The 45,598-nt window shown below is 71.0% G+C and carries 32 protein-coding genes; 9 read left to right on the plus strand and 23 right to left on the minus strand.

What is annotated here, in order from left to right; genetic code table 11:
- The coding region (gene pcrA / locus CM1CMNOD_RS18180) for a DNA helicase PcrA (RefSeq protein ID WP_131774101.1) at window positions 1-2,264 on the minus strand (2,264 nt) is incomplete at its 3' end.
- 427 nt (window positions 2,265-2,691) lie between these two features.
- Between pcrA and CM1CMNOD_RS18185 the strand changes: the two genes are divergently transcribed.
- Complete coding sequence (locus CM1CMNOD_RS18185; protein ID WP_013875052.1) at window positions 2,692-3,888, plus strand: threonine/serine dehydratase; 1,197 nt, start codon at window positions 2,692-2,694, stop codon at window positions 3,886-3,888.
- 85 nt (window positions 3,889-3,973) lie between these two features.
- On the opposite strand, the gene guaA is transcribed toward CM1CMNOD_RS18185, so the two are convergent.
- Window positions 3,974-5,518, minus strand: a complete 1,545-nt coding sequence (gene guaA / locus CM1CMNOD_RS18190) for a glutamine-hydrolyzing GMP synthase (protein ID WP_193353120.1) — start codon at window positions 5,516-5,518, stop codon at window positions 3,974-3,976.
- A gap of 565 nt (window positions 5,519-6,083) precedes the next feature.
- Here guaA and CM1CMNOD_RS18195 point away from each other — a divergent pair.
- From CM1CMNOD_RS18195 to CM1CMNOD_RS18210, 4 genes are read left to right on the plus strand one after another with little or no spacing between them, the layout of a single operon-like run.
- Window positions 6,084-9,824, plus strand: a complete 3,741-nt coding sequence (locus CM1CMNOD_RS18195) for a nitrate- and nitrite sensing domain-containing protein (protein WP_050803591.1) — start codon at window positions 6,084-6,086, stop codon at window positions 9,822-9,824.
- Window positions 9,821-10,243, plus strand: a complete 423-nt coding sequence (locus CM1CMNOD_RS18200) for a roadblock/LC7 domain-containing protein (RefSeq protein ID WP_013875055.1) — start codon at window positions 9,821-9,823, stop codon at window positions 10,241-10,243. The genes CM1CMNOD_RS18195 and CM1CMNOD_RS18200 overlap by 4 nt, the downstream gene beginning before the upstream one ends.
- Before the next feature lie 25 nt (window positions 10,244-10,268).
- Entirely contained in the window at window positions 10,269-10,628 is a 360-nt protein-coding gene (locus tag CM1CMNOD_RS18205; protein WP_013875056.1) for a DUF742 domain-containing protein, read from the plus strand.
- A complete protein-coding gene (locus tag CM1CMNOD_RS18210; RefSeq protein ID WP_013875057.1) occupies window positions 10,609-11,205 on the plus strand; it encodes a GTP-binding protein in 597 nt (198 codons plus the stop codon). Before CM1CMNOD_RS18205 ends, CM1CMNOD_RS18210 begins: the two co-directional genes overlap by 20 nt.
- A gap of 148 nt (window positions 11,206-11,353) precedes the next feature.
- Here CM1CMNOD_RS18210 and CM1CMNOD_RS18215 read toward each other — a convergent pair whose 3' ends face one another.
- From CM1CMNOD_RS18215 to guaB, 5 genes are all read right to left on the minus strand, one after another.
- Entirely contained in the window at window positions 11,354-12,715 is a 1,362-nt protein-coding gene (locus tag CM1CMNOD_RS18215; protein WP_083828358.1) for an ABC transporter substrate-binding protein, read from the minus strand.
- A 476-nt stretch (window positions 12,716-13,191) separates the two neighbouring features.
- Window positions 13,192-16,128 (minus strand): hypothetical protein, encoded by a 2,937-nt coding sequence (locus tag CM1CMNOD_RS18220; protein ID WP_013875059.1) that lies wholly within the window; start codon window positions 16,126-16,128, stop codon window positions 13,192-13,194.
- 362 nt (window positions 16,129-16,490) lie between these two features.
- Window positions 16,491-17,681 (minus strand): hypothetical protein, encoded by a 1,191-nt coding sequence (locus CM1CMNOD_RS18225; RefSeq protein WP_013875060.1) that lies wholly within the window; start codon window positions 17,679-17,681, stop codon window positions 16,491-16,493.
- Window positions 17,682-17,902: 221 nt separating this feature from the next.
- On the minus strand, window positions 17,903-19,021 hold the full coding sequence (locus tag CM1CMNOD_RS18230; protein ID WP_013875061.1) for a GuaB3 family IMP dehydrogenase-related protein: 1,119 nt from the start codon (window positions 19,019-19,021) through the stop codon (window positions 17,903-17,905).
- Between the two features lie 186 nt (window positions 19,022-19,207).
- Window positions 19,208-20,758, minus strand: coding sequence for an IMP dehydrogenase (gene guaB / locus CM1CMNOD_RS18235; protein WP_013875062.1), 1,551 nt, complete (start codon window positions 20,756-20,758; stop codon window positions 19,208-19,210).
- A 641-nt stretch (window positions 20,759-21,399) separates the two neighbouring features.
- On the opposite strand from guaB, the gene CM1CMNOD_RS18240 reads away from it, so the two are divergent.
- Window positions 21,400-21,816 carry a DUF5319 domain-containing protein gene (locus CM1CMNOD_RS18240; protein WP_013875063.1) on the plus strand — a complete coding sequence of 139 codons (417 nt, stop codon included), beginning with the start codon at window positions 21,400-21,402 and terminating at the stop codon, window positions 21,814-21,816.
- Between the two features lie 334 nt (window positions 21,817-22,150).
- Here CM1CMNOD_RS18240 and CM1CMNOD_RS22565 read toward each other — a convergent pair whose 3' ends face one another.
- Window positions 22,151-23,371, minus strand: a complete 1,221-nt coding sequence (locus tag CM1CMNOD_RS22565; RefSeq protein ID WP_013875064.1) for a MerR family transcriptional regulator — start codon at window positions 23,369-23,371, stop codon at window positions 22,151-22,153.
- A gap of 153 nt (window positions 23,372-23,524) precedes the next feature.
- Here CM1CMNOD_RS22565 and CM1CMNOD_RS18260 point away from each other — a divergent pair, with 153 nt between their 5' ends.
- Window positions 23,525-23,857: a WhiB family transcriptional regulator gene (locus CM1CMNOD_RS18260; protein WP_013875065.1), complete on the plus strand. Its 333-nt coding sequence runs from the start codon at window positions 23,525-23,527 to the stop codon at window positions 23,855-23,857.
- Window positions 23,858-24,401: 544 nt separating this feature from the next.
- Here the strand turns inward: CM1CMNOD_RS18260 and groL are convergent.
- From groL to CM1CMNOD_RS18315, 11 genes are all read right to left on the minus strand, one after another.
- Window positions 24,402-26,045, minus strand: coding sequence for a chaperonin GroEL (gene groL, locus CM1CMNOD_RS18265; RefSeq protein WP_013875066.1), 1,644 nt, complete (start codon window positions 26,043-26,045; stop codon window positions 24,402-24,404).
- A 342-nt stretch (window positions 26,046-26,387) separates the two neighbouring features.
- Window positions 26,388-26,696: a co-chaperone GroES gene (groES, locus tag CM1CMNOD_RS18270; RefSeq protein WP_043604033.1), complete on the minus strand. Its 309-nt coding sequence runs from the start codon at window positions 26,694-26,696 to the stop codon at window positions 26,388-26,390.
- Window positions 26,697-26,914: 218 nt separating this feature from the next.
- A complete protein-coding gene (locus tag CM1CMNOD_RS18275; protein WP_013875068.1) occupies window positions 26,915-27,880 on the minus strand; it encodes a UDP-glucuronic acid decarboxylase family protein in 966 nt (321 codons plus the stop codon).
- A complete protein-coding gene (locus CM1CMNOD_RS18280; RefSeq protein ID WP_237702863.1) occupies window positions 27,877-28,212 on the minus strand; it encodes a hypothetical protein in 336 nt (111 codons plus the stop codon). The genes CM1CMNOD_RS18275 and CM1CMNOD_RS18280 overlap by 4 nt, the downstream gene beginning before the upstream one ends.
- A gap of 167 nt (window positions 28,213-28,379) precedes the next feature.
- Window positions 28,380-29,411 carry a tRNA (adenosine(37)-N6)-threonylcarbamoyltransferase complex transferase subunit TsaD gene (tsaD, locus tag CM1CMNOD_RS18285; protein WP_013875070.1) on the minus strand — a complete coding sequence of 344 codons (1,032 nt, stop codon included), beginning with the start codon at window positions 29,409-29,411 and terminating at the stop codon, window positions 28,380-28,382.
- On the minus strand, window positions 29,408-30,115 hold the full coding sequence (gene rimI, locus CM1CMNOD_RS18290; RefSeq protein WP_013875071.1) for a ribosomal protein S18-alanine N-acetyltransferase: 708 nt from the start codon (window positions 30,113-30,115) through the stop codon (window positions 29,408-29,410). Before rimI ends, tsaD begins: the two co-directional genes overlap by 4 nt.
- Before the next feature lie 154 nt (window positions 30,116-30,269).
- Window positions 30,270-31,205, minus strand: coding sequence for a tRNA (adenosine(37)-N6)-threonylcarbamoyltransferase complex dimerization subunit type 1 TsaB (tsaB, locus tag CM1CMNOD_RS18295; protein WP_013875072.1), 936 nt, complete (start codon window positions 31,203-31,205; stop codon window positions 30,270-30,272).
- Between the two features lie 119 nt (window positions 31,206-31,324).
- Window positions 31,325-31,942: a tRNA (adenosine(37)-N6)-threonylcarbamoyltransferase complex ATPase subunit type 1 TsaE gene (gene tsaE / locus CM1CMNOD_RS24520; RefSeq protein ID WP_043607130.1), complete on the minus strand. Its 618-nt coding sequence runs from the start codon at window positions 31,940-31,942 to the stop codon at window positions 31,325-31,327.
- Between the two features lie 406 nt (window positions 31,943-32,348).
- Entirely contained in the window at window positions 32,349-33,575 is a 1,227-nt protein-coding gene (locus CM1CMNOD_RS18305; protein WP_013875074.1) for an alpha/beta fold hydrolase, read from the minus strand.
- Complete coding sequence (gene alr / locus CM1CMNOD_RS18310) at window positions 33,572-34,900, minus strand: alanine racemase (RefSeq protein WP_013875075.1); 1,329 nt, start codon at window positions 34,898-34,900, stop codon at window positions 33,572-33,574. The genes CM1CMNOD_RS18305 and alr overlap by 4 nt, the downstream gene beginning before the upstream one ends.
- 581 nt (window positions 34,901-35,481) lie before the next feature.
- The gene (locus CM1CMNOD_RS18315) at window positions 35,482-37,005 is read right to left on the minus strand and encodes an NAD(P)H-hydrate dehydratase (protein ID WP_013875076.1); all 1,524 of its coding nucleotides are present in this window, start codon (window positions 37,003-37,005) and stop codon (window positions 35,482-35,484) included.
- Window positions 37,006-37,389: 384 nt separating this feature from the next.
- Here CM1CMNOD_RS18315 and CM1CMNOD_RS21955 point away from each other — a divergent pair, with 384 nt between their 5' ends.
- Window positions 37,390-37,935 carry an SWIM zinc finger family protein gene (locus tag CM1CMNOD_RS21955; RefSeq protein WP_013875077.1) on the plus strand — a complete coding sequence of 182 codons (546 nt, stop codon included), beginning with the start codon at window positions 37,390-37,392 and terminating at the stop codon, window positions 37,933-37,935.
- Between the two features lie 1,049 nt (window positions 37,936-38,984).
- On the opposite strand, the gene glmS is transcribed toward CM1CMNOD_RS21955, so the two are convergent.
- The 4 genes from glmS to rplM all read right to left on the minus strand — a co-directional run bounded on the left by glmS (window position 38,985) and on the right by rplM (window position 43,732).
- On the minus strand, window positions 38,985-40,895 hold the full coding sequence (glmS, locus tag CM1CMNOD_RS18325; RefSeq protein WP_013875079.1) for a glutamine--fructose-6-phosphate transaminase (isomerizing): 1,911 nt from the start codon (window positions 40,893-40,895) through the stop codon (window positions 38,985-38,987).
- Between the two features lie 199 nt (window positions 40,896-41,094).
- A complete protein-coding gene (gene glmM / locus CM1CMNOD_RS18330) occupies window positions 41,095-42,441 on the minus strand; it encodes a phosphoglucosamine mutase (RefSeq protein WP_013875080.1) in 1,347 nt (448 codons plus the stop codon).
- A gap of 405 nt (window positions 42,442-42,846) precedes the next feature.
- Window positions 42,847-43,254 (minus strand): 30S ribosomal protein S9, encoded by a 408-nt coding sequence (rpsI, locus tag CM1CMNOD_RS18335; protein ID WP_013875081.1) that lies wholly within the window; start codon window positions 43,252-43,254, stop codon window positions 42,847-42,849.
- 34 nt (window positions 43,255-43,288) lie between these two features.
- Complete coding sequence (gene rplM / locus CM1CMNOD_RS18340; RefSeq protein WP_013875082.1) at window positions 43,289-43,732, minus strand: 50S ribosomal protein L13; 444 nt, start codon at window positions 43,730-43,732, stop codon at window positions 43,289-43,291.
- Between the two features lie 334 nt (window positions 43,733-44,066).
- Between rplM and CM1CMNOD_RS18345 the strand changes: the two genes are divergently transcribed.
- Window positions 44,067-45,596 (plus strand): hypothetical protein, encoded by a 1,530-nt coding sequence (locus CM1CMNOD_RS18345; protein WP_013875083.1) that lies wholly within the window; start codon window positions 44,067-44,069, stop codon window positions 45,594-45,596.
- Window positions 45,597-45,598: the final 2 nt, after the last annotated feature.

The raw sequence follows: 45,598 nt of genomic DNA on the forward strand, positions 1-45,598 counted from the left end.
CCGCCGGCCCGCGCGCTGGACGGCCCCGCGGGCGCCGAGCCCCACGCGCTCGTCCGCGGGTGGGCGGCGGCCGGCGCCGACTGTGTGTTCCCCTGCCAGTCGACCAGTTCGGCCGGCACCTCCTCGAGGAACCGCGACGGCGGGTTGTACGTCGGCTGGCCCCAGGCGCTGCGGACCTCCGCCCGGGTCAGGTACAGCCGGGCGCGCGCCCGGGTTATGCCGACGTAGGCGAGCCTGCGTTCCTCCTCGAGTTCGGTGGAGTCACCGAGCGTGCGCAGGTGCGGGAAGACGCCGTCCTCCAAGCCGGTGAGGAAGACCACCGGGAACTCCAGCCCCTTGGCGCTGTGCAGCGTCATCAGGGTGACGGCCCCGGCGGCACCGCCCTCGCCATCCGCGCCGTCCTCGGGGTCGGGCACCTGGTCGGCGTCGGCGACCAGGGAGACCTGCTCGAGGAAGTCCGCGAGCGAGCCCTGCGGGAACTGTTCGCTGAACTCCCGGGCGACGCTGACCAGCTCCTGGAGGTTCTCCACCCGTCCCTCGGCCTCGAGGGTGTCCGCGGCTGCCAGTTCGGCGAGGTAGCCGGTCCGCTCCAGCACCGTCTCCAGCGCCGCGACCGGGCCGTCGGCCACGGCCGCGCGCAGCTCGGCCAGCAGGGTGGCGAAACCACGGACCGCGTTCGCCGACCGGGCGGTCAGGCCCGGGACCTCGTCCACCCGGTTCAGGGCGTCGGCGAAGGGGACACGCTCGCGTTCGGCAAAGGCCGCGAGCATCGCCTCGGCCCGGTCGCCGATCCCCCGCTTGGGCACGTTGAGGATGCGCCGCAGGTTCACCGTGTCCGCCGGGTTCACCAGCACCCGCAGGTAGGCGAGCAGGTCCCGGACCTCACGGCGCTCGTAGAAGCGCACCCCGCCGATCACCCGGTAGGGCAGGCCAACTCGGATGAAGATCTCTTCAAAAACCCGGCTCTGGGCGTTGGTGCGGTAGAAGATCGCGACCTCGCCAGGGCGCGCCAGCTCGGCGTCGGAGAGCCGGTCGACCTCGGCGGCGACGAAGGCGGCCTCGCCGTGCTCGTTGTCCGCGACACAGCCGACGATCTTCTCGCCGTCCCCGGCGTCCGACCACAGCCGCTTGGGCTTGCGCCGGGCGTTACGGGCTATCACCGCGTTCGCCGCGGAGAGGATCGTCTGCGTGGAGCGGTAGTTCTGCTCCAGCAGGATCACGGTGGCGTCGGGGTAGTCCTGCTCGAACTCGACGATGTTACGGATGTTCGCGCCCCGGAAGGCGTAGATCGACTGGTCGGCGTCGCCGACCACGCACAGCTCGGCCGGCTCCACCGCGGGCTCGTCGGCGTCGGCGCCCAGCGGCACCGGATCCGGCCGTACCGGCTCGCCGTCGACGGTCAGCCGGGACGCCTGCCCCACCAGTTCCCGCACCAGGACGTACTGGGCGTGGTTGGTGTCCTGATACTCGTCGATGAGGACGTGCCGGAACCGGCGCCGGTAGTGCTCGGCGACGTCCGGGAATGCCTGCAGCAGGTTCACCGTCGTCATGATCAGGTCGTCGAAGTCGAACGCGTTCGACTCGGCCAGCCGGCGCTGGTAGAGCCCGTAGACCTCGGCGACGGCACGTTCGACATGGCCGGTCGCCCGGCTCATGGCGGTCTCCCAGTCGACCAGCTCGTTCTTCAGGTTGCTGATACCGGTGGCGAGCGCGCGTGCCGGATACCGCTTGGGGTCGATGTCCAGGTCGCGCGCGACCAGCGTGATCAGACGCTGGGCGTCCGCCGCGTCGTAGATCGAGAAGCCGCTGGTGAACCCGATGCGCTTGGCGTGCGACCGCAGGATGCGCACGCAGGCGGAGTGAAAGGTGCTCACCCACATCGCCCGGGTGCGGGCGCCGACGAGCGCGGCGACCCGCTCCTTCATCTCGTTCGCGGCCTTGTTGGTGAACGTGATCGCCAGGATCTCGCCGGCGCGGACCCCGCGCGCGGCGAGCAGGTAGGCGATCCGGTTCGTCAGCACCCGCGTCTTGCCGGAGCCCGCGCCCGCGACGACGAGCAACGGCGAGCCCGTGTGGACGACCGCCGCCCGCTGCTGCGGGTTCAGGCCGTCGAGCAGCGCGTCGGGATCGAGCCGGGGCGTGGCGGGGCGGCTGCCCGGTATGCCCTCCGCCGTTGGCGACCCCGGCTCGTCGCGGTCGTCGGCGTCGTCGAAGCCCGGGTACGGGCCGAAGCCGGGGTACGGGCCACCGGGAAGCGCGCTCATAGGAAGCCGATCATACGTTCGACGCCCGGCTGGTCCGACAGCGGTACATGGCTCTCACCCTACGAGGCCCCGACGCGCGCCACGACCGCGCATCCCCGCCAGGGCGGTCACGGCCCGCGCCGTGGCCCGTGGGAGGGCCGCACGGTAGCCGCGATCCCGCCACCGGGTGTGACAAACATCCGGCACGGGGCGAGCCGGTGGGTTTGACGGCCGCCGATGTCCAAGAGCAAACTGAGAAGGTGCCGCAGCACATTATGATCATTAGTTAGGCGCGCGACCTCGCTTTCGAAGCAGGCTTTCGGGCCGACATGCTTTCGAAACAATACCGACGGGTCAGCGCGCCTCGCCCTCCTGCCAGTTCGGCGGGGGGCTTTTTTGTTGCCGCGGTCACGTCGGAGGTGGCCGCCGAGCTACCGGGAGCACGATGATGCGCCAGCCAACCGAAAACCCGACATGTACCACCAGCGACAAAACAGAAACCACAGGTAAGACAGGTAAGACCAGAACAGGTAAGACCGGTGCCGCCTGTCCCGCCGCCGGTACGGCATGTGCCACCGGTAAGGACGACAACGACGTCCCGCCCAGATCCGTCACGCCCGCGGCGGCCGCGGGCAGCGCCGGCGGCGCTGACGGCGCGTGGGCCGTCGGCTGCGACGCGATCGACGTCACCGCGGCCGCGGTCGTCCTCGCGCCGGTGCTTCGGCGGACCAGGGTCACGCCCAGCTCCCATCTGTCCCGGCTGACCGGCGTGCCGGTGTGGCTGAAGTGCGAGAACGAGCAACGCACCGCGTCGTTCAAGCTACGTGGCGCGTTCGCCCGACTCGCGCTCGCCGACCCCGCCGTACGGGCCCTGGGCGTGGTCGCCGCCAGCGCCGGCAACCACGCCCAGGGCGTCGCGTACGCGGCGGCCCACTTCGGCGTCCCAGCCACGATCTTCGTCCCGGCCGGCGCGAGCCCGGTCAAGGTCGCGCGCACCCGCCGCCTCGGCGCGCGGGTCGAGCACGTCCACGGCGGGATCGACGCCGCCCTGCTGGCCGCCGAGGCCACTGTGCGCGGACACGGCGGGCTGCTGGTGCATCCCTTCGACGATCCGACCGTGATCGCCGGGCAGGGCACGATCGGGCTCGAGCTCACCGAGCAGATCCCCGGCCTGCGGACCGTCCTGGTAGGCATCGGCGGCGGTGGCCTGATCAGCGGGATAGCGGCGGCGATCAGACAGCGGCGGCGCGACGTGCGGGTGATCGGCGTCCAGGCCGCGGGCGCGCCCGCCTTCGCCCTGTCCTGGCGCGCCGGACGGCCGGTGCGCGTCCCGGCGGCCACCATCGCCGACGGCATAGCCGTACGGACCCCGGGCACGCTGACCCTGGCGCTCGCCACCGCCCTGGTGGACGATGTGATCACGGTCGACGAGGACGCGCTGTGGGAGGCGATGGTGGCGCTGCTGTGCGCCGACGGCCAGACGGTGGAGCCCGCCGGGGCAGCGGGGACGGCGGCGCTGCTGCGTCATCCCGAGCTCGCGCAGGGCCCGACCGCGGTGGTCCTCTCCGGCGGCAACATCGACCCGGTCACCGCCGGCCGCGTCCGCGCGCTGGCCGCCGGTCCCCTGGGCATCCCCGCCGCGTGACGCCTGGTTACCGCTCCGCTCTCCTCTGCACACCCTCCCCTGCTCGCGCCAGCCCGCCGGCCCGCCGGCCCGCGTCCGGCCCGGGTCACTCCCACTCGATGGTGCCCGGCGGCTTCGAGGTGATGTCGTACACCACCCGGTTGACCTGCCCGACCTCGTTGACCACCCGGTTCGAGATGCGTTCGAGCAGGTCGTAGGGCAGCCGGGCCCAGTCGGCGGTCATCGCGTCCTCGCTGGTGACCGCGCGCAGCACGACCGGATGCCCGTAGGTGCGCTCGTCCCCCTGGACCCCCACCGAGCGGACGTCCGCCAGCAGCACCGCGAACACCTGCCAGATCTCGCGGTCCAGCCCGGCCCGGCGGATCTCCTCGCGGACGATCGCGTCGGCGGCCCGCAGCGTCGCCAGCCGCTGCGGGGTGACCTCACCGATGATCCGGACAGCCAGGCCAGGCCCCGGGAAGGGCTGCCGCCAGACGATCTCCTCCGGCAGCCCGAGCTCCTCGCCGAGCCGGCGCACCTCATCCTTGAACAGAGTGCGCAACGGCTCCACCAGAGAGAACTGCAGATCCTCGGGGAGCCCGCCGACGTTGTGATGCGACTTGATCTTCGCCGCGGTCGGCGAGCCGGACTCGATGACGTCCGGATACAAGGTGCCCTGCACCAGGAACTCGATCCGGGAGCCCTCCGCCTCGGCCTGAGCCTCCAGCTCGCGGGCGGCGGCCTCGAACACCCGGATGAACTCCCGTCCTATTATCTTGCGCTTGCGCTCCGGGTCGCTGACGCCGGCGAGTGCCGCGGCGAACCGGTCGGCGGCCTTGACGTGCACCAACTCGACCCCGGTCGAGGCGACGAAGTCCTTCTCCACCTGCTCCGCCTCGCCCGCGCGCAACAGGCCGTGATCGACGAACACGCAGGTCAGCCTGTCGCCCACGGCGCGGTGAACGACCGCCGCGGCCACCGCCGAGTCCACCCCGCCGGACAGCCCGCAGATCGCGCGCGCGTCGCCGAGCTGGGCCCGGACCGCCGCGACCGCCTCGTCCGCGATGTTGACCATCGTCCAGTTGGGCCGGCAGCCGGCGCCGGCGAACAGGAAACGCCGCAGGACGTCCAGGCCGCGGTCGCTGTGCACCACCTCCGGGTGGAACTGCACGCCGAACAGCCCGCGCGCGACGTCCTCGAAGGCCGCGACCGGGGTCGACGGCGTCGACGCGGTGACCACGAACCCCGGTGGCGCCGCTGTCACCGAGTCGCCGTGGGACATCCACACCTGCTGGCTGGTGGGCAGACCCGCGAACAGGACACCGCCGCCGGCGGTGACGGTCAGGCGGGTCGCGCCGTACTCCGCGACACCTGTGCGGGCCACCGTCCCGGCCAGCGCGTGCGCCATCACCTGGTGTCCGTAGCAGATGCCCAGCACCGGCACCCCGGCACGGAAGAGCGCGGGGTCCACCTCCGGGGCGCCCGGCGAGTAGACCGACTTCGGCCCACCCGAGAGGATCACCGCGGCGGGACGCCGGGCGAGGATCTCCTCGACCGAGATGTCCCAGGGCACGATCTCCGAGTAGACGTGGCACTCCCGCACCCGCCTGGCGATGAGCTGGGCGTACTGGGCACCGAAGTCGACGACCAGAACCGTGTCGTGAGCCGGGCGGGAGGCCCCAGGCGCGTCGGACGCCCCGGGCGCGTCGGACGCCGCCCACGCGGGCGCGGGTGGAGACGCGGAGGCGGGGGCGGCCGGCGCGTCGGATCCTCGGCCGTTGCCCGTCGGGCCCGCGGCCGGCTTCGAGATGGCGGTGTCCACGACGCCAAGCCTACGGAGAAGATGCCAGGCCCACGGAGAGCCAAGCCCACGAAGAACAGGCCAGGACGGTGCGGGCCCATAGAGAAGCTGTCAGAAGGTGTCAGACCCGCGGAGAACGGGCGCGATACCTGACGCGGCACCGGAAAGTACCTGCGCGACAGGCAACAGGCGGCCGACCCGCCCGGACTTCCGTCCATCCTGCGGGCATACGTCCGGATGGCCCGAGAACGGGCCGAACAGACGGGATCGGAAGTGGACATCTAGTTTAGGCCAGGCGCGTGTCGGGATGTCTGGCCATACCGCTATGGTGCCTATCGAGGGACATCCGGGCCCGATACCGGGCCATCCCGGCACGTTATGTTCCGGGAGGCTGGCGGAGAGGTTGCGAAGGTACGTGCGCAGACAACCGATAGCCGGCACGGGCATCGACGCTCCCCCGGCGGGCGAGGTCACACCGCAGGAGCCGGAGCGGTCCGCCGATGACGGCGGGCCCCGCGTCGACGCCCCAGCCATCACGTCACGGGACCCAGGCGGTATACGACGCATAAGAGCGCTGCTCGGTGCGCCGGCGAACTGGCGGGTCCGTACCAAGCTGATCGCGATTCTCGCGGTCCCGATCATCGCGATCCTGGCCAACGCCGCGATGGGCGCCAACAGCGTGCTGACCAGCACCCGGGACGTCAACCGTGCCCAGGACATGGTGAAGATAAGCCGCGCCGCCACGGCACTGGTGTCCGCATTGGAACAGGAACGCACCTATACGGTCGGCTATATCGCCTCACGCGGCACGCCCCTGTCGGGCTTCCGCTCCCCCGAGCGCATCAAAACGGTGCGGACACAGGTTGACGAGGCGGCCCGGCAGTACGAGCAGAGTGTCCGGGGCCAGCAGAACGCCTTCACCGAGCAGACCCGGACGGTACTCCAGTCGATCACGGACCGGCTGTCGCACCGGACGAACGTGCGCGAGACCGCGTTGACGCTGGCCTCGTCGAGCTCCGTCCAGGTGGCCTACACCGGGATGATCAACAGCCTCGTCAGCCTGGTGTCGCTCATCCCGCAGGGCCAGGACGACGCCGCGCTGAACGCCGACGTGGAGGCCCTCGACGCCGTCATCCGCGCGCGGGAACGCCTGGCCGCCCAGCAGTCCCTCATCCACGGCACCATCCAGCAGGGACGTTTCGACAGCACCGACTACCGGCTGTTCGTCGGTCTGAGCACGGAACGCGAAACCCAGATCTCCCGTTTCGAGGCGGTGGCCAACCCGGACCAGGCCAGGGTGTACCGGGAGACGCTCGTCGGTCAGGACGTCGCGGAGACCAGCAACGAGGTACAGGGCGTCCTGACAGGACGGGTCGGGCAGTCGCTCGAGCTCGACAACCTGAAATGGCTGCAGTCGACCCAGGCCACGATGGACCTCAACAGCAGGATCGTCGACTCCCTGTACAACAACACCGAGGACCGCGTCGAGACGCTGCGGTCGGGTATCCAACGCCGGGCGCTGCTCTCCGGTCTGCTCATCGTCTTCATCCTGACGGCCGCCCTGCTCGCCGCCATGATCGTTGCCCGCTCCCTGGTACGCCCCCTGCTCGGGCTGCGCGCGGCCGCGCTCGACGTCGCCGGCCGCCGGCTGCCCGAGTCGGTCCGCCGGCTGCGCGACTCCACCGAACAGGACATCGAGACCGAGGTCGAACCGGTCGGTATCAACACCGACGAGGAAATCGGTGAAGTCGCCCGCGCGTTCGACGAGGTCCACCGGGAGGCCGTCCGCCTCGCGTCCGAACAGGCCGTGCTGCGGAACAACGTCAACGCCATGTTCGTCAACCTGTCCCGGCGCAGCCAGGGACTGGTCGAACGGCAACTGCGGCTCATCGACGATCTGGAGAACCGGGAGCAGGACCCGGACCAGCTCTCCAACCTGTTCAAGCTCGACCACCTGGCAACCCGTATGCGCCGGAACAACGAAAGCCTCCTGGTGCTCGCCAGCACCGACACGGCCCGCAGGTGGACCCACCCCGTCCCCCTCAACGAGGTCGTCCTCGCCGCGATCTCCGAGGTCGAGCAGTACACGAGGGTCAAGCAGATGGCGGCGGCCGCGGTGTCGATCACCGGGAACGCCGTCAGCGACGTCGTGCACCTCATCGCCGAACTGTTGGAGAACGCCACCTCCTTCTCCCCGCCGGCGACCGAGGTACAGGTCGCCAGCCGCTCCCTGGGGCCTGGCGCCGGAGCGATAGTCGAGATCGAGGACCGCGGCATCGGAATGCCGGCCAAGGATCTCGAACGCATCAACGAACGGCTGGCCAACCCACCCGTCATCGACGTGTCGGTGTCCCGCACGATGGGTCTGTTCGCGGTCGGTCGGCTGGCCGTCCGACACAGCATCCGCGTCCAGCTCCGCGAATCGACCTCCGGCGGGATCACCGCCGTGATAAGGCTGCCAGCCAAGGTCGTCGCCAGTGAGGCGACCCCGAGCACGCCGGCACGCCCCCCGGCGCCGCTGACCACCGGACGTCCCCCGGTCGGCCGGTCCGCGCTCGACAACGGTCTGCCACCGGCGCTGTCCAACGGCCGCACGGTGGGGTTCGACGGGATGTCCCTGGCGAACGGCATGTCACGCGGCGAGTCCAACGGCCACACGTTCGTCGACGGAAACAGCCTGCCAAAGGGCAACGGCTCGTATCCGCCCGGTTCGCGCAATGGCTCCGAAGCACCTCCGTCCCTGCCCGTACCGGGCATGAACGGAAGCGGCCCGGGCCGCACCACGGCGGACGAGCGGTCCACCAGCCCCGACGAGTTCAGGCTGGAGCAGCCGGACGTCGGTGGCGGCTTCGGCGCCGGCACCGGCCCGCTGGAGATCCCCAGAACCACGGCCCGCCAGCCGAATGCCGATCCGCCCTTCCCGAGTGAGCCCCAGACCGGCGGCTACGAGATCCCCCGGGGACCGGGCGCGGCGGGCCCCACCGGCCCGGACACCGGCGCGACCTACCTGGACCTCGCCGGCCGCACCGGCCCGGCGCACCTGGATCCGGCCGGCTCGGCTTCCCTGGACACCGGCGGCATCGACCTGACCGGAGCGGCCCCGCCCGGACCGACAGGCCGGACCGCCACGGACAGCGCACCGGCCGCGCCCAGCCCCGACACGACCCCGTTCAACCGGCTGTCCCCCCCGCCCACCGCCTACTCCCAGCCCACCGGCGGCGGTCAGGCCGGAGAACTGCCGACGGTCATCCCGTCGGGCGGCGGCGTCCGTCCCGACTTCAGGACGGAGCGGGCGCCCGCCGCGCGCGACGACGTTTCCTACCGCGACGACGTTTCTTATCGCGACGATGTGTCCTATCGCGATGACGTCTCCTATGGCGACGGTGCCGACCGGGCGTCCCGTACCGACGGGGCCGAGGAAGCAGCCGCCGACCGGGACGGCGAGGACAACGACACGACCCCGATCTTCGATTCGGTCTCCGCGTGGTTCCAACGCCACGCCCCGACGTCCCCGCACTCGCTGCCGAGCCGACCGAGGGCGGCTGCCCCGCTGGGCCGTCCCGGACCAGCCCCGCACCGCGGCCCGGCCAGCCTGCGTGGTGACTTGCGGCCACCGGAGCCCGCCGGCCGGCCCGCTCGGCCGGTCGACGTCAGCGCCAGCGGTGACATCGGCCGGCCGCCGTCGCCCTACCCGGCGCCAGCCGGCCGGCCCGGGCCTCAGGGTCCGGCACCCGCCGACATCCCTGTGCCCGGCTGGTCGCCCGTCCCGGGAGAACCCCCGCTGCCGGCCGCCGCGGCCGGCCCCGCCGACATCCAGTCCGTTCCGTTGGCGAGCCGTCCGGCGCCCGCCGCGCCGGATTCCGGATCCGTATCATGGTCGTCCGCGGCTGACGCCGGGTGGCGTGCCGCGGAAGCGGCCCGCCAGCCGTCTCCCGCTGGGACGACCAGGGCCGGTCTTCCATTGCGTGTCCCGATGACACACCTGGTACCTGGCAGCGCTGAAACCACGCCAAGGCGTCAGCCGGAGGGGTCGTCCCGCTCTCCCGAAGCGGTCGGTGGCCGGCTTGCCAGCTTCTACCAGGGTGTTCGGCAGGCCCGTGATGTCGTCAGGGACACCCCCCACAGCTCTCGTCGGAACGCCCAGGAGGAAGTGTGACGCCCATGAGCTCAGACGCACAGAACCTCAACTGGTTGATCAACAATTTCGTCGAAAGAGTTCCCGGTGTCGCGCACACCGTGGTGGTTTCCGCGGACGGCCTGCTGCTGGCGGTCTCGGACGGTTTCCCACGCGACCGGGCGGACCAACTGGCCGCTGTCGCGTCGGGTCTGGTCAGCCTGACCCAGGGCGCCGCCCGGGTTTTTGAAGCAGGCAACGTGACACAGACGGTCGTCGAGATGGAACATGGGTTCCTGTTCATCATGGCGATCAGCGATGGGGCAAGTATGGCGGTTCTCGCCGCACCGTCATGTGACATCGGACTTGTGGGGTACGAGATGGCACTGCTGGTGACCCGGACCACGGATGTGCTCACCCCTGCCCTACGAGCCGAACTACAGGGGATCCTTCCGCGGTGAACCGACAGGAGCACAGGGGGTCAGGGTGAGTACCGATCCCGCGAATACCCCGGGACCGGTTGTCCGTCCCTACGCGATGACCGGTGGTCGGACGCGTTCACGATACGAACTCGCCATCGAGGCGCTTGTCGTCACAACGTCCTTTGGTGAGGAACGGGCAATCCAACTTGCCCTGGAACAACAGACAATCGCCGCCATGTGCCGGCAGGTGCGATCAGTTGCGGAGATCGCCGCCGGCCTGCGGGTTCCCCTCGGAGTCGCCAGGGTGCTGGTCGGTGACATGGCGGACGAAGGTTACGTCCGGGTACACCAACAACCCGACCGCGATGAGGCGCCGGACCTCGCGCTGCTCGAAAGGGTGCTCAGTGGCCTTCGCAAGCTCTGACCGCAGACGGGTCAACTCCTCCGTCGCCACTACTTCGGTCAAGATCGTCGTTGCTGGTGGTTTCGGCGCCGGCAAGACGACTTTTGTCGGTTCGGTGTCCGAGATCGTACCCCTGCGGACCGAGGCGGTCATGACCGAGGCCGGGGCACACGTCGACGACCTGACCCACCTCGCCGACAAGACGACGACCACGGTCGCAATGGACTTCGGCCGGGTCTCCCTGGACGAGGATCTGATCCTCTATCTGTTCGGCACGCCGGGACAGTACCGGTTCTGGTTCATGTGGGACGACATCGTGCGGGGCGCTATCGGTGCCATCGTTCTCGCCGACACCCGGCGGCTCGCCGACTGTTTCGCGGCCGTGGACTACTTCGAACAGCGACAGTTGCCATTCGTCGTCGGAGTGAACTGTTTCGACGGAATCCTGCGGCATTCCATAGACGACGTCCGGGAAGCTCTGCAGATCAACCCGAGCATACCGATCATCACCTGCGACGCGCGTAACCGTTACTCGACGAAAAGCGCACTGATCGCGGTGGTCGAGCACACGATGTCACGAGCGGTGGCCAGGACCTGATCCGCCGCTCGGGCGGCACCGGCCCGGCGCGCGCATATCGTCCTCGCGGTGAACCGGGCCGACAGTATCGGCCCGGTTCACCGATCGGCCCGGTTCACCGCGTCCGGCTGTCCCCGCCAGGAGGCGGTCGAGCGGACGGGAGCTGTTCTCAGGTCCCCTGGACGGCCCTGGTGTATGGCAGCAGCCTGCCTGGCTGCACGGCAATGTTCTTGATCGAATCGTCGCCGACGATGACCAGGCTGTAGCCGGTGCCCTCCGTCCGCCACTGTCCCCCGACCAGCGGCGTCTTCGCCACGTTCTTGGGGATGTCGGCCGAGCCGCCGAAGCCGATCTCCCCCACGATCGTGTTGGTACGCAGCTTCCCGATCGCCGCCGCCAGGCCCGCCCGGTCGTCGGGCGAGCCGACCTGGGCCAACGCCTCCGTGGCGAGTTCGTAGAGGGCGTGCACGAAGCCGAGGGTCTGCACCCAGGGGGTGCCGGTCCTGTCCGTGAAGTCCTTGGCGAGCGTCTCCGGAGTGGCCCCCGTCAACGAGCTTTTGAACCGGTGGTAGGGCGACCACCAGACCTCGGTGCCGAGGTTGTTGCCGTCCTGGCCGAGGGCCTGGACGGAGCGCGGGAACAGCAGCCCCTTGGCGACCGTGACGATCTTCGGGCTGAAGTCCATCGACACCGCCTGCTTCCAGAAGATCTGGAAGTCGCCCGGTGTCAGCACACCGGTCAGGATGTCCACGCCCGCCTGCTTGAACACCCTCAGCTGGGGGCCGAAGTCCGACGTCCCGGTGGGAAAGACCGGAGGCTTCACGAGCGTGTAGCCCGCGGTGGCTATCACGGGCGGAAACCCGATGGTGCCGTCGGCGAACGTCCTGCCGTCGGAGTCGTCCGGCCAGAGCGCACCGACCTTCTTGTTGCTGGGCAACTGGCCCCACATGTTCCGGTAGACCCTGGTCACGTCCTCAAGGCCCCAGAAGAAGTGATAGGTCCACTTGAACGGGCGGGCCGGGTCGCCACCACGTCCGTTGAACCACGACTGCCAGGGAGCGGCCGTGGAAATGCACGGCATCTCGTTCGCCTCGCACTGGTCCGAGACCGGGTTGGTGGTCTCCGGTGTGGAGGCGACGAGGATGATGTCCACCCGGTCGGTGTAAATCAGGTCGCCGGCGGCCTGGGCCGCACGGTTCTGGTCGGACTGGCTGTCCCGGACGATGATCTCAACCGGATAGGTGCGCGCGCCGATGGTCATTCCGCCCTGGCGGTCGAAGAAGGCCCGGATGGTGTCGGTGACGTACCTGTCCGCGGCGCCGAAGGCGGACAGCGCCCCCGTCTGCGGGCTCACATAGCCGATCCTGATGACCCGGTTCGCCTTCGACCCGCTCCCGGAGCCGCCACAGGCGGCAAGGGGTACCCCGGCGGTCGCCACGCCAGCCAGGGTCAGCAGTGTGCGGCGGCTAAGGAAACGCCCACCGGCATCACCGGAACGGTCCACGGCGCCGGGAGGAACCTGCTGGGGCATCTGGTGGGCAATCTGGTCCGGTTTCTTCCCCGCGCCGGGCTCCGCCGCCCGCGTCCGGGATTCCTGCCACGGCAGCGGAACCGGTACGGGAGGCCCGACGAGTGATCCGGAAGGTCCGGAAGGCCCGGAAAACTCACCGGGCCCGGAAGGCTCGCATCCCCGGGCCGCGGGAAACGGCCTGCCCGGGCCGGTCGCTTCGGGGCCGTCGACGCCAGGTCGTCCCCGTCCAGTACGTGTCGGGCGGTCAGAGTGGAGCATGGGTCCTGATCCTGCCGCACGCCGGTTCAAACCCGGGCGCTGGGTCCCGGTCGACACGCAGCAGACCAGATCGGGAACGGAAGGTTCCTGTTCGGCCCACCGGCTGAAGCCGGCGGGAGCAGGCTCCGCCGGCCCGGGATACCGGCTGGAGAACGCCGGCCGGCGTTCTCCAGGCCAGTCGGCGAACACATGATCACTATTTTTCCCGGGCTCGGAGCCTAATTGATCGCACACCACCGGTTCGATCCGTCCTTGAAGGTCAGGAAAGCGCCGTCCTTCCCGGCGTCGCCAGCGCCCACCCGGTTGATGAACAGCGCCTTGATGTCCTTGAGCGGACCGTCGGCGAACCGGACGTCGGTAAAAATCACGGTATCGGTACTCAGACTGTTCTTTGTGATCGAGTAGGTACCCTGCTGGTCATCCCAGCGGTAGCTACCGCTCTCGCGTGGCACGACGAACTTGTTCGGCAGTGCCGCGGACGCCTGGGAATTCCGGTTGTCGGCCGAGGCAGCCCCGTCGGCCGGCTGGTCGCCGTCGGCCGTCCGATAGCAGCGGTAGGTGCCGTCGACCAGCGCCCGACCGGCCGCGGCGTCCGGATTGCTCGTGGCCGGCGTCGGCGCGCCCCCGGCCGAGGACGCCGCGGCGGTGACGCCGGGATCCGCCGGGTCCTCCGGAGCCCCCACGGGAAGATCCTCCGCCCCGCCCGACAGCAGGGCGTACAGCCCGACCGCGACCAGGGACACCAGCACCGCGACAATCAACGGGCCGGTCCACCCACGCCGATAACGCGCCAGCAGCCCCGAGCCGGGGCCGCCGCTGCCGTCGTCGTCGACGTCGTCGACGTCGTCGACGTCGTCCACATCGTCGATGTCGTCACCGGGATCCGGCCCACCGCGCCGGCTGTCCGGCCGGCTGGACAGTCGGACGGCCGGCCGTTTCGCGGCCCCGGACGCCGTCGAGTGCTGCTCCGGCCCCCGCGCCCCGGTGTCCGTGGAAGCACCACCCGGGGAGGGAACCCGCGCCGTCGCCGTACCCGGCCGGCCCACCTTCTTACGGACAGAAGTGGACGGCTTCCAGCCCCCGTCGTCGTCATCGGGACCGGTGTCACGCGAGCCGGCATCACGCGAGCCGATGTCACGCGAGCCGATGTCACGCGAGCCGGCATCACGCGAGCCGGCATCACGCGAGCCGATGTCACGCGAGCCGGCATCACGCGAGCCGGCATCACGCGAGCCGGCATCACGCGAGCCGGCATCACGCGAGCCGGCATCACGCGAGCCGGTGTCCGGCACGGACCCGATCCTCGACAGCGTCGCGGTCATCTCCGCCAGCGACTGTCCCAGCACCCCGGGCGGCACGGCCGGAGATGACGGCATACCGTCACGCGACGTCCTCGGCCGTGCGGCGTCGGTGACCCGTGGCACGATGTCGGTGCGCTCCATCGATCCGGCGGCGGAGGACGCCGCGGCGGCCGGGTCCGCGAAGGCCGCCTCGCCCGGCAGACCGCCCCCGGGCGTCCTGGCCCCGGGTATCGCCGACGGCGGCCTGGGAGCGGTACGTGGGTGCGGCCGGGCGGGAACGGACGACTCGGCCGTGGTGGCCGCGGCCGGGTCCCGGTAGGTCGGCGGGAGAAGCACGGCCCGGTCGTTGCCGCCGTCCACTCTCCCGGCAGTTGGCCGGGATGTGCCAGGAGCAACCGGTGCATCGTCGTTCACGCCGGCACCACGAACGAGGGCTCTGGCGGCCCCGGAACCGGGATATCCGCCTGCCCCGTAGCCGCTCGGAGCCGGGCTGCCGGCTGTCGCGGCCGGCCCTGCGTCCGGGGGGCCGGCCCGATCGGGAGGCGGCGGGTTCGGCCCAGCGGGAGGTACCCGTCCGCGATCACGGGGCTGTGCCGCCCTGAACGAGCCGCCCATCAGGTAGGAAGTCGATCCGTCTCCCGGCCCGGTGGTGTCCGGTTGACGGGCCGGAAGCTCACGATCAGTGCCCATGAGCGGTGGGTAGCCGGCCTGGTGGCCCGCCAACCCGTAACCGTTCGCCGGATGGTCGCTTCCGTAACGGTCCCCAACGCCGTTGGGGTTCGGCACGCCGTTACCGGCGGAGCCAGGGGCGCCGTACCCGGCCGGGCCACGGGCCGGCGGGGAACCGGCGCTCCCCCCGAAACCGTCGTCCGACGGCATACCCGCCGACGGCATACCCGCCGGCGGCAGGGCGGCCGGTGGTAGGGCGGCCGGTGACGCCCGGCCGGGCAACGGCTGCGGGCCCCCGGGCCGACGGCCGTCCGGCCCGGGGGCGCCCGTGTCGAACAGACGCTGGTCGGACTGACCACCAAAGGAGAAAGCGCCACCCGCGGGCGGGGAGGCGGGCCCGTCGTCACGCGGACGGGTCCGATAACCGTCGGTGGAACCACGGGCATCGGGGTAATGCGGAGCGAAACCGCGCAGGACGCCAGGCTGATAGCCGTCCGGCCCGGTGCCGTTCCCGTTCGCCGGCCCCGGAGCGGACTGCCAGGGATGACCTGCGCCCTGACCCGCGGGGCTCTGGCCCACCGGACCCTGGCCGGTGGGGCTCTGGCCCTGACCGGCGGGGCTCTGGCCGGCGGGGCCGCCATAACCGGCGAATCCGTCCGCGGCGACGGGCGGGCCGGTGTCGCGCTGGGCGGCGCCGGCACGATCGCTGCCATCCACGGACAGCCCCCAGCGCCCACCGCCGTAGCCGCCGGTCGTCGTGCCCATCGCAGAATCATCACCGCCCGGCAGCCAGCCGGGCCGCGGGTGGTCGGGCGGGGGCGGTTGGAACGGAGAAGCCGGCTGGAACGGGTAGGCGGGCAGGGCCGGCCGCTCATGACTGGCGGAGACGTCGAACGGGTCAGGAGCGGGGAAGGGACGATCGCGCCACCCCTGGCCGGTTGGATCCTGGGCGCCGGACCTGTCCGGAACCGGCGGGAAGGACGGCTCGGAGCGGTCGTCAGCCTCCCCGACCCGCTCGACCGCGAAGAAGTCGTCCGCACGCCGGCCCGACGCTCCGGAACGGTCCGCGGGGCCGGTCACCGGGCCGCCCGCGTCACCGGCTGCCGTCGATGGACGCCACGCCCCGGCGACGGCGTCCCACGCCCACGCGTCATCGTCGCTCGCCCCGAGCCCGTGGGTGGGCATGTCCTGCCCCCCAGGTCCAGGTAGTCGTCCGGGTAAAGGGCGTAGGCCGTGCCCGATGGATGCTCGCCCGCACGGGCGACACCCAGACAAACACTCGCCGTGTTGTCATCGTCACCAATAGCTCCGCTATTGCACGCCCCCCATCCGCTGTTTCGCGCCGCACGGGGATCCCCGCAGGGACGCCACTGCTCTCCACCCCGCCGGAGGCTACCTGGATCACCGTCCGCATCGATCAACATCCATCAGAGACGGCCCAGGTGCCCACGAACCAGGCACCCACGAGCCAGGTGCCCACGAAAGCCCGCACGCCATGAAACACTGGAAATATGGACGAATGCAGCCTACACCACAGCTCGCCGTCATCAGACGCTCACGCACTGGTCGGAGATCTCCTGGACGATCCTGGTCGTCTCCGGCGAGTTCACGCTCTTGTTGAACTGTTCGTACTGATCCTGCGGATAGTTGGCCTCCAGCTTCTCCAGCGTGCACGTGCAGTAGGCCTGCAGCCCGTGGCTGACCTGCATGCACTCCCGCAGATAGTCCGCGCGCAGCGCCTCGCTGTACTGTGCGGGCCGGGCGGCCACCGTATCCGGCGAAGCGCCCTCGACGGTGTTGACGGGCGCGTTGGTCACAGCGTCCCCGTCGTCGCCGCCCAGGGCCAGGTAGCCACCGACGCCGACCAGGAGCAGCACCACCACCGCGGCGGCGATCAGCACGCGACGCGGTAACGCCGCGACGGACGACAGGCGCCGGGTCAGCGGCCGGTCCGGCCCCGGGACGGCACTGTCGCCGTCCGCCTCGGGCCGAGGTGTCGATGCCCGGCCACCGGCCCGGCGCTTGCGGTGCTGCCGGTGCGCGCCGGTCGAGGCCCGCGGATGGGATCCCAGGGCGATGGCACCGGTGTCGGTGCCGGGCAGAGCGCCGTCCCGGGCGGGCCCGAGCGCGATGACGTCCACCACACCGAACGGCTCGGACAGCCCTCGGACGCTGGCCCCGGACGGCGCGATCTCCCCTGTGCTCGGGGCGACGACGGTGCCGACGGCCGTTACCGGCCCCGTTCCCGGGTCGGCGGGCCCGAGCGGATAGCTCTGCCAGGCGGCCCCGTGGGCGGCCGCGATGTCCAGCCCACCCGTGTTGGCCAGGATGTCAGCGCCCTGCGACGAGATGTCATCGCCCGGAAGCAGCCAGCTGTCCAACCCACCCGGCTGCGGGAGGTCGACGACCGTCTGCGTGCTCTGCGGGGTGCCGTCCCGCACCGGCCCTGGCCCCGACTCCAAGTGGGCCGCGCCCGGCGACAGCGTCCCGTCCAGGACGGACCAGCCCGACGTGTCCAGCGCCAGATATCCCGGCGCGAACTCCCCGGTCGTGGTGACCGCGGCATCGCCACCGATGGCGGTGCCGCCGGTGACACCGGCATCGCCCGAACCGGTATCGGAACCGGTAATCGTGGACTCGGTGGGATACGCCGCTGACAGCTGCCACGTCTGGGCTGCCTCGTCCCAGACGTACGAACCATCATCGCTGACCCAGCGACCGTGCTCGTCGATGCGCATGTGTCATCCTTCGGACCAGAACAGACGGTTCCAGGGTGCCATGCTGCCCGTAGCGATCTTCACCGGAGGTCGCGAGGATTTTCCAGGTGGGCCCGAAGACGGCCATCATGCCGTCGGAAGCGGACTTCACCCGAATTCGGGACCGGTCCGAAATGTCCATGGTAGTTCGATAGTTCCGACCACCGGTGGACGTCACAGACGCGGGAGAGGCCGGCAGCGGATCAGCAGGGTGACCCGGTGACCAGCACGTCGGCCTTCTGCAGTTCCTTGAGCGTCGCGTAGCCGGTCGTCGCCATCGCGGTCCGCAGCGCCCCGGCGAGGTTGAGCGTGCCGGGGTTCACCGACGCGGGGCCCAGCAGGATCTCCCGCAGCGTTCCGGCGACCGCGACCGGCTCCCAGGTGCCTCGCGGCAGGCGGGAGTGCAGCAGGTCCATGGACCAGTAGCCGCCGCGCCCGGGCGCCTCGGCGGCGGCGGCCAGCGGCTTGTCGAGCATGACCGCGTCGGCCCCGCAGGCGATGGCCTTGGCGATATCCCCGCCGGTGCGCACACCTCCGTGCGCGATGACGTGGACGTACCGGCCGCCGGACTCGTCCAGGTAGCGCATGCGCGCGCCGGCCGCGTCCGCGATCGCGGTTGCCATCGGGACGCCGACCCCGAGCACCGCCCTGGTCGTGTCCGCGCCGCCGGGGCCGACCCCGACGATCACACCGGCGGCCCCGGTGCGCATCAGGTGCAGGGCGGTCGAGAAGGACGCGCAGCCGCCCACCAGCACGGGCACGTCGATCTCGCCGATGAACCGTTTGAGGTTCAGCGGCTCACTCCGTTTCGACTGGTGCTCGGCCGATACCGCCGTCGCGTGGATGACGAGCAGGTCGACCCCGGCCTCGAGCAGGAACGGGTACAGCGTGTCGACCCGTTGCGGGCGCAGCGCGGCGGCCGCGACCACACCGGCGCCCCGGATCTCCGTCAGCCGTTTGACGACCAGTTCGGGCCGGATCGGCGCGGTGTAGAGCTCCCGCAGCCGCCGGCCGGCCGCGTCCGGGCCGAGGGTGGCGATCTCCGCCAGCAGCGGCTCCGGCTCCTCGTGCCGGCTCCACAGCCCTTCGACGTGGACGATGCCGAGGCCGCCGATGTTGCCCAGCTCGACGGCGGTGGCCGGTGAGGTCACCGCGTCCGCGGGCGCGCCCACCACCGGCAGGTCGAAACGGTAGGCGTCGATCTCCCAGGCCAGCGAGACGTCCGCGGGGTCGCGCGTGCGCCTCGACGGCACGATGCCCAGGGCGTCCAGGCCGAAGCCGACCCGACCGCTCTTACCGATACCGATCTCGACCTCAGCCACTGTGTCCTCTCACCGGTGCCACCGGGTCCCTCCACCGGCAACATCCTCCCACCGACGTCATCGGTCCACCGGCGTCATCGATGGCATCCTCCCAGTGGCATCACCGGTGGTGCCCTCCCAGCGGGGCGCAGCCGGCCCGTCCCGAAGGGCGGGACCACCGGCCCGCTCCTCGGGACGGCGCGTGCGTCACCGCGAGTTGTAGTTCGGTGCTTCGACGGTCATCTGGATGTCGTGCGGGTGGCTCTCCTTCAGGCCCGCGGCGGTGATGCGCACGAGCCGGGCGTCCCGTTGCAGGGCGGCGATCGTCGGCGAGCCGGTGTACCCCATGGCCGCCCGCAGGCCGCCGACGAGCTGATGGGCCACCGCGGCCAGCGGCCCCCGGTACGGGACCTGCCCCTCGATGCCCTCCGGCACGAGCTTGTCGTCGGAGAGGACATCGTCCTGGAAGTAGCGGTCCTTCGAGTAGGAGGTGGTGGTGCCCCGGCTGCGCATCGCGCCCAGCGACCCCATCCCGCGGTATGCCTTGTACTGCTTGCCGTTGATGAAGATCAGCTCGCCGGGGCTCTCGTCGACGCCGGCCAGCAGGCTGCCGAGCATCACCGTGTCCGCCCCGACCGCGATCGCCTTGGCGATGTCCCCGGAGTACTGCATCCCACCGTCGCCGATCACCGGGATGCCGTGCTCCCGGGCGACCTGTGCGCACTCGTAGATCGCGGTGATCTGCGGCACGCCGACCCCGGCCACCACCCGCGTGGTGCAGATCGAGCCGGGCCCGACCCCCACCTTGATGGCGTCGGCGCCCGCCTCCACCAGCGCGCGGGCGCCGTCCGCGGTCGCGACGTTGCCGGCGATGACGTCGAGGGGGCTGCCGTCGGCCCTGGTCGGCAGGTCGGCCTTGATGCAGCGCACCATGTCCAGCACCGCCCGGGAATGGCCGTGGGCGGTGTCGACGACCAGGAAGTCGACCGCCGCGCGCACCAGGGCCTGGGCGCGCTTGTAGGCGTCCTCCCCCACCCCGATGGCGGCGCCGACCACCAGCCGGCCGTCGGCGTCCTTGGTCGCCCGCGGGTACTGCTCGCGCTTGGTGAAGTCCTTGACGGTGATCAGACCGCGCAGGCGGCCCCGGTCGTCCACCAGGGGAAGTTTTTCGATCTTGTGCCGCCGCAGCAGAGCCAGCGCGTCGTCGGCCGACACACCCACCGGCGCCGTGACGAGCGGCATCGGCGTCATCACGTCACGCACCGACCGGGAATGGTCCCGCTCGAACCGGATGTCACGGTTGGTCACGATGCCGAGGAGCCGGCCGTCGGACTCGGTCACCGGAACGCCGGATATCCGGTAACGAGCCATCAACTCGTTGGCCTCGTCGATGGTGGCGTCCGGGCCGCAGGTGATCGGAGAGGTGATCATTCCCGATTCGGAACGCTTCACCATGTCGACCTGCTGCGCCTGGTCGTCCACGGAAAGATTCCGGTGCAGCACGCCCACTCCGCCCTGGCGGGCCATCGCGATCGCCATCCGCGACTCGGTGACGGTGTCCATCGCCGAGGACAGCATCGGAATGGCAAGCCGGATATGGCGGGACAACCACGTGGACGTGTCCGCCTCCGACGGCATGATGTCCGATTCCGCCGGGAGCAGCAGTACGTCGTCGAAGGTCAGCCCCAGCGTGGCCAGCTTCGTTGGCAGCACCGACTCCGGATCAGACACGGCCGGCCGGACAATGGGACTGTTCATGACACCTTCCGTTCACCCTTTGTTGTTCGCCGTGCCGGCACCGCACCCGCACGGCACTCCCGACCGCGCCTTCCCAGGCCTTCCCGGCCGTTGCCGTTGCCTTCTCGGCGGCCGTTGCCTTCCCAGCCGCCGTCCGCCCGGCCATAGCTCTCCCGGCCGTCATCTTCTCGGCCTGGCCTTCCCGGCCCTGGCGTGACAGCCCACTCGGCCGCGGCGCCAGCCGGCGTGGCTCGGCTCCGTAGCCCGGCTCCGTGGACCGACCCTGCCGTGGCCGGCCCGTACCGACCGGCTCCCACCAGGCCCCACGCCGCAACCACCGGCGCCGACCCGCAGCGCCGCGACCGGCGCGACCAGCGGGCCGCCCGGAGCGGCAGGCCATCAGTACGAGCTTCAAGCTCTACATGCTAGGCCAAAGAACACTCGATCATGATTTTTCACGTGTCCGAAGACGTCAGGAACGTGCTCCGGCCAAAGGCCGCACGGCCGCGGGCTGCCACACAGCGCACTGATCATTCTTCGGAACCGGCTCGCGATACGGCGTACCCGAAACGGTCCGTAGCCGCGGTAAAGAGGCGATACGGGCACACACCAGCGCCTGGGGTCGCCGATCGGGACCACTAAGGGGCCCAGTCCGGCGTAGCGTGGTCGGCGTGAGCAACGAGCCTCTCGACCCCTTCGGGGGCGACCCCGAGGATCCGACCGCAGAACTCGCCCGTCTGGACCCGGTCGAGGACAGCGATCTGCTGGAGCCTCTGTCGCCGCAGGAACGCGAGGAGGTGCTCGCCGAACTCGGCGATCTCGACGTTTTCCGGACCCTGCTGGAACCCCGCGGCTACCGCGGTCTCGTCGTCGACTGCGAAGGATGCGCGGAACCGCACTTCTTCAGCTGGGATCTTCTCACCGGCAATCTGCGCCATCTGCTCGACGAGGGCCGCACCCGAGTGCACGAACCCGCCTACGCCCCGGATCCCTCCTGCTACGTCAGTTGGGACTACGCGCGCGGCTACGCCGACGGTGTCTACGAGACGAGCGAGGCATCGGAAGCCGACTCCCGCTGACCGCCCCCGCCCCTTCTCCCCTGGCCTTCTTTCGACGCGCTTCCGCCCAGGCATGAGAGCGCTCGCAACGATCTGAGCCTGTCGCTGCCGGAACGGCATCGGATCCGCATCCTTGCTCACGTCTGCCCGCCGTGCCCGCCAACAGCCGGCCCGCCCTCCAAAACCGCCGATCAGAGGACGCGGCAGCGGCAGAACCAGTGGGCGTTCTGCTTCTTCACAACCAGGTCTGCTTCTTCACACCGGGGAAGCGCTTCCTCACCCAGGGAACCGCGTCATTCGTCCCAGGGCCACTTCTCCGTCCCAGGACCGCTTCGTTCGTCCCAGGACCGCTTCTTCATCCCAGGGAAGGAGTGAGGAGATCGAGCGCTTCGGGCAGGGACTGCGCGCAGCGGACCTGCGGCGCGACGATCGCCCCGCGCCAGCCGGGGCCCCCCACCACGATCGACGTCGACGGCCGGGTCGTCGGTAAGTCGCGCCACACCTGAGCGTCCGCCGAGGCTCGGCGCTGGGACCAGAGGAACACCGCGGCCGGACCGGTACGTACGACCGCGGTCCGCAGCGCGGCGGCCGGTACAGCGGCACCGAGGACACGGGCGGGTATCCCCCGTTCGGCCAGCCCGGCCGCGACCGCGTTGAGGGCAAGGCTGTGCCGCTCGTCCGGAGCGCACGCGAGCAGCACCGGACGGGCGTGGGCGTCCATGTCACGGTCTGCCACCCGGCGGAAAACCGTCGCGACGCACTCGCTGAGCAGATGCTCGACGTCGACCGCGTCACCGCGTAGCTCCCATCGTCGGCCGACGGCGGCGAGCACCGGGCACGCCAGGTCCTGCCAGGCCGCGACCACACCGTCGGTCTCGACCGCCTGGGCCAGGATGCGGGTCACCGCGGACGAGTCGAGCGCCATGGCCGCGCGGGCGAGGCCGCGGGCTGCGATGCCGGCACCCGCCAGCGACAGCACCCGGCCACCCGACCCTCTCGCTTCGGCCATGCCCGCCTCGGCCACGCCCGCCTCGGCCACGCGGTCGGACCCGACCAGGTCCGCCACCGGGCCGTCTGCCGCCGGGCCGACAGCATTCGCAGCCGGCCCGGCGATGACGGCGGGCGCGGAGATGTTCCCGACGGTGCCACGGCCGTCGCCGGAGGAGATCGAGATCACGACCGGCCGGCCGGTACGCGGCTGACCGGCTTCCTGGACGTCAGGCCCGTCCGGCTGATCGGCGCCGGCTACGGAACGTGTCTCACTTTCGACCTGTCGCAGTGGCGCCGGCCACCGCGGTTCCGGCAGGTCCTCGGGAAGCGCGCTCCTGGCCATGCGGGCCGCCTCCGCCGGCGCGATCCCGGCCTGGGTGAGACGGCACATGAACTCCAGCCGGGCCAGGTCGTGTGGGTCGTACCTGCGACGGGTACCGGAAACATGGTCGGCCGGACCGAGCCCGTACCGGCGGTTCCAGGTACGCAGGGTCGCGGGCGCGATACCCAGCCGTCGGGCAACCGCGGCGACGGTGTACCGCGGATTGCGCTCCGCCGGGTCCGGGGAGGGGGTCACAGCGCTCATGGTGGCTCTCGGCGACCGTACCCACAACTTGGCGACGAACCGGCTCCGAACGACTACGCGTCGAGTGATTCTCAATGTTGAACAACATATGGCGCGGTACTACGGTGTAGCTGCGGCGCCAGCCGCCCATGGTTGAGAGGGGGGCTCAGGCCGATGACCGACGTCCGACGACTTCCAGGCCCCGGTGCCGAGAAGTGGGAGTGGCAGCTTCACGGCGCCTGCCGTGGGGAGAGCACCGAGCTCTTCTTCCACCCAGAAGGGGAGCGAGGCCCGGCCCGCGCGGCCCGCGAGGCGGCCGCCAAGGCCGTCTGCGCGCGGTGTCCCGTGATCCAGGCATGCGCGGAGCACGCCCTGCAGGCTCGCGAGCCCTACGGGGTGTGGGGCGGGCTCAGCGAATCCGAGCGGGAGGCCATCCTGACCGGCCGAACACGGCGCGGAGCGGGGCGGCACAGTCCGGCCCGCCCGGGGCTCGCCCCGGCGTGCTGAGCATGCCGGGGCATCCGTGATCACAACTGGCACGGCCGGCGCGGCCACGATCACGGTGATCGCCGGGCCGGGCCGGTGCCCGCGGCGTCCGCGCTCTCGTAGCGAGATGTACGGACAAGGCGACCCCACCGAGTGGACCACCCGCGATGTGTGACCACCGCGCCGCGGGGACCCACGGCGAACGCGTCAGAGGCCCGGCAGGACGGTCAGTGTCGTCCTACCGGGCCTCTGACGCGTATTTCACGATGCTGTCTTCGCGGCGTCGCCTCCGGCGTTGCCGTCTGTCTCCGGCGTTCCGTACGCCGGAGACAGACGGTGCCGGGGCATCCAGGCTCCGGGGAGAAGATCCCTGGAGCCTGGGGGTGGGGACAGGCCCCTTACCGACAGGTCCCTTACCGACAGGTCTTTGCCGGTGGTTCCTTTGCCGGTGACTCCCTACCGGTAAGGGACCTGTATCGATCAGAACTCGTACTGGCGGCTGCCCGTACCGCTCAGGCCGTGTGCCCAGCGGAGGCGGCATACGGCCGTGGGCGGTTCCGCACGGTCAGAACGCCGGTCCGTGCGAGTGCGAGTGCCCACCGTGGCTGTGGCCGTGGCCGGCCTCCGCCTCGGGCTTGGCCGGCTTCTCCGTGACCAGGCTCTCGGTCGTGATGAGCAGCGCAGCGATCGACGCGGCGTTCACCACGGCTGACCTGGTCACCTTCACCGGGTCGACCACGCCGTCCGCGATCAGGTTGGTGAACTCGCCGCGAGCGGCGTTGAAACCGCTGCCGACCGGCTGCTCCTTGACCTTGGAGACGATCACTGCACCTTCGTGACCGGCGTTGCGCGCGATCCAGATCAGCGGGGCGTCGAGCGCGTCCCGGACGATGCGCACTCCGGCCAGTTCGTCCCCGGTGCGGCCCAGGCCGTCGGCGAGCGCCGCGGCCGCGTGCACCAGAGCCGACCCGCCACCGGCGACGATGCCCTCCTCCACCGCGGCGCGGGTGGCCGAGACAGCGTCTTCCAGACGGTGCTTCTTCTCCTTGAGCTCGACCTCGGTGGCCGCGCCGACCGTGATCACCGCGACCCCGCCGGCGAGCTTGGCGACCCGCTCCTGCAGCTTCTCGCGGTCCCAGTCCGAGTCGGTGGTCTCGATCTCGCTGTGGAGCTGGCGGACCCGGTCGGCAACGCTCGCCTCGTTACCGAAGCCGTCGATGATGGTCGTGCTGTCCTTGTCGACGACGATCCGGCGAGCCCGGCCGAGGTCGTCCAAGCCGACGGAGTCGACCTTCAGGCCCACCTCGGAGGCGACGACCTGCCCGCCGGTGAGCACGGCGATGTCCTGCAGGATCGCCTTGCGCCGGTCGCCGAAACCGGGGGCCTTGACCGCGACGACCTGGAAGGTCTTGCGGACGGCGTTGACGACCAGGGTCGACAGCGCCTCACCCTCGACGTCCTCGGCGATGATCAACAGCGGCTTGCGGGCCTCCACCACCTTCTCGAGCAGCGGGAGGATGTCGCTCAGCACGCTGATCTTGCCGGGATACAGCAGCACGTAGGCGTCCTCGAGGACGGCCTCCATGCGGTCGGCGTCACTGACGAAGTACGGGGAGATGTAGCCCTTGTCGAACTGCAGCCCCTCGGTGAGCTCGAGTTCCAGGCCCAGGGTCTGGCTCTCCTCGACGGTGATCACACCGTCCTTGCCGATCCGGTCGATCGCCTCGGCGATCAGCTCGCCGACCTTCGTGTCCTGCGCCGAGATGGCGGCGACGTGGGCGATGACCTCTTTCGAGTCGACCTCGATGGCCTGCTCCAGCAGGGCCTTCGAGACGGCCTCGACAGCGGCCTCGATACCGATCTTAAGCGCCAGCGGCGGCGCCCCGGCCACCACCTGGCGCAGACCGCTGCGGACCAGCGCCTGCGCGAGGACGGTGGCGGTGGTGGTGCCGTCGCCGGCGACGTCGTTGGTCTTGGTGGCGACTTCCTTGGCGAGCTGCGCACCCAGGTTCTCGTTGGGGTCGGTCAGCTCGACCTCACGCGCGATCGTCACCCCGTCATTGGTGATCGTCGGCGCGCCGTAGGACTTGTCGATGACGACGTTGCGGCCACGCGGGCCGATCGTCACCTTCACAGCGTCCGCGAGGGCGTCCACACCATGTTCAAGGGCATGGCGGGCGTCCTCGCCGAACGACAGGATCTTGGGCATTTAGGTGGTCCTCCCGAACCGGCTCAGGGCGTGCCCTGGAATCCCTTCGGGCCCCCGGGCACGCGCGGAAAGCCGTGATCGTGCACCCTGGTGGCCCTGGGCCGGGTCCGGTGGATCGTCAGATCGCGCGAATCGGCGCCTGGACGACAGCCGTCCGCATCGACCGATGCCCACCGGGCACGGCCCGATGGCGAGCGGGCGTGTTTCGCCGATCCGGACGAACAGCTGCATACAGATGCATATGGACGAATACGGACGGGTACAGCTGTGCATATCGTCCGAATATCGCCCGGGTGCCGTCCGGGCTGGCGAAACACGCCCTTGAGGATCCTTGCCGGATACCTACTTCTCGATGATCGCCAGAACGTCGCGAGCGGAGAGAACCAGGTACTCTTCGCCGGCGTACTTGACCTCGGTGCCGCCATACTTGCTGTACAGCACGACATCGCCGACCTTGACGTCGAGCGGGACCCGCTTGCCATCCTCGAAACGGCCTGGGCCCACCGCGAGGACAGTGCCCTCCTGCGGCTTCTCCTTGGCCGTGTCCGGGATCACAATGCCCGACGCGGTGGTCTGCTCGGCATCGGACGGCTGTACGACAATGCGATCTTCGAGCGGCTTGATCGCAACCTTGGTGGCGGTCGTCACGATCGACCTCCCCCTTCCTGCGCTGGATGAGAGAGCGACCCTGGCGGCCTGCCGTCGCGGGTGAACAGGCGCCTGTCGTCGCTGGCACTCTCACGTGCCGAGTGCCAACTTAGCACCCGTCCCGCCCACGTCAACCAACACGGCCAGAACTGTCAAGAGCGGCCCGCGCGACGACGGGGCAGCAGCGGGGCAGCGGTCCCGCCAACCTGGCCGGGGTTCCGTCAGCCTGGTCGGTCGACGTCCGGGCGGGCGACGTCCGGATGCTCACGGAACCAGGAGACCGTGCTGTCGAGCCCGCTGCGCAGGTCGACGGCAGGCTCCCAGCCCAGGATCCGCCGGGCCAGGGAGATGTCGGGCTGACGGACCGTCGGATCGTCCTCGGGACGAGGAACGAACGTGATGGGAGACTCGCTCTTGACCACCTCGCGGACCAGCTGCGCGAGCTCAAGAATGGGCAGCTCGTGCGGATTACCGATGTTCATCGGGCCGGGATGACCGGAAAACGTCATCCGCACGATTCCCTCCACCAGGTCGTCGACATATATGATCGACCGGGTCTGACTTCCGTCACCGGCGACGGTGATGGGTTCACCGCGCAGTGCCTGGGTCGCGAAGGTGGGAATCGCCCGGCCGTCGTTGGGGCGCATCCGCGGCCCATGGGTATTGAAGATCCGGATAATTCCGGCATCCACGCCGTGACTGCGCCGGTAGGCCATGGTGAGCGCCTCGCCGAACCTTTTCGCCTCGTCGTACACGCCCCGCGGCCCCACCGGGTTGACATGGCCCCAGTAGTCCTCCGACTGCGGATGGATCTGCGGATCCCCATAGACCTCCGAGGTGGACGCCAGCACGAACCGCGCCCGTTTCTCCTTGGCGAGACCGAGAGCGTGCAGGGTGCCGATCGAACCGACCTTCAGGGTGTGAATCGGTAGATTCAGGTAGTCAATGGGGCTCGCCGGTGACGCAAAATGCAGCACATAGTCGACCGAGCCAGCAATATGAACATAATCAGTCACATCACAGCGGACGAGTCGGAAGTGCTCGTGCCCGGTCAGATGCGCGACATTCGCCGGGGTCCCGGTGATGAAGTTGTCCAGGCAGACGACCGCATGACCCTCGTCGAGCAGCCGTTCGCACAGGTGTGATCCCAGAAAGCCGGCACCGCCGGTGACAACGCTTCTTTTCATCGGTCTCCCCACCGGTCACTGATATCCGGTCCGGGTGACGATACGCGCTCAAAGTCCCATGCCTGTCCCGAACGCGCGAGCAGCCCCGATGGAATGTTCGCGACAACGGACGCGTGATCACGCCGCGTCGCGCCACCGGCCTCCACCGGAGCAGCCGCCGAGGGCCCGGTCCCGAACGGGTGGAAAAGGACCACCACGACGTCGCTGTTGTCGCCGACCCCCCGGTAGATCTCCGCCGCGGTACCCGCCAGGGCCTGACCGAGCCAGCCCACCAGCTCGTCCACCCGCCCTGGCGCCGCCCGCGCCTCCCACATACGCGTCACACCAGCCACAGCATCCATCTTCGACCAGAGCGGCGTGTGACCGAAAACACCAACCAGGCAACCGTCCGCCACCATGCTCTGTCCGCGCTCTGTCCGCGCCGATCCGCGACCCTGGCAGGCGTCCGCGTCTCCCCTCTCCCGCAGGCAACAGTCACGTCACGCGGGAAGCGGCCCGGTCAGAACGGGAGGGTCGAGGAGGCGGGGATGTCCAGGGGGGACGGGGGCACACCAGCCTCGACCTGGAGGGAGCCGAGGGCCGCGACCATCGCGCCGTTGTCGGTGCACAGCCCGGGCCGGGGTACCCGCAGCGTGATGCCGGCGGCCTCGCAGCGGGCCTCCGCCAGGGCCCGCAGCCGGCTGTTCGCCGCCACCCCGCCGCCGACCACCAGCGTGTCCACGCCGTGGGCCCGGCAGGCCGCGACCGACTTCGCGGTCAGCACGTCCACGACCGCCTCCTGGAAGGACGCGGCGACGTCGGCGACGGGCACCGGCTCACCGGCCCGCCCCCGCGCCTCCACCCACCGGGCCACCGCCGTCTTCAGCCCGCTGAAGGAGAAGTCGAAGGTGCCGTCGGCCGCCTTGGCACGCGGGAAGGGGATCGTCGGGCTGCCGTCGCGAGCCGCCCGGTCGATGGGCGGGCCGCCCGGGAACGGCATGCCCAGCAGCCGGGCGACCTTGTCGTACGCCTCACCGGCGGCGTCGTCGACGGTCGCTCCGAGCGAGTTCACCTCGCCGCGGGCGAGATCCGGGACGAGCAGCAGCGACGAGTGCCCGCCGGAGACCAGCAGCGCGATCGACGGCCCTGGCAGCGGCCCGTGCTCAAGGGTGTCGACCGCCACGTGCGCGGCCAGATGATGGACGCCGTGGAGCGGGACGCCGAGCGCGAGCGCGTACGCCTTGGCCGCCGCCACCCCGACCAGCAGCGCACCGGCGAGGCCAGGACCGGCGGTGACCGCGACCGCGTCCACGTCGCGGTGGCGCAGCCCCGCCTGGGACAGCGCCCGGTCCACCGTGGGCACCATCGCCTCGAGGTGTGCGCGGGCGGCGATCTCGGGGATGACCCCGCCGTAACGGGCGTGCTCGTCGACGGAGGAGGCGAGCGTGTCCGCGAGCAGCACCCCGCCGCGGACCAGGCCCACCCCGGTCTCGTCGCAGGAGGTCTCGATCCCCAGCACCAGCGGCGCGTCCCCGGCGCGGCGCCCGCTCACCTCGACACCGCCTGCTCGGCCGCGTCCAACATCCTGCCGTAGTCACCGGTGTGTATTCGGTCGGCCGACATCACGTAGGCGTCGGCCCCGGACGGCTGGTAGTAGCCCCTGCGTACCCCGAGCTCGACGAACCCCAGCCGCCGGTACAGAGACTGGGCCACGGCGTTGTCGGTGCGTACCTCCAGCTCGCAGCGGCGGGCGTCCCGGGTGCGGGCGTGGCGCAGCAGCGCGACCAGCAGCCGGGTGGCGACACCGCGGCCACGGGCGTCCGCGGCGACCCCGAGGGTCTGTATGTAGGACTCGTCGTCGTGTACCGCGAGCCCTCCATAACCGATGATCTGGTCGTCGCGGACGGCGGTCAGATAGTGCCGCGCCGCGCCCTGGGCCAGCTCGGACCAGAACAGCTCGGGCGTCCACGCGTCCTCGGCGAAGATCTTCCGTTCCAGGACGACGATGTCGCCAAGATGCCACCAGCGCAGTGGCTCGAACACGACCTGGCCGACCTGACCGCGCCGAACAGCGTCCGCGGCGGGAGCGGCGCCGTTCCCGGGGACGGAGACATCCCCAGGAACGCCGTCTGCGTCCCGGGGGGCGGCCACGTCACGCGGGCTTCTCGCGTCCAGACGAACATCGTCGGTGATGGGAACGTTGTTCCCGGTCTGCTGAAGATTGTCCGTGTCATCCGGCGGAATGGGGGAATTCACGATCGCTCTCCGGGTGGGGCCCAGGTGAGGGCACTCCGATGATCGGACAGCCGGTGCGTCAGGACAGCCGTACACGCTCGATGATCCTTCATGTCACATGACCACCGCGCACGGCCGCTCCTCATCCGGGCGTTCGGATGCCTCGCCCGGGCACTCATACGGCGACCGCCTTTGGCGGGTGTGGCTCGGCCGCGTCCGGCCGGCGCAGGTACAGCGGGACCAGCGGTGCTGGCGGCCGGCGGGCGAGAACGTCGGCGGCGGCCAACCGGGCGAGAACGACCGGCGAGGGGTAGCCGGGATCGGCCGTTCGCGGCGGCCCGGGAGTCTGGCCCGGGCCCGCGCCGCTCCGCGTTCCGGAGCCTGTACCAGCGCGTGTATCCGGGCCCGCGCCGGTCCGTGCGCCCGTTGCGGAGGCCGGAGCGGAAGCCGGAGTGGAGGCCGGCCACGGATGCGGGCCGGGGCCTGCGAGGTCGGCGAACACGTCCGGGTACAGCGCCGCTCCCGGGCCGACCAGCCGGCTGGCGGACATCTCGCGCAGCGCGTCGACGACGGCCCGCGGCCGGTCCACGAAGGGCCCAGCGACGCGTGCGCCGTCCGCGTAGACCGCCCAGTAGACCTCACGGCGTCGCGCGTCGGTCGCCACGGCCACCCGGCCCGTGAGGCCGGCGCCGACACCGTCGAGCGAACAGATGCCATAGGCGGGCTTACCGAGAGCGTCCGCGAATGCCCCCGCGGTCACCACCCCCACCCGCAGGCTCGTGAACGGGCCGGGCCCGAGGCCCACCACCACGCCGTCGAGATCGGCGGGACGTACCGCCGCCTCGTCGAGAACCTCCCGGACCAGCGGTACGAGCAGTTCGGCATGCCGTCGCGGATCGACGACCTGGCGCGCCGCCCGGCCCGTCACGACGACGGCCTGCCCTCCCACGACCGCCCTCGCCTCGGACCCGTCGGCCTCGGTCACCGCGGGCTGTCCGGCCGTGGCCGGCGTGGCTGCCGCGTCCGACAAGCCGGGCGGGTACCCGTGAGCTACGTCGACGAGCGCGACGGAGCAGGCGGGTGTCGCCGTGTCAAGAGCGATGAGCAGCACGTCCGCCAGCCTAGCTGGTCACCAACCGCGAAATCACTCCATGATCCATCATGGACGGCTCGGCTCCGGCCGGTGCGGCGAGGCCGGCAGAGCCGACGAAGTCGGCGGAACCGGCGGGCTCACTGCCGTCCCGCCGACGATGGCAACGGCACCAACAACGACAGGCGCCGCGGCCAGTCCCCGCCGCTGCCAGCCATGCGGATCACGCGCTGTCCCCCGGCATCGGGCACCCCACCCGTATCAGCGGCGCCGGCGGCCTCCGCGCTGGCCGGGGCACCCACGCTGTCACCGGCGTCCGCGCTGATGGAGGCGTCACTGACGGAGGTGTCCGTGGCGGTGGGAGACGCCGGTGCCGCGTCCTCGGGACGGGCGATCTCCACCCGTAGATGTGTGCCGGCCAGCCCCTCCACCAGGCCCGAGCCCCATTCGACCACGGTCACGGACCGTTCGACGTCGGCATCGAGATCGATGTCCTCGACCTCGGCGAGCCCGCCCAGGCGGTAGGCATCCACATGCACCAGGGGCACCCGGCCGCCCCGGTGCACCCGGGCGATCACGAAGGTTGGGGAGGTGACCGCCCCGGCAACGCCCAGGCCCGCGGCAACACCTTGGACGAACACGGTCTTGCCGGCGCCGAGCGGCCCGGCGAGGATCACGAGGTCGCCCGCGCGCAGCACGGCGGCCAGCCGCCTGCCGACCTCGCGGGTGTCATCGGCCTCCTCGGCCTCGACCACCAGCCCGCCTCCCCTGCTCCTGGCCCTGGCCACAACAACGCCGGCGCGCGGGGAGGCACGAGGGGGCAGGGGTGTATCCGGGCCACTCACAACATCCACCTCACGAGATCACGCTCACACCTGTCGCACGCATGCCGTCACATCCAGGCCATCACGTTCAGGCCGTCATGTTCACGCCCTCGGGCCACAACTTCGTCCCCACGGACGCTGGTGGGCGATACCTGCCGTCCATGTCCTGTCCGGCTCCGTTCACACCAGAGGCTGTCGTACCGGTGGTGTCGCCGCCGCGGCGGGTCCGTGTCCCGTCCCGCTCACACCCCACGACGCACAGGCGTCGACATCAAGGGCTGGTCAGGGCCGCCGGACGGCGTCGCCGCTGTCGTACCCACGGGCGTCGGCCGCGGAGTACTCATGCGCGGATGTCGTCTGTCCCGTGGTCCCGGGGAGCGGGCACGATCGGGTTGTCCGGGTGCGGCCGACGTACCCTCGCCCGCTGGATGAGGGTACGCAGCGCCGCGTTGACCTCGTCCGGGCGCTCCAGGAGGACGCTGTGGCCGGCGTTGGGCACGACCACCAGGTCCGCCTCGGGGAGCGCTGCGGCGAGCGTACGGCTGTGTTCCACCGGGGTCATCACATCGGCGTCACCGACGAGGATCAGTGTCGGCGTCGTCACCAGCACCGCCGCGGCAAGCAGCTTGTTGTGAGAGACCAGCGCGGGTAAGAAGGCCGCGACCACGTGCAGCGGCGTGGCGGTCACCATCTTCTCCAGGAGCGACACCACGGCCGGTTCCACCTCGCTCGAGCCGAAGCCGACCCGGCGGGTGATGACCCAGGCCAGGTCACCGCTGTGGCGGCGGCCCCGTTCCAGCAGCGACGGGGCGTAGCGCATGCCGATCGCGAGGCCGGGCAGGCAGGCGCGCAGCGCCAGCGTGGCCGTCGCGGGCAGACCGAAGGTGACCGTCGCCAGGCTACCGGCGCTGGTCGACACGAGGGCAACCCCGACGATCCGGTCCTCGAACAGTTCCGGGTGGGCGTCGGCCAACGCGAGGATCGTCATCCCGCCCATCGAGTGCCCGACGAGCACCACCGGGCCGGTCGGCACCACCTCGCCAAGCACCCGGTACAGATCGTCACCAAGCTGGTCGATCGTGCACCCCGCGAGCTCCGAGGAGCCCGATGCGCCGTGTGCCCGCTGGTCGTAGAACACCAGCCGACCGCAGTCGGCTAAGTCCCGGCGTTGGAACGTCCAGCAGTCGAGGCTGACACAGAAGCCGTGCACGAACACGATGGTGAGCGGTGCGTCGGCGTCGCCGACGATCTCCACGTGTAACGGCACCCCGTCAGAGGTGATCACCGTGGTCGGCCGTCCGCCGACCGGGTCGACCGGCTCCTCCTCGGCCGCGCCGGCCCGCTCGGCACGGATACGCGCCAGCCGCCGTTCCGCCGCCGTGCCTATGACGGCCGCCGTGACCAGGCCCGTGACCCCCGCCGCCCGGGCCGCCCGCGTCCAGGTGATGGCACGGCTCACCCGGACGACACCGCCGCCGATACCGAGGAGCCGATCGGCCACCGTGGCCCGTGCGGCGCCGCCCGCACCGCCCGCTTTCACACCGTCTGTTTCCAGGGAAGCGCTCATGACGGGAGCCATCCTGGCGCTGACGGGCCGGCACCGGGAAGGCCTGGACCGGACGAACCAGCGCCGGACAGACCGGCATCAGACGGGCCGACAGCGGCCGGCGCGCTGCCGGCCATTCCGGGAGCGGGCCGGGCGGCGCCCGGCCCGCCTGGGGCCTGCCGGCCGGTGCCCCGCGGCCCGTCGGAGGCGTTCAGGTGGACGCGGGGCACCCGGACACCGACCCTGGTGACGATCTCGTAGTTGATCGTGCCGAGGGCGTCCGCCCAGTCCTGTGCGGTGGGTTCGCCGTGCTCCCCCGACCCGAACAGGATCACCTGGTCGCCGGCCTGGACCGGATCATCGCCGACGTCGACCACGAACTGGTCCATGCAGACGGTTCCGGCTATCCGCCGGCGTCGGCCCGCGAGCAGCACCTCGGCGGTGTTGCCGGCCGCCCGCGGGACGCCGTCGGCGTACCCGAGCGGTACCAGTCCAAGGGTCGACGCCACGGCGGTGGTGTACCGGTGGGCGTAGGACACCCCGCTGCCCGCCGGTACCCGTTTGGCCAGCGCGAGCCGGGCGGTCAACGTCATGGCCGGACGCAGGCCCAGGGCCGCGGGCGAACCGACCTGCGGCCCTGGCGACAGCCCGTACACGGATATTCCCGGACGTACCATGTCGAAACGGGCATCCGGGCTGACCAGCGTCGCCGCCGAATTGGCCAGATGACGCACCTGCGGACGCAGACCGGTCTTCTCGGCGATGGTGACCGCGTCGGCGAAACGCCCGATCTGGCCGCGGACGGTCGGATGGCCGGGCGAGTCGGCGAAGGCCAGATGGCTCCACACGCCAGTCACTTCGATCAGGTCCTCGGCGGCCAGCGCCGCCGCCGCGTCGCACAGGGATGGCCAGTCCGCCTCGGTGGCGCCGCCTCGGCCCAGGCCGGTGTCGGCCTTGAGGTGGACGCGGGCTCGCCGGCCGGTGTGTCGGGCAGCCGCGGCGATCTCCGCCAGCATCCAGGGAGCCGACGCGGAGAGGTCGATGTCGGCGGCGAGCGCGTCGGCGAGCGGTTCTCCCGGGGCGGTGAGCCAGGCGAAGACCGGGACAGTGAAACCGGCGGCACGCAACGCGAGCCCCTCTTCGATGACGGCGACCCCGAGCCAACTCGCGCCCGCCTCCACAGCGGCGCGTGCGCACGCGGACATCCCGTGCCCGTAGCCGTCGCTCTTCACCACCGCCATGGTCGCGGCGTTCCCGGCGCGGGCGACCAGGGTCGCCACCGACGCACGGACCGCGTCCAGGTCCACGATGGCGCAGGCGCGCAAACCTTCACTCTGCGTTGTCATCCGGAGCCTTCCTGACCTGTTCGGCCAGTTGTGTCGACCCGTGTCGGGATGTCGTGGCGCGCCGCACTTCGACGGTAACAAGATCGTCGGAGTCGCCGGTGCCCGAGCGGGAGACCCTGAGATCATTTCACCTCACCTCGTCACGGCCGGTGGACCGTGGCGTGCTGCGACGGCCGGGCCCGGCCGGGATGTCAGCGCCGGGATGTCGATGACAGCACAGCCGACGGTGCCCTGCCGAGGCCGCCGGCCGGGGCTGTGGACAACAGCCGGTTGTCCACAGGTGCGCCGCGGGGCTGGCGCACCGGGGACACGGAGCGCACCGTCGGGGTATCGCCCTGGGCTGTTCACCCCGGCGACGACAGACAGCACGATCACGCTTTTCCGCGCCCGGGATCCCCGCGGCCACAGGCTGCCTCCCGGTGCTCCGGCGGCCGGTCCGTCACGCCGCGGACGCCAGGCCACGAGGCCCAGGCAACCGGAAGCCGCCGATCACTAACAACTGATCACTAACAGGAGGAGCCGTGCGACAGACAGGACAACGGACGCAAGGAGCCACGACTGTCGATGTCGGCCCCCGGCCGTCACCGCGTCCGGCGCTGCCGCAGCAGCGCGGGCAGGTCGGACGCCGCCAGCGGACGGCCCGCGCGCGAGGCCGCCCGGCCGTGCAGATGGGCGCCCACGCTGCCAGCGTCCAGCGCATCGAGGCCACCGGCGAGCAACGAGCCGCACAGGCCGGTCAGGACGTCCCCGCTGCCGGCCGTGGCAAGCCATGGCGTGCCCGTGGTGTTCACCCGTGCCAGCCCGTCCCGGTCGACGATCAGGGTGCGATTGCCCTTCAGCAGAACGGTCGCGCCGAGTTCGGCAGCGCAGCGGCGCACCACCGCGAGCCGGTCCGCGGCCAGTTCGCCCACGGTCGTCTCCGTGTTCCAGCCGAGTGCCGCCACGAGCCGGACGAACTCGCCTTCGTGCGGTGTGAGCAGGGTCGGCGCGGCGCGCTCCCGCAGCGCGCGAGCGTATCCGGCATCCTGGGCCAGCACGCCCAGAGCGCCGGCGTCGAGCAGCAGGGGAACGTCGGCGGTCAGCAGGGCGGCCACGATCCGGGCGGTGTGCCCGTCCGCGGGCAGCCCCGAACCAACGGCCCACACCTGTACCCGCCCGGCCGCGAGGACGGCGTCGGCGTCACCGGGGTCGATCTCGGTGACGACCGCTTCGGGATGCGCCCTGCGTACGTGGTCGGCGGCCACCCGGGTGCTGACCACCCGCAGGTAGCCCGCGGCCGCGCGCAGCGCCCCGCCGGTGGCGAGCACGGCCGCACCCGGGTAGCTGTCACTGCCCGCGACCAGGCCCAGCACCCCGCGGGTGTACTTGGAGTCCGTCGACGCGGGGACGGGCAGGAGGAGGTCCGCGTCTGCGTCGTCCAGCGCGACAAGGTCCGCGGCCGGGAGGGTGAGACCGATGTCGACCAGTTCCACCTCGCCCGCGTGCTCCGCCCCGGCCCCGACCAGCAGGCCACGCTTGTAGGTGCCGAAGGTCACCGTGCTGCTCGCGTGGATCGCCGGGCCGACCACCGCCCCGGTGTCGCTGTCCACCCCGCTCGGGACGTCCACGGCGACGGTCCGTTCCCGGGGGGCGCGTACCGCCAGCCAGGCGTACCCCGGCCGCAGACCGCCCTTGCCACCGATACCGAGCAGACCGTCAAGGACGAGGTCGGCCGTGGCGAGCAGCCGTGCGGCCGTGTCGTCACCGGCCGGTGTCCCAGGCCCCGGCGGCTGCCCGTCAGCCGGCTCGGGGCCGGGCACCGTGTGCAGGCGGCCACCCGCGGCGAGCAGCGCCGCCGTCCCGGCGGGATGCGTCCGGCCCGGGGCGAGCGCGTCCACCCGGGCGCCCCGGGCGGCCAGCCGCGCGCCCGCCCACAGCGCGTCGCCGCCGTTGTCGCCGCCACCGGCCAGCACAACGACCCGGGCGCCGTACACTCGCCCGAGTCGGCGGGCCGCGTGGGACAGCAGCCCGTGCACGGCCCGCTGCATCAGCAGGCCCGGGGGCAGGCTGGCGAGCAGCCGCGCCTCGGCCTGACGGACCTGAGCGACGGTGTGCGCAGACCTCATGCCGCCATGCTCTCGTCTTTCCCGGCGGGCCGTCCCGCCCGTCCCCTCGATGCCCACGGACAACCGGCCGGTACCCACGCGGAGACGATGGTCCTCGGCAGACGGCCAGCGGCCACGTCGCAGCGCTTGTGGTCAGCTTTCCGCGGCAACGGGCGCCACGGCCGTGCGCCCGAGCCTGCCAGGCACGGGCACGGCGGCGGCTCGTGCCACGGCCGGTCACCGGTCGCGGCTGTGGCGCGAGCGCACGGCCGTCGCGGGATCACGTCGTCCGTGCGCCGCGACAGTGGACCGGGCCGACCGCCAGGGCCGCGCACCAGGGCCGTGAGCTGTGGCCGACCGCCAGGGCCGCGTACCCGCAGACGGCATGTCTCGTAGAATTACCCGATGATCGTCAACCAGTCGGGGCCAAACGGACATGACGACATCGCCATCACACCGTTGCATGCAGTCTTCGACGAGGACGAGTGCGCGCGCCTTGCGGGCCTGGGCGAGTTCACCCGCGGCGTCGCCCTCGCGTTGCAGGGACGGGTCGGCGACCTGAGAATCCGGCCGAGCAGCGCGTCCGGCACCGTGGACGGCGACCAGCTCACCCACACCCAGCTCTCGGTGATCGACGGAACACCGGGCTCGACCTGCACCTGTCCGACCGGCGCCGTCGAACAGTTCTGCGCGCACGCCGTCGCGCTGGCGCTGGTGGCCACGGGCGCCATCGACCCCGACGAGGACAGCGACGACGGCTTCTACGACGCCGACGGCCAGCCCATCGACCTGCGTGACTTCCTCGAGAGCCTGGACGGGCCGGCACTGGTCGACCTGGTGGTCGACCAGTGCCGCCGTCAACGACGTCCTGGCCATGGATCTGCGCGAGGCCGCGGCACGCTGGCGGCGTCCGCATCCGATCGGATGAGTCCCGGTCCCGACCCGGCCTGAACCGAGCCCAGCGGCCACGGGCTGTAGTGCGTCCCTCGACGTCCACCGACAGAGACATCCACGCGGGAGGCCTACCAGACGACCAGAAGGGATGTTTCCTCCCGACAGCCCACCGCCGCCGGTAGCGGCCTGTCGCCGCGGACGCGGGGTCACGGCGCCCGCGGCGACGGTCGACAGTCCCGTCGGATACGGGACCTGGACCGCCAGGGCGGGGCGTGCACGAACGGGCGGACGATCCAGCCATACGATCCCGATGATCATCGGCTGGCCGGACCACCCGTGGACACGCCCGCGGTACGGACGGCGACAGCGGCCGGTGGTCAACCGTGGGCCACACGCCCGCGGCTGACCGTGGTCGGCGGGTCAGCAGCGGCGCGATCATGTTCTTCCCGCGCCCGGCGAGCCCGTCGGATCGGCTTTACCGGCCGGGCGGGCTCGAGAACCAGTCCAGTCATCCGCGGGAGCTGGGCCGCCCGAATCGCTCGCGGGAGCCGGTGCATCTGATTTTGTTCCGGTTCTGTTCCCCTTACGGCCCTCGGGCGGCGCTCCTCATGCCCGGGGAGCCGACCGGCCCGTCCGTGAGCCTGGAGAAAGTTTCTTAGCCGGCATTGACTCAGGTCAACAGAAGAACGCCAGCCAGCCGGATTTGTCGCCGATTTCACTCCGAAAACCAAATATTCGACAACTTGTCATGCTGCTCCCGACGATCCCTCGATGAATCCTCAACAGGACCCCGTAGATCAGCGGAGCGGATCCGTGGAACAGATCGGTGGCGAGGCCTCGGCGCAGCGACCCCGACGCAGCGAGCCCAACGGAGATATACCGTTCACCACCTGGATGAACCAGGGCCGGCACATCCGCCCCACCACCTTATCCGCCCACCATCGGGCGACAGGCCCGGCCGGCACGAACAAAGCCTGGTCAGCGCGGATACGCGACGAGCTGGGAACGGAAGCTGGGACAGACCGTCCCGTCCTCGTCAGCCCGGTCCCAGCCGTCCTGTACAGGATCCGGTCGGCACCGGCCTCGCGACGACCCGCCCGCGGTGGCTACTCGACGGTGACGGACTTGGCGAGATTTCGCGGCTGGTCGACATCGAGGCCGCGGGCGAGAGCCAGCTCGCAGGCGAAGACCTGCAACGGCAGCGTCGTCACCAGCGGGGCGAACAAGGTCGGCGTCGCCGGCACCCGGATCAGATGCTCGGCGTAGGGCTCCACAACGGTGTCGCCCTCCTCCGCGATGACGATGGTCCGCGCACCGCGGGCCCGAACCTCCTGGATGTTGGAAACAATCTTGCTGTGCAGGTGCGAACGCCCCCGCGGAGACGGCACCACGACGACGACCGGCAGCCCCTCCTCGACGAGCGCGATCGGGCCGTGTTTGAGTTCCCCGGCCGGGAAACCCTCGGCATGCATGTAGGCGAGCTCCTTGAGCTTGAGAGCGCCCTCCAGAGCGACCGGATAGCCGACGTGCCGGCCGAGGAAGAGCACGGCCCTGGCGTCGGCGAGGGTGCGGGCAAGCGCCCGCATCGGTTCGATCGTGGCCAGGGTCTGGCGCACCAGGGCGGGCATGGCCTGCAGCTTCTCGACGTACCGGGCGACCTCGTCGCCGTAGAGCACCCCCCGGACCTGCGCCAGGTACAACCCGACCAGCAGGCACGCGGCCACCTGGCCGAGGAAGGTCTTCGTCGAGGCCACCCCGACCTCGGGGCCGCAGCGGGTGTACAGGACGGCGTCGGACTCCCGCGGGATCGTCGACCCGTTCGTGTTGCAGATCGCCAGCACCCGGGCCTTCTGCTCCCGGGCGTGCTTGACCGCCATCAGGGTGTCGAGCGTCTCACCGCTCTGGCTGATGGCCACGACAAGCGTGGAACGGTCCAGGACCGGGTCGCGGTAGCGGAACTCCGAGGCCATCTCCACCTCGCAGGGCAGCCGCGTCCAGTGTTCGATGGCGTATTTGGCGATGAGTCCGGCGTGGTAGGCCGTGCCGCAGGCGACGATGAACACCTTGTCCACGTCACGGAAGTCCTGGGCGGACAGGCGTTCCTCGTCGAGGACGATCTCGGCGTCGTTGGAGAGGCGTCCACGCAGGGTGTCGGCGAGGGCGGTCGGCTGCTCGCTGATCTCCTTGAGCATGAAGTAGGGGTGGCCGCCCTTCTCCGCGGCGCTGGCGTCCCAGTCGACGTGGTACGGACGGCCCTCGACCGGGTTGCCGGCGAAGTCGGTGATAGTCACGCCATCGCGGCGGGCCTCGACGATCTGGTCCTGGCCGATCTCCACGGCGCTGCGGGTGTGCGCGATGAAGGCCGCGACGTCACTGGCCAGGAAGGTCTCGTCGGCGCCGACGCCGACCACGAGCGGGCTGTTGCGCCGCGCCCCGACCACCACGTCGGGATGGTCCCGGTGCACCACGACCAGCGTGAAGGCGCCTTCCAGACGGCGGCACACCCGGCGGAAGGCCTCGGTCAGCCGGCTCGCCCCGGCCGTCTCGGCTCCCTCAGCGGCCCCAGCCCCAGCGGTCCCGTCCGGGGCGCTCACCGCGGCGAGTTCGTCCTCCAGCAGGTGCGCGACGATCTCGGTGTCGGTCTCGCTGGCGAGTTCGTGCCCGTCGCGCTCGAGGCCGGCCCGCAGGCTCGCGAAATTCTCGATGATCCCATTGTGGATCACGGCGATGGCGCCGGTGCAGTCGGTGTGCGGATGCGCGTTGGTGTCCGTCGGCCCGCCGTGCGTCGCCCAGCGGGTATGACCGATACCGACGGTTCCCCGCGGGCTGGTCGCCGATTCGGCCAGCGCCTTTTCCAGGTTGGCCAGTTTGCCCGCTCTGCGCAGAGTATGCAGCCCGCCGTCGACGACCACGGCCACGCCCGCCGAGTCGTAGCCCCGGTATTCCAACCGGCGAAGCCCGGCCAGAGCCACCTCGAGCGCGGGCTGTCCCCCGATGTACCCGATGATCCCACACATGCGGTCAGCGTACGCAATCAGCGGCCCGGGCCCACCGGAGAGGACTCATTACGTGCCTTTGCGTTCGCTGACGGTAATAGCCGCGTTCGCCGCTGGTAATAGCGCTTCGGACGCGCGAGCCCGCGGGCAGCGCGGTGGGCGCCTCAACCAGGGCTCCTCAACCAGGGCTCCTCAACCAGGACGCCTCAACCAGGGCTCCTCAGCCCAGGGCGTCGCGGACGATCGCGGCCAGGCGGGTGGCGACCGCCTGGGCCTGCTCCCCGGTCGGCGCCTCCACCATGACCCGGACCAGCGGTTCCGTGCCGGACGGACGCAGCAGGACCCGGCCGTCGTCCCCGAGCTCGGCCGCGGCCGCGGCGACCGCGGCGGCGAGCTCCGGCGACGTGGACACCTTCGACCGGTCCACACCCGAGACGTTGACGAGCACCTGCGGCAGCCTCGTCATGACCTTGGCGAGCTCCGCGAGCGGACGCTGCGTCTCGGCCATCCGGCCGAGCACCTGCAGGGCGGTCAGCAGCCCGTCCCCGGTCGTCGCATGCTGGAGGAAGAGGACGTGCCCGCTCTGCTCCCCGCCGAGGGCAAGCCCTCGTTCGCGCATGGCCTCCAGGACGTAGCGGTCGCCGACCGGGGTCGCGACCACGTTGATCCCGGCATCCCGCATTGCGTGGTGGAAGCCCAGGTTCGACATCACCGTCACCACGACCGTGTCGTCGGTGAGCTCGCCGTGCTCGCGCAGCCCCAGCGCGGACAGGGCGAGGATCTGGTCGCCGTCGACGATCTCGCCGTTGGCGTCCACGGCCAGGCACCGGTCGGCGTCGCCGTCGTGCGCAATACCGACGTCGGCGCCGTGTTCGAGCACCGCCGCCTGGAGGGCCTGAAGATGGGTGGCGCCGCAACCGTCGTTGATCCGGGTGCCGTCCCCGTCCGCGTGCAGGGCGACCACGTCGGCCCCGGCGTCCCGCAGCACGCGCGGCGCCAGCGTGTACGCGGCTCCCTGTGCGCAGTCGACCACGACCCGCAGGCCGGTCAGCGCGGCGGGAACGGCCGCCAGCAGGAACCGCGCGTACCCTTCGACAAGGGCCTGATCGTCGCGGACCCGGCCGATGGCCGCACCGGTGGGACGGTTGGGCACCGGCGCGGCGAGGCGTTCGGCGATCTCGTCCTCGATTTCGTCCGGCAGCTTCTGCCCGCCCGCGGCGAACAGTTTGATGCCGTTGTCCGGCATCGGGTTGTGGCTTGCCGAGAGCATCACGCCGAGGTCTGCCCCCGAACTGATGACCGCGTGCGCCACCGTGGGCGTGGGAACCACCCCGATGCGCAGCACGTCCGCGCCGGCCGAGGCGAGCCCGGCGACGACCGCAGCCTCCAGGAACTCCCCCGAGGGACGGGTGTCCCGTCCGACCACCACGGTCGGGCGCCCGGAGCCGGGCGGACGATGCTCGGTGAGCACCCCCACGGCTGCCGCCGACAGCCCCAGCGCCAGTTCGGCCGTGAGATCGACGTTGGCGACCCCGCGAACGCCGTCGGTACCGAAAAGCCTCACCATGTGGTCACCGCCGTCAGCTCATCCCGTGTCGGACGTCACCCGCGGACCGCGGTCCCGCCGGATTCCCCGGGACCTGTCGAGGGCATGAATGAAGACCATGGCCGCACGCTCGCCAGGCCACCGGCATCGTGACGGCCCGCGGGCGCGCGAGGGAAAGCGCGAACGCGCTCTTCGTACACGCTCCTCGGCCCGGCGAATGCCCTGGGAGCTTCCGGACGCGTGCGAAGAAGCTCGATCACACGCTCGTCACCCCAGGACACGCCTGGGGTATGCGAACACGCAAGGAGAAGCATAGACGCGCGCTCCGTAGCCCGGGTGGATGCCACGCGGGCTACGGAGCGCGCAAACGATATTCCGAACGAACGGTCCGAACGAGCAGGACGAAGCGGGGGCGATCCCGGAACGTCAGCGCTTGCTGTACTGGGGTGCCTTCCGGGCCTTCTTCAGGCCGTACTTCTTCCGTTCCTTGACCCGGGCGTCCCTGGTCAGGAAACCGGCCTTCTTCAGCACCGGGCGGGATTCCTCCTCAGCGGTGATCAGCGCCCGGGCGAGCGCGAGCCGCAGCGCGCCGGCCTGGCCGGAGACCCCACCGCCATGCAGCCGCGCGACCACGTCGTAGGACTCGGCCCGGTCCACCGCCTTGAGCGGCTCGTTGACCAGCTGCTGGTGCACCTTGTTGGGGAAGTAGTCCTCCAGGGAGCGCCCGTTGAGAATCCACTTGCCGCTGCCTGGCAGCAGGCGTACCCGGACAACGGCCTCCTTGCGCCGGCCGGTGGCGCGGGGATTGCCCTGGGTGTCGGTCACGACAGCCACGTCGTCTGTCCTTCCTGGTCAGATGGTCCGCGGCTTACTGCGCGACCTGGGTGATTTCAAACGGCTGGGGCTGCTGGGCCTGGTGCGGATGCGTCGGCCCGGCGTAGACCTTCAGCTTGGTGCCCTGCGCCCGGCCCAGCTTGTTCTTCGGCAGCATGCCCTTGACGGCTTTCTCGATGATGAGCTGCGGCCGGGTGTCCAGCAGCAACCCGTAGGAGACGCTGCGCAGACCGCCGGGATAGCCGGAGTGGCGATGGTATTTGGCCTGCTCGCGCTTGTTGCCGCTGAGGGCCACCTTGCCGGCGTTCACGATGATGACGAAGTCGCCGGTGTCGATGTGCGGGGCGAACGTCGGTTTGTGCTTGCCACGCAGCAGATGGGCGGCCTGGCTGGCCAGCCTGCCGAGCACCACGTCCGTGGCATCGATGACATGCCAGGCACGCTGGACGTCTGTGGGCTTGGGCTGGTACGTGCGCACAGGTCTGCCTTTTCTTGTCAGCGGATGCGTGTCGTGCCTTCGAGTCGCTCAGGTGAGTGGCTCGGAAGCCGCCGGCTGCGTCAGGATGCGCGACCGAATACGGACCCCGCTACCTGCCATGAGCGGCAGTCTTTGAGGCTACCAGGCGATCGGCACGACCGACCGGAGACCCCCACGCACTGATCATCCATATAATGATCATTCAACATTACGAAGATCTGTCGGACATCGTAGTCTACGGGGGATGGACGAGAAGCCAGAGCAGCCACCAGGCGCCTCGGGAGACGCCGTCGAGGCTGTGGATCCAGTGGATCCAGCCGAGACGGTGGATCCAGTGGTTCCATGGGTCCCACCGGCGGACGACCCGCTGTTCGGCCCGCTGAACACGTTGCCGGCCTCCATCCGCAGACCCGTGTGGACGTCCGACGCCGGGATCTTCGACAGGACGGTCGCGGTCCAGCCGCTGGACAGTGTGCTCATGCCAGCCGCCACCCCGCCCACGACCCGCGAGACCGACTCCGCACCGCGGGACAACCAGCCGGCGGACGGGCAACCAGCGGAACAGCCAGCGGGCGAACGACCAGCGGCCGGCCAGCCGGCGGACGACGCACCGTCGACCAGCGCCAGCGGCTCGCCGGAGACGCCAGGCGGCGGCACAGCGCCGAAGGCGCCCACCAGCGGCACAGCGCCGGAGACGCCAGGCGGCGGAGGCGGAGGCGGCGTGACGCCAAGCAGGGACACGGTGCCAGTGGGCAGGAAGGACGGCGCCGCTGGCAAGCCGGCAGCCGGCTCTCCGGCACCCGCCACGACCCGGCTGCCGGCCGAAGCCCCGGAGCCCTCCGAGCCCCCGGTCCCACCGCGGGCCTCGGCACCGTCAGCGGCCTCGTCCCCCTCGAAGAGCTCAGCGCTACCGACGGTCCCGAACCCCTTGAAAGCCCCGGCACCGCCGGGGGATTCGGAGACCTCGACGGAAACCGCGGCAGCGCCGGCCACCCCGGCGTCGCCCGAAAGCCCCGCAAGCGTGCCCTCCGTTGGGGGGGACGCGCGCGACCAGCGCAACCAGACGGTCGCGTTCGTCCCACGGGCAGCCGCACCCGGCGCCGACGACGCCGGCCGTGGCCCCGCCAGCGGTACGGCTCCCCGTGGGCGGCGCCTGTCCATCGGCCGCCTCACCAGACCGATCATGATCATCGGTGCCGTCGCGGTCGTGCTCCTCGCGGCCATCGCCGTCCTGGCGGGTCGCGACCGGGACGATGCCAAAGGCCCGTCGGCCACGGCCAGCACCGCGCCGGCGGCCAACCCCAGCTTCATCAACAGTGCCCGGACGGACTCCGATCCGGTCACGGCAGCCGAGTTCTTCGGCTCCCCCCGGGTCACCCTCAACCTGCACACCTACACCCGGCTGGCGCACAAGCTGGACGCGGGCTGCCCGGACCTGACCGGCGAGCTCACCAACACGCTCTCGGGTGACCGGTGCCGGCAGCTCGTCCGGGCGGTGTACCTGTCCGAGCCGGACACCTCCGGACGTCGGGTGCTCGCGGCCACCTCGGTACTCGTCCTGAACGACGCGAGCACCGCCGTGAACGCGGCCAGGGCCGTCACCGAGGGCCGGGGCGGTGTACCGGCCCTGCCGGTGCCGGCCGAGTCGCTTCCCGGCGCGACGGTGACGAACCCGGCCGGTGACAACTCCTGGCGGACCGCCCCCGTGAGCGGGCACTATCTGATCGTGATCCAGCTGGCCTACACGGACGGGGCCGAGGGTGCCCCGACCGACCTGGCGCTGACCACGGCACGTCGTGACCTCGCCCTGCTGGCCAGCCAGCCGATCTCGCAGCGGGTCCTGGCCGGCCACGGGCCGCGCTGATT

Origin of the sequence: Protofrankia symbiont of Coriaria myrtifolia (assembly GCF_900634755.1) — a bacterium.
Taxonomy (GTDB): Bacteria; Actinomycetota; Actinomycetes; order Frankiales; family Frankiaceae; genus Protofrankia; species Protofrankia coriariae.

Excerpts from the sequence above, each read along its gene's own strand:
- CM1CMNOD_RS18185 (WP_013875052.1), top strand. The coding sequence starts at position 2,692 with ATGCGCCAGCCAACCGAAAACCCGACATGTACCACCAGCGACAAAACA.
- CM1CMNOD_RS18215 (WP_083828358.1), bottom strand. The coding sequence starts at position 12,715 with ATGCCCCAGCAGGTTCCTCCCGGCGCCGTGGACCGTTCCGGTGATGCC.
- CM1CMNOD_RS18220 (WP_013875059.1), bottom strand. The coding sequence starts at position 16,128 with ATGCCCACCCACGGGCTCGGGGCGAGCGACGATGACGCGTGGGCGTGG.
- CM1CMNOD_RS18225 (WP_013875060.1), bottom strand. The coding sequence starts at position 17,681 with ATGCGCATCGACGAGCACGGTCGCTGGGTCAGCGATGATGGTTCGTAC.
- guaB (WP_013875062.1), bottom strand. The coding sequence starts at position 20,758 with ATGAACAGTCCCATTGTCCGGCCGGCCGTGTCTGATCCGGAGTCGGTG.
- CM1CMNOD_RS22565 (WP_013875064.1), bottom strand. The coding sequence starts at position 23,371 with ATGAGCGCTGTGACCCCCTCCCCGGACCCGGCGGAGCGCAATCCGCGG.
- CM1CMNOD_RS18260 (WP_013875065.1), top strand. The coding sequence starts at position 23,525 with ATGACCGACGTCCGACGACTTCCAGGCCCCGGTGCCGAGAAGTGGGAG.
- groL (WP_013875066.1), bottom strand. The coding sequence starts at position 26,045 with ATGCCCAAGATCCTGTCGTTCGGCGAGGACGCCCGCCATGCCCTTGAA.
- CM1CMNOD_RS18275 (WP_013875068.1), bottom strand. The coding sequence starts at position 27,880 with ATGAAAAGAAGCGTTGTCACCGGCGGTGCCGGCTTTCTGGGATCACAC.
- CM1CMNOD_RS18305 (WP_013875074.1), bottom strand. The coding sequence starts at position 33,575 with ATGAGCGCTTCCCTGGAAACAGACGGTGTGAAAGCGGGCGGTGCGGGC.
- alr (WP_013875075.1), bottom strand. The coding sequence starts at position 34,900 with ATGACAACGCAGAGTGAAGGTTTGCGCGCCTGCGCCATCGTGGACCTG.
- CM1CMNOD_RS18315 (WP_013875076.1), bottom strand. The coding sequence starts at position 37,005 with ATGAGGTCTGCGCACACCGTCGCTCAGGTCCGTCAGGCCGAGGCGCGG.
- CM1CMNOD_RS21955 (WP_013875077.1), top strand. The coding sequence starts at position 37,390 with ATGATCGTCAACCAGTCGGGGCCAAACGGACATGACGACATCGCCATC.
- glmS (WP_013875079.1), bottom strand. The coding sequence starts at position 40,895 with ATGTGTGGGATCATCGGGTACATCGGGGGACAGCCCGCGCTCGAGGTG.
- glmM (WP_013875080.1), bottom strand. The coding sequence starts at position 42,441 with ATGGTGAGGCTTTTCGGTACCGACGGCGTTCGCGGGGTCGCCAACGTC.